Source organism: Shewanella sp. (assembly GCF_048265805.1).
Taxonomy (GTDB): Bacteria; Pseudomonadota; Gammaproteobacteria; order Enterobacterales; family Shewanellaceae; genus Shewanella.
The window spans coordinates 1-57671 of record NZ_JBLXAT010000011.1; the positions used below are offsets into that span (position 1 = coordinate 1).

Genomic DNA, 57671 nt, shown 5'->3' on the forward strand with positions numbered 1-57671 from the left:
ATCATTTGATCACATGACAAGATGCGCATCTACCTTAATTTGATGATTTTTATCTAAATCATCAGGGGATTCCTCAGCACTCTGCTTGCATCACCACAATTTCAAGCCGTACCCGCTCAATACACCGGATGGATTTATCAACGTGCCATCAGCACCGCCATCAAAGCCGATGATCTGGCCCAAGCCGAGCAATGGCAGCAACAGTTGGCCCGCTATGATCCGTCAGCGCCGCTAACACAAGCCACAGCGGCGATGATCGCTAGTGCGCACAAAGGAGCCTAACCATGTTGTGCTTCAATAATATTGATAAAAACTATGCCGTCGGCAAACAGCAAGTGGCGGTACTACAAGGTGTTTCCGGCGAGCTGGCGGCGGGTGAAATGGTGGCACTGTGCGGCCCATCGGGCTCGGGCAAAAGCACCCTGCTACAGATTTTGGGGGCATTAGATTTACGTTATCAGGGCGAGATAGCATTTGCCGGTCAGCCATTTCCTCGTACTGCGCACACAGCCACCTTACTCAGACGACAACAGCTTGGCTTTATTTTTCAACGTTTTAACTTAGTCCCCGTATTAACCGCGGAAGAAAATGTGATGCTACCGTTGCAGCTGCGCGGTTGGTCAACGCAACAACAGCTGCAGGCTGCTCGCGCTATGTTGAGCCAAGTTGGCCTAGCCGCACAGTTGCAGCAAAAACCCGCCGCGCTATCTGGCGGGCAACAGCAACGAGTTGCGATTGCACGCGCCATGGTTAGTCGCCCAGCACTGGTCATTGCCGATGAACCCACCGCCAGTTTAGACAGTGCATCGGCACAACAAGTGATCAATCTCATGCGCGAGCTGTGCCATCAATCTGGCAGCGCGGTATTGGTTGCCACTCACGATCCGCGGATGGCGGCCAGTTGTGATCGCACCATCACGTTACACGATGGCCGCATTCTGATGGAGGCCGCAGCATGAAACGGCTCATTCCCCATTCGCTGCGCTTAGCATGGCGCAATATCTGGCGTAACCAACGTCGTAGCTTGCTGTCGCTGTTGGTGATCGCGATTGCCATCTTCGCCATCACAGCCATTGCGGGATTTGGTTTATCCACCTATGAATCGCTAGAGCAAGCGGCGATCCGCACCAATGGTGAGTTGCTGTTGAGTCGTCCCGGCTATTTAAAGGAGCAGGAAGAAACACCGCTGGCGGATGGTTTAACCGATAGCCAGCAATTAACGGCGCAACTGCTTAGCCGCGATGAGGTCAAACAAGTGGAACCCAAGGTGTTGTTCTCTGGTTTGATTTCTAACGGCCAGAAATCGGCAATTTACCTTGGGCAAGGTGTTACGCCTCGTTTGTTTGATTTGCAGGGGCCGATGCTAACCGTCAGCCAAGGCCACGCATTGTTGCCAAGCAGTTCGCCACGATTTAATGCAGATGAGCCCCAGATCATGCTTGCCACCGATTTAGCGCAATCGTTGAAACTCAATATTGGTGATTGGGTGACACTGATGAGCACCACCAGCAGCGGTGCACTCAATGCACTGGATGTGAAAGTGTGCGGCATTTTCAGCACCGGCGTGCCAGAGCTCGATAAACGCCAACTGTTTGTCTCCCTTGATACTGCGCAATCTTTGCTACAAAGTCAGCGGGTCAGCACCCTATCGGTGTATCTGCAACGCAGCCAATACACAAGTGCGATGAGTCAATGGGTTAACCAACAACTCAGCATCGCCCAGCAACCACTGGAAGTCACGCCTTGGTACGAGAGCGCGTTTTTCTACCAAAAAGTTCGCTCACTGTATGACCGCATCTTTGGCGTGATCCTTGCCATGGTGGTGTTTGCCGCACTGTTTAACACCCTCACCATGTCGGTGACCGAACGCACAACCGAGATTGGCACCCTTGCCGCCATGGGCGCGTGGCCCCGTGAAATCATCGGCGGCTTTATCCGTGAAGCGGGCTTGCTATCGCTACTCGGCGCATTACTGGGCGGCGTTGCTACCGCATTGCTGTGCTTGAGTTTGTTACAGCTCAACATTCAGATGCCGCCACCGCCGGGGCGCACCCAAGGCTATCCGCTAACCATTCTATTTTCTATTGATGTCTGGCTTGGCAGCAGTCTGCTGGTACTGCTGGTGTGCGTATTCGCGGCGTGGCTAGCGGCACGCAATGGCGTCAACAAACCTATTACTGAGGCACTGACTTATGTGTAACCGTCACTTTTTCATCAAACTATGCCGAAATTTTGTGTCCATGTTGGGATTGCTGTGCAGTATTCAGGCAACCGCTAGCGACGAACAACTGGAGGCTAGCGCGATGCTGCGAGCCGCCGATAGTTACCGTCTTGGTAGTGATCAAGCGCGAGTAGTGACCGAAGTGAACGAGTATCAGCAGCAAACCTTGCTTAACCAACGTCGTTACCACGTTTACATCAGTGGCAAGAACTCGTTGGTGATGTTTAAATCAGCGGCAGAATTAGGGCAAAAGATGCTGATGCTCGATCAGCAATACTGGTTGATAATGCCACGCAGTAGCCGCCCGATTCGTATCACGCCGATGCAAAAACTGCTCGGCCAAGCCTCCATTGGCGACATAGCCACACTCACTTGGCACCGTGATTATGACATCACAGCTATCAGCGCCACTGAGTTAATGATTGATGGCAAACCATACGCCTGTCAGCAGTTAACGCTTAATGCCAAAGCTGACAGCAACAGCTACCAGCGCATTACGTTGTGGATTAGCCAGCAGGACAATTTCCCGCTGCAAGCGGCGTTTTATCTCACCTCTGGCAAGCTGGCAAAAATGGCGCAGTTTACTGCTGGCGAACTGAACGGCGAGCGCCGCGTGGTCACCATGCGTTTACACGATAAACTGCAACCGCAAAAAATGACCGAAGTGCACTATCTGGACGTAAGCCAGCAAGCCTTGCCAGCGAGCTACTTTAACCCAGCGTTTCTGACGCGGACCACACTGGAACAACTATGACGCGCTCACGGTTAACGCCTTGTTGGGTGGCGCTGTGCTACGTCAGCGCTTTGGGTGCCAACGGCGCGACCGCAGCCGACTGGCAATGGGATTGGCAAAGTGGTATGACCAGCAATAAAGCCCAGACCAGTCGCTTTTTTGGCGATGCTGACAGCAGCAATCAATGGCAGTCGTTGCTGTCGTTGCAATTGACCGAGGGCAACTTACGCAGCACCGCCAATCTACAATATAACCGGTCACTAGATGGGGGCGGCGGCATTCAGCATGGCTCGCTGAGTTCACTTTATTGGCAACAAAGCCTTAATGAACAGGCTAATTGGGAAGTGACCCTTGGCAAAGTACAGCTCGATTGGGGGGTTGGTTATGGCTATCGACCACTGGATATTTTCAGCGACTATCAACGCCATCCGGTAGGTATTCAAGTCGAGCAAGGGGCGCAACTGGCCATGCTGACCCATTTCACGGCGAATGGTACGTGGCAGTGGTTAGTGAGCCGCTCACATTACTCATCAATTACACCAGCACAAACTCAGCAAGGATTAGGCATGCGCCGCTATTGGTTTGATGGTGTTAACGAATGGCAAGCATTGCTGTATTGGGATCAGCAGCGACATTGGCTAGCAGGGGCATCACTGGTTACCGTTATCGGCGATAGTCTTGAGTTGCATGGTTCTCTGCTGTATCAGCAACAGTATGTTTCACCCCAATTGCCCGCAGTCAACGAGTCCACAGCCCCCGTTACACTGCAAAGGCAGCAACACAGTTGGCAAACGTTATTCGGCTTTACTTGGGCGAACCGAGCAGGCATACAAATCATTGGTGAATATTGGTTTGATAGCCGCAGTTGGTCAAAACATGATTGGCAGCAAGCACAAACACTGGCGCAATTAGCGCTTGATCAAGCAGCGCTTAACAGTGCCATGCCAATTGATACCCGCCGCAATCCGGCGCGCTACGGCTACGGTTATCGTCACGCCAATATCATGCAACATACTATGCTGTTGCATTGGGCGGCTAACTCACGCTTTTGGCAACAAATTAATGACTCACTTGCCTCCTTCAGCACCAGCATTGACCTACTATTTGGCCCTGCGGACGGCAGCGTGGTACTCACGCCGAGGATGCGGTATCAACTCCGTGATAACAGCAGCAGTTTAGCCTTATCACTATCATGGCGATATTATGGTGGTCGCTCAGATGCCGCTTTTGCTAATCTGGGCCAACAGAGCGTAACTTGGCTTGGACTTACAGGACGTTTTTAATGGCACATTTGCTTGGCCAGTTGCAGTATAATTTACTGATACGCATAATGATCATTGTATTAGCGTGCAGCTTAATCGCCATTTTTACTTATTCCATCTGGCATGGTGAATTGGTTATCCATTTATTGATTAGCCTTGGTTATGGTTTAGCAGCCATAATGTCGTCGGCGTTGTTATCACGACTACTACCAAGTTTTCATCATGTTGGACGGTCCCTTCTGAGCATAGTATTAACCTTACTGCTAGGTGGCATGAATGCAGCTTACTGGGCGCTTGACGGTTGGGAACTGCAACATTTGCCTAAGCTGTTTCCCAGCTTATTACTGGCTCTCATCATCACGGGTGTCCTCACCTTCGGCTTTTACTTTTTTGAGCAGAAGTTTCGTGTCCAACAAGCATTGGAAGTTGCTAAAAGACAGCAAGCCGAACAACAACAAGCACTGCTACTGGCAGAGCTGAAACAACTACAAAGCCAAATTGAACCGCACTTTTTGTTTAATACGCTGGCAAATATTAACGCGCTTATCAGTCTGGAACCTTCCAAAGCCCAACAACTGTTATCACGGCTCACCTCTCTGCTAAGGCATAATCTGCACGCCAGTCGACGTACTCTCGCAACGTTGGGGGAGGAACTGGCATTGCTAGAAGATTATCTCGCTATCCAGCAGATGCGTTTAGGCGAACGACTACACTACCAGATTGAAGTTAGCGATGAATGTCGTCAATTACCTTGGGTGCCAATGCTGCTGCAACCGCTGGTTGAGAATGCCGTCGTACATGGTATAGAACCTCGCAGTGATGGCGGAGAAATAACCATTAAGGCGGAGTTAACCGAAAACACACTACGACTGGTTATCAACGATAACGGTGGCGGCTTTAGCGCACATAACAGCAGCGTGGGCCACGGCCTAGCGCTTGCCAACATTCACCAAAGACTCAATCAGCTATTTTCAAAGCAGGCCACGTTACAGTTACAGCAGCGCCAACCTTGCGGAGTGAGTGCCTGTATCAGTGTGCCACTCGCACAATTACAACAACTGACGGAAGGAAATGACTAGCGATGGCTTCCCATCACAGTGCCATGATTGCCGATGACGAACCGGTGCTGCGGTTCCATCTCAAACAGATGTTAGCTGAGCTATGGCCCGCGTTGACCATTAGCGCTATGGCTGAAAATGGTGAGCAGGCATTGGCGCAGATCTCCGAATGCCAGCCCGATATCATTTTTTTAGATATTCGTATGCCATGTAGTGATGGCTTAACGGTGGCAAAACACCTCAGCCAAGCCGCTACCCCACCACTGATTGTGTTCGTTACTGCCTATGATGAATATGCGGTTAATGCCTTCGAAAACAACGCAGTTGATTATCTATTAAAGCCCGTAAGTGAGGAGCGCCTCGCGCACTGCTGTCAACGCTTACAACAACGATTAACTAAGCCAGCTAATTCCGACTACCAGCAACTATTGCAACAATTGACGGCCCAGTTGTTGCCACCTTCCCAGAAGTACAGCAAGTGGCTCAAAGCCAGTAAAGGTGAGGATATTCATCTTGTAGCTACCGAACATATTCTCTATATTCGCGCCGAAGATAAGTATCTGACCTTAGTTGTGAATGATGGAGGCAAAGAACAAAGCTATCTGCTGCGACAATCACTACGGCAATTATTGGAACAACTCGACCCAGAACAATTCTGGCAGATCCATCGTGCCGTGATCGTCAATTTAGCGCAGGTCAGTAAAATACGGCGTACGCTCACAGGCATGGAAGCGATCGTCGCGGGGCATGCCTTGCCTATTAGCCGCATGATGCAGGCCAAATTCAAAGGTTAAGTTGGTTAACCTGAGCTTATGATTCTGGTACAGTACCCAGCTTGCTTAGTTGACTAAGCGGCACTGGCTGCGCCTCGTTCATCACGCGTTTAATTTGAACAAAAATCAAACATAAAAGGTCAACAGCCCCTCGCGTTTATTGCTGATTGTTAAGGAAAACTAATGAGCCCAACCCTATTAGTCGTGATCATCGTTTGTGTGGTAATTGCAGCGATTATTCTGATCCACAACGCCATTATCGGGCGCTTCAATGCAGTGCAACGGGCGTGGAGTGATGTGATTGCGCAAGAGCGGCAAAAGAATAAAATTCTGCCTGCCTTGGAAGATGTGGCGGCCAAATACGCCAGCCATGAAAAACAGTTATTAGAGAAAGTCACCGAGTTACGTCAAAGCCTAACTGAGTTATCGGCCGACAACATCGATGTCAAAACCTTGAGTAAAGCCGAAGGCCATATGGGGGCGCTGCTGAAAGGACTAACGCTGACGGTGGAAGCCTATCCAGATCTCAAAGCATCAGAAACTTATATGAAGTTGATGCGTGAAATCACTGAGCAGCAAGACAACATCGGTGCCGCCATTCGTATCTTTAACCGCAATGTTGAGCAGTTTAATAACGGGATTGAGATTTTCCCTAATTCCATCATCAACAGCATGTTTACCCGTAAGCATACCTTACAAGTGTTTGATGACAGCGAAGCCGCTGCTGGGTTTGAATACAAACCCAATTTCTAAGCCAACCACTAAGGTGCCAGCGGCAATGTTGGCACCCTCACACGCTAGACAGGGAAGCTATGCGGCACGCTTAGCCGCCAACCAGATGCCATGACAGAACCAAGTATTACTGGAATAAAACGGTTGTTCTGCAATCCACAGAATGCCCAAGTCAACCTGCTGCTTAATAGCATGAAGCAAGATTTACAGCAGGTAAAAGATGAACAAGCACTCTACCGACTCATGCGCCCTGCATTGAGTTTTAAAGGGAAAATCGGCTACAACAATACACTGCAGTGGTGGTTAGTGGCGCTTGGCGCGCTAATGTTATTACTGTTTTACGGCATCGACCAAGGGATGCCCACGGTTGAATTACTGCCAGCATGGGCCGCCGAACCAGTATGGCATCTGTTGCGATTTATTTATGACCTGCCTTTCGGCCCATGGTCATCAGGTGCCCTACTTATCGCCATCGGCTTATTGGTAATTATCAAGCGCCGCAGTCGCCTCAAAGGCTTAACCCAAGCTATCTGGCAGAAAAACCTCTTGCTCGATAATCAGCTTACTCAAGTGAACACTAATCCTGACGCACAAGCTGATAGCTACAAAGCGCGCTTTCACGAGTTTCATCGCGGTAACCACCGCCAGAGCATTGATTATCTATGTCGTGGTCACTACCCAGGCGAGCAGCATCAATTTGATTTTGAAGCATTCGATTTCCACTATGTGGATAAACACACCACCACAACCACCGACAGTAAAGGCCGTAGCAGCACCCGCACCACCTATACCCACTATCATCGCTACGGCGTGATTTTACCGTTTGGCTATGTCAAAGATCTCAGCGTGTTGGGTTATAGCAGCAGTGGGCATCGCGGCACTAAATGGCAGCCGGCATCGTTGGATTTTCGGCGTGCTTACACTGCTCGTGCAACATCAGAAATGACCGCGGCGCGCTTCTTTAAACCAGCGGTTGTGGAAATTCTGCTGCACCTAAAAGACCAGTTGCGTCAGGTTAACCTTGAATTTAACAGCGCAGGCGATTTATGTATCACCATTGCTGATAACGATCTACTCAGCACCCCTTGTCCAGTGGCATTAGATGAACCACAGCAGCTGTTGAAAGTGCTCAAAGAGGAAACGCGACTGGAAAAGTTGGACGCTTTACTCCATACCGCACACCAACTGATGGTGTACAACGACAACAATTTCTAGCGTCAGAACATAGCCCAAACGAACGCGCAGGCAATGTCAGCAGAGCTTAGCTAGTACCGCAAGATAATTAAGGCCATGCCCTGCGACATGGTCTTTCTATTCCGCCGGCCCCCCCGCAAAACGTTTGGCCGTTATCCCCTCGCGATGCCAAGACGCTTGTTCATCGCAAAAGATTTGCGCTTGTACCGCAATGCTTGGCGGGCTATTTAAGAACGAGGCAAATTAACGCGATGGCGGATAAGTCCGGCGTGTCTATTCCGCAGCTATGCATCGTTACACTCTGCAGTTGGGATTACTGCCACTGCCTAAAACCGCTAATCTAGCCCATATACAAAACAATGCAGATGTCGACTTCACCATCTCTAATGCCAATATGACCATACTCAGCGGTCTCGAACGCATTAAAGATTATGGTAATGCCAGCGGCTACCCGGTTTATCAGCAAGACTCACCTGTTCAAGTGCTAGCGCAGCTGCTCGCTCAACCCTGCGTAGACACTTATCATTAGACCTCACCCATGGATAACATTGGCGAGGCCGAATACTTTCTGGAACCGTTAATCTTAGGTGTATGATTTTTTTTCACATTAAACGCGTTATGCACGAGGCAGCGCCACTGACGCTTAATCAACTAAGTAAGCTGGATGCAAAAGCGCGCATTAAATGTCCCTAAAGTAGCGACAGAGCGGAATCGATTCAACGATAGGTGCTATTTGTGGAGATAACTACACCGCATTTCACCTGCTTTGCCTAAATTCCGCGCGGCTTGCTGCAACATCCCTTAAAGTTACACTGCCCGTTTAGAACGAAGCACTCACCCCTAACGAATAACGCGGGCCAGTACGTTCATACAGCAAAACCTCGTTGTCGTAACGCCCTACTTTCTGCGTTTTTTCATCGGTCACGTTAATCCCTTCGACATACATCTGAATCGAATCGGTGATGTCGTAGCTGACGCGAACATCAATCTGATCATAATCTTGCACATAGGTCGGTTCACCGCCAAATCCCCGTGCGTTTTGCAAGAAACGATCTCGACGGTTCCATGCTACCCGCGCTTGAAAACCGTCTTTGTCATAAAAGCCGATGATGTTGTAAGTATTACCTAACCCCACCAAGGCGAAAGTTTGCGTCGTATCTTCAACATTCAACTCTGCATTACTATCGACAATAGTAGCGTTGCCAGTGATACCAAAGCCACTCCAGAAACCCGGCAAGCTATCAAAGACATACTGCGCACCAAATTCATAGCCATCTACCGCAGCCTTTTCCATGTTATCAACTAAGCTGACTTCAAAAATCGGGTCCCCATCAAACAGGTTTTCAGAGTCTGTGATTGAAAATGGACGGTTCTCAACGGTACTGACGAGGAAATTTTTGACATCTTTACGGAAATAACCCGCGGTAACGTAACTGCTTTCATTGAAGTACCATTCAAGCGACACATCGATGTTTTCTGAAATAAATGGCTTCAAATCTGGATTGCCGCTGGACGCAGATAAGTTACCAGGGCGGGTCGAACCAATGGTCGTGCGCGGTGACAGATTGCCAAGTGGTGGACGGGTCAGCGTTTTCGATAAGGCGACCCTTGCGATCAGATCATCGGTCAGGTTTAAGCGAAAATCGGTGGTAGGCAAAAAGTAGTTGTACTTGTTGGTCTGTTCCACATTGGCTTCGCCGTCAAATATCGGCGTGTAAAGGTCAGCCGCAGCACGCACTAAGTCGATCATCACCTGCGAAACGCCTTTTGCGGTAGTCTCGGTATGCACATAGCGGGCACCGACGTTCCAGTTCCACGCCATACTGCCCCAATAACCACCAAAACCTAAATTCAGATAACCGGAGATAATCTCCTCTTCCACCTTGGAGGAGTTAGGTTGCACGGCAATGCCAAAGCCGTTAGTACTTGCCAGCAATGCTGCCATGGTGCCCGGAGGTGCATTGTTCGCCGCATCCGCGGCCGCCATCGCCTCATCGGATTCTAAATACGCAATGGCATCATCAATATTAAAGGTGAGCCAACGACTCGGTAAGCCGCTGATCCCACCAAGATAATCAGAACCAATGCCCGTTTCAGAGAACAACGAATCCGGCACATCCACGGCAAAACCACAATAAGCACAAGTCACTTTCGGATCAGTCACGCGGATGGTTACCGCCTGTTTCTGTTTGGAATACTGCACACCGAAGGCGATTTCATTCAAATTGCCGAAATATGGCGTCCAACGCGCATCAATGCGCTGTTGCAGGATCTCGTCGCTAAAATCTTGTCCGCCCCCAAACGGGCCACCGCCTGAGCCAAGCATATTAAAGTGCGCCCGCGCTAGACTTGGATCAACCAAGGCCGCTTGGCTATCGCCGTAAAGCGTCGGCAAGCCCTGTGCATCATAATCGATGGAGTTAAAGTTTTGCTGAGCGATACCAATCCCCATCACGCTGACATTCGTGCCTTCGGCCCCGCCCGACTCGGCTTTTGACCACGAAGTATCAAATGCGAGATTGAAATTTTCATTGATCCACCAATCAGCATTAAACCCCACAGAGTACAACTCCGAAGGACGGCTTAACGTCGCGCGCGTCGCGTCCAAATTACGGTTTTCGGTGACAGAGGTAGCAACGCCATTTTCATCAAAGCTGGCGTCTGAAATGAGTGATGGCGTGAAAAATAGCCCTACGTTAGTGGTATCAGCATCAACATCGAATTTGCTATACATGCCATCTAGGGTAAATTCCAAATTACTCATTGGTGCGTATTGCAGAGTGGTATTCAGCGTAGTGCGTTTACGGTCTTCATTTACGGGGCTGATATTCAGGTTTTGCGGAAAAAAGAATTGATCATCAGCGCTATAACCTTGCGCAGCTAAGTCGGCTGAAATATTGGTCATATCATCACGATTTAATACCATATAGCCGTCAGTGAGTATTCGTTCTATTTCATTTTTACGGCGCTGATGTGAAATAGAAAATAGCACCCCAAAAGTATCATCCGCAAAGGTGTCACTCACCATACCAAATAACTGCGGCGTCACTTCACCAGAAAGATCTTCATATACCCCTTTCACCGAGGTAACCGCTTTAAAACCATCGTAACTGAGTGGTCTCGGCGTATGCATGACTATCGTCGATCCAATACCACCTTCGTCAATATTGGCGGGTTGTGATTTATAAACATCAACGCTAGAGACTAATTCTGCAGGCAATACATCAAAATTAAATGAACGAGCCCCCGTATCAGATGCGACGCGCCGACCATTGAGTAATACGGTATTAAATTCGGGGCCAAAGCCACGCACAGTAATAGACTGCCCTTCGCCACCGCTACGATCGATAGCGACACCGGAGATACGCTGTAGTGATTCAGCAAGGTTGCTATCAGGAAACTGACCGATATCCTCGGCCGATATAGAATCAACAATCTGCAGTGACTCGCGTTTCATCGAAATAGAACGCTGCAAACTGCCTTTAATTCCAATAACTTGAATAACCTCTATATCATTATCGGTTTCGTCGGCCGCATAGCTAAGAGAACTGCTGATAGCGAATGACAAGGCGGACAAATAAAACAATCCATTACACACTTTTTGTCGATGATATTTACTCATAAATATGCATTCCTTGTGCTTGAGGCACCCCTAAAATTGTCAACACTGCCGAAGCAGCGAACAGCCTTGACTAAATAAAGATGAGTTTTGTATTACAAATAAGTAAATAGAAATGACGATATTCTGTCAACGACATGAAATACTCATGTGAAAAACTAGCGTAGGAATGAATAGGTTACTTTAGTGAAAACTGAAAAATAATTACAGAATAGTAATTCAAAAACACCAATTACCGATACCATCATAATATGGAAAGCAAGTTATTCAGGACAAAACCCTGTTTAAATGTCCAGAATGAATGAGTAAAAACAGAAATTAAAATACCAATTCATGTTATTTCAGTAATATTTTTTATTAGACCAATGGATAGACATTAGTTTTAGAGTTTTTAGGTAAAAAACCGCCGCAATATCGTGTTTAATAAATATATAAATCGGAAGATCAGATTAAGGAAGGGGCGAATAATCCGTGCGTGCTCTGCGTGGGCTTACAGGGTAAAATCGTGAACATTTATTGAACAAAAACTATTTGGGATGTAATCAGTTTTCGTTTTGAAATTATACGGTTTGTGCTGTTCAAAATGATACGAAGACCAGTTAATCATCAATCTAATGAAATAGTGAACACTCATACTCTAACCCCGAGTGGTTGCGGACTATTCGACGACAACAAAAAAATAACGCCCACTGCTCAGCGATCATGTCGATACCCGCTTGCTTAAAGCGCTGCATCAGTAATCGGTTCAATAAGCGACTTGCTAAGCTGGTGAGATGTACAAGCGATGCTTGTTGAGAGTAAACCACAATCCTTGCCTTTCGTCGCAACTGCTCAGGCTACATTAGTTGTATGTACAATTAATGGCAGACGATAATCGTTGTTGTTTACATCTCGGTAAAATGACGTGTTCTCAGCGGCAGGCAAGCAGTGCCACAAGCAAAACCTTAAGGCTTTGCTTGTGGCTACACTTAATACGCTGAAAAAGCTTACAGTATCAGTTGTCCGCAGACACGCTGATCAGCTTGAGCTGTTCTATCGCTTGATCCATTTTTAGCATCTGTTGCTCGGTAACTGACTTTGAGCAGATGATATGTCGAGTCGTGGGCACAGTGTTGAGTTCAGGAAACTGAATAATGGCCACCTTATCCACCAGATCAGGTTGTTGTTTTAAGATAAGCGATAACTCTTGCTGCTCAAAAAAGGCGATGTTCGCGCGTCTCTCTGCAATTAAACGCACGTTGTGAGCCTGATCACCGCGGTAATCCGCCTTGGCCGCCCGCATATTCAGCAACAAGTTGGTCAGCACCGTACTGTAGGCATAACCCTCTTTGAACAATACCACCATCGCTGGATTGTTAAGCAGCGCGTCTATTTGATGACCACTAAAATTTGCCGCATCGCCGACGGGCACCAAGCCAACGTAATCATGCTCTTGATAGGTGGGTAATGAGATACGACCATAGCGCTCACGTTCTTCGGTGTAGATCCAGTTCACTAAGCACAAAGGCTGTTTATCTGTGACAAAGTAATGCTGCACTCGCGCTGAGGGGGCTTTTACCCATTGATAGGGTAACTGGGCTTGCTTAAATACTTTCTCGCCGATTTCATAGCTAATGCCGTGCATCTGCCCAGCATCATCTCGCCAAATAAACGGCGGCCGTCCGGTAAAATATAAATTAATCGTTTCTGGCCTGATATTCGACTCTGCCACAGCAAAAAAGCAAGTCAGCCAAGCAACCAGTAGGCAAATACTTCGTGCCATGTTCCGCCCTCAATAACCTTTACTGCATAAGTATAGGTAGCATCTGACTAATTACCGAGCATATCTACCGGCAATGTCACAGAGACTTTAGCCGCTGGAACTTCTGCGTCTCGCCGATAAATTTCGTCAATCTCCCCCCGCCATATCATCATCTCTAACTGATACTGCAGCTTACCGACAAACTCTTGATGGTCGGCCGCGCGGGAAAAACCGTAGTAAATAGGCATTCGGTTAGGATAGCTAAAACTGGCGTAATAATAGTCGTGGAAACCTATCTCTTCAAAAGCGGCCTCTGCACTGTTTTTATCGATAACAGCAAGATAGTCAAACCGCTGCGCGGCAAACATCTTGGCAAGATTGGCATCATCGGCAGCAGTGACACGGGTCAAGCGGTTATCGTAATTAATAAAATCCGAGTAATAGGTGCCGAGCTTGAGACCAATTCGCTGCGTGAGTAACTGCTCTTCATGCACAAGGTCTTTGCCAGGATGGGCAATAAACAAAATGGCGTTAGCCCTAATTGCAATCGGGCCGATGTACTGCGCAATCTCGTTACGTTCCTGATTAAAAATAAGCCTCGGCACGATATGAATTCGGCCAAGGCTAAGGTCACGCATGGAACGTGGAAAAGGTTTATCTTGCCAGTCAATTTTGCAGCCTGCCCGTTCACAGGCGCGTTCTAAAATGACCACTAAGGGCCCGGTGAAACTGTGTGATGTTGCACCGTAGCGCATCTCTGGCGGACGCGGACGAAAATCCGCTTTCAATACCACTAACTCCTCCGCCGAGAGTTGCCAAGACAAACCCAGCAATGTGCCCCAGATAAACCATTTCAGCTTCATAACGTGACAGTAGCAATTAAAAGTACTTTCAACATAGCTGAGGCAACCAAGGGGCGCTATAACTCTTTTGTATTAATTCATGAATAATTAACTTATTGTTTTAATAACGATAACTGAGATTTATCCGTAACATACGTGGTTCAGCAGGGTGAAAATGCAGGTCTTCTACACCTTCATCCGCTTCACCCGATAAACGAGATTCATACCAATAGTCGATATCATGACTATCAAACAGATTCAGCACTTCGGCTTTCACATCCCATGCTTGCCAACGATAACCGAGTGACAAATTAACTAAGGTGGATGAATCGGCTTCATGCTCTTTAAAACTATCCAAGGTTCGCTTGCCGAGATAACGCAACCGCATGGCGGCATAAATGCCTTCGTCACCAGCTTGATAAGTAACGCCAGCACTCCCCACCCAAGGCACGGTGCCATCGACATACTTACCTTCGCTGTCTTGTTGCTCGGTAAAGCGCGCACGGGTATAAGCTAATTCAGCATCAAAGCTCAGCACATCGTTTAACCAATAATACGCGGTAACTTCCGTGCCATAGCGTTCCGATTCACGGCTAGGTTCGGTAGTACCAGCATCGCCAACATACAGCAACTCAGAGTCGAGACCGAGGTACCACACCGCGGCGGAGAAATTAAAGCGTTCAGCATCATAGTAACGCACCCCCACTTCAGCGCCTTTAGAGCGCACCAGCAGATCGACTTTGTCACTATCTTCACCAGATACAGGATCCACATTAATTGTGGCGCCACGGGCATCATTAGAATGGAAGCCTTGTCCGGCACTGGCATACAGCTCTGTGCTATCGGTTAAGCGGTAAGATAACCCGCCTTTTAAGCTCCAGATATCATCATTAGCATCACCGCTATTAAGTGCGTTATTGCTATCCACATCAGCGTCGTAGTAATCATAACGGCCCCCCAAACGTAGGGTTAATGCATCAGTAAGGTGAGTTTCGACTTTACCGAAGATGCCAGTCGAAAGTTCATCCACGGCATCATCACGCACGGTGTCGAGTCGACGGCGTTCTTGGGTGTGATACAAGCCAACATCACCAATATCGTCATAACGAACCTCGGCGCCAACGGTGATATCTGTTGGCAAACCAGCCCAAACAACATTCCAATCGCGCGCTAACTTACCGCCCCAAATAACGCGGTGGTCGACTTGCTCAAACTCATCACCTTCCAAGGGGTGCTCCAGTAAGTAGGTGAAATTAGAGAATAGGTTTAAGCGTGAACGGATCACATAAGCGCTTGCGCGCCAATCCGCATCGGTATAACTGGCTGATAAGCTGTAACGCGATGATTCGCCCCCAAGCGCAGTATCGAGCGAGCCGTATTCATCAATTAAACCACTAGTCACCGCGCGCGCTGGGATCTGGTCAGCTGAATTCCATTGGTTGTCATAAGCCATGAAAGTTACCGCTAACTGACCATCGGCAATATTGGTTAGATAACGCGCCAAGCCATTGTATTTTTTTACATCTTCCTCAACATCACGCCAAGGGCCGTCGTAACGTTGCACTTCACCACCAACAATCAAGCGGCTGTCTTGCCACTGCTGTTCACCGGTAGCCAAATAACGTTGATAACCATATTCACCCAAGGTCACACTCGCCTGCCGATATGGCAATTGGTCAAGCAGGCTAATATCTGCCGCGCCAGCCCCGGAGAAATCCCCCACCTCGGGATAGTAGGCACCTTTGCGATAATGAATCTGCCCAATTAACTCTGGCAATAAGAAGTTGAGGTCGGTGTAGCCTTGACCATGTCCATGGCTGCGCATATTGATCGGCATACCGTCGACGGTGGTGGCGAAATCAGTACCGTGGTCGAGGTTAAATCCTCGCAAAAAATATTGGTTAGCCTTACCAGAACCGCTGTGCTGGGTCACCATCATGCCCGGCACAAATTCCAACACCTCTCCCGTGCGAAGTAGCGGCCGAGTTTGAATTTCGCCAGCCCCAATCACCCCTTCAGATGCGGAGCTAGTTTGACCGAGCAAATTCATCTGTCGGCCAAATACAGCGATGCGTTCGATATCATCATGATTGGATTTTTTGTCTTGGGTTGTTGAGATATTGTCTTGAGCCGAAGCCAAAGGCACTGTTCCTAACGCCACTGCGATTAACAGCGATAATCGCAAAATGTTCATACTTTTTTCCCTTTAGTATTATTTTAAGGGCTAAGTATACGGAGATGACGTGGTCGTTATTTGATGCCACGCACGTTTGGTATTACGAATTTAATTTTCGTAATACTATGTGACATTCGTCACCGTCGGATTTTTAATCTTGTTAGTGAACGCGTTTAAAAGACATTGCCTGCCAAACAGAGAAATAAAACCGTTATGGCTGCACGCTTTAACTGGTGCGCTATCACACAGTACGCGGCTCAATTAAAGACGGTTGGGCAGATGCATTTCGGGTGGCGAATTTGAGCAGCGTGACGAATGGGATTTGGGGAAAGAGATAGCGAGTATCATCAATACGCTATTGATTTTATAGGAGCCGAAATAGATACCAACGGACTCAACACGCGGCAGGATGGCCAACGTTTCACTATTGCTGCAAGATTCTGTTCCTGCAAACCGCCATGAGCACATAGCAACATGCGGCCGTTTATTCTAGTGGTTGCGGCTCAGGCAGTAAGCGCCGCCCAAGCATCAACACACAACGGAGATGACTCATCACTCCGCTATGGCATTAGCGCCGATGTGGTTTGTTCGGCTTCTTATTATTACGGCTTTGTCCAAGCGCTTTGGCGCGTAAGTTTTTCTTCGACGGCTTACGCTTATTACTACTCGCCTCATCCTGCACCAGCAGATTAGGCTCAAAACCTTCCAGCCACTGCAGCAAAAACTGCTCGCCTGTGAGTTTTTGGATATCTTCGACCAAGTATTTCTCTTTATTTGATACCAACGACACCGCCAATCCCGTTTGTCCAGCGCGGCCGGTACGGCCAATACGGTGAATATAATCTTCGGCGTTATAAGGCAGTTCGTAGTTAACCACATATTGCAGTTGCTCGATGTCCAGTCCCCGCGCCGCCACATCGGTGGCCACCAGCACTCGCACCTGCCCCGCTTTAAACTGTTCTAAACCGCGATCACGAGCGCCTTGCGATTTATCACCATGCACCGCCGCCGCACTGATGCCATCTTTCGCCAGCTCTTTTACCAGTTCATCCACCGCTTGTTTGGTACGGGTAAAGATCAACACCTGCTGCCAGTTTTGGGAACCAATCAAATACGCCACTAACCCAGCTTTACGCTGATTGTCGACTTCATAAAAACGTTGTTCAATCTGCGCCGCCATCGCATTGCGCTCAGCAACCTCAATCAACTTAGGCTGCTTTAACATGGTTTTACTCAGGGCAAACACCTCATCGTTAAAGGTGGCGGAGAAAAACAAGGTTTGTCGCGCTGCGGGTAGGCGCTTAAGAATGCGCTTAATGTCGATAATAAAGCCCATATCCAACATACGGTCGGCTTCATCCAGTACCAAGGTTTCCAAACTACTGAGGTCGATAAGCTCTTTGAAAGCAAGTTCCAACAAGCGACCTGGGGTTGCTACCAGCACATCACAGCCTTGGTTAAGCGCCTCCAACTGCGGATTAATACTCGCGCCGCCATAAGCCACCACCGCGTTAAGCCCTAACCCTTGGCTGTATTTGACGAAGCTTTGGTGTACTTGTTGCGCCAGTTCGCGCGTCGGCGTCAGCACCAACACTCGAATGGCCTTAGCTGAAGTCGCACGCACCAGATGACGTTGAATCAATGGCAAAGCAAAGGCTGCGGTTTTACCGGTTCCGGTTTGTGCCCCCGCCATCACGTCATTCCCCGCTAACACGGCAGGAATGGCCGCTTGCTGGATGGGCGTTGGCACCTTGTAACCCACCGCATCGAGCACCGCCAATAAATCAGAATGAAGACCAAGAGAGGAGAAACTCATAACCAAACACCGCATACCGTAATTTAAGACGGCGCGATTGTAGCATCGAAACGTTAAAAGTCAGCGGAGAGTTAATCGCGGTAGCTGAACTTTGTCGCGTTCAACTTGCTGAGTTGACTATTCACGCTGACCGCGCCTCGTCCATATAGCACTTAATTCGACTAAAAATCGGCCACCAATGCGCAACAGCCTTTAGGCGAAGGCATTACGAGCATTCCTTTAAGCAAGTTGAGCCACCGATGGCTTCTAGCTTTCAGCCACTATAATAGCCATAAACTCCTCGCCCGAGCATCAATTAGCTAGCAAATCTGCTACGATCCCGCGCCAGTGCGCTAATAGCTTAACGTTGAATGAGACCCCATGGAAAATGTTGCCTTATTGGTTGATGTACAAAACGTTTATTACACTGTCCGCCAAGCTTATGGACGTCATTTCGATTACAACCGCTTCTGGGCGCAAGCAACCCAAGGACGTCAAGTGGTAGCAGCATTCGCCTACGCGATTGACCGTGGTGACAGTAAGCAACGCGAGTTCCAAAATATTCTGCGAGCTATCGGCTTTGAGGTAAAACTCAAACCCTTTATTCAACGTGCTGATGGCTCAGCCAAAGGCGATTGGGATGTGGGCATTGCCATTGACGCCCTCGAGCAAACTGCCGCGGCCGATACCGTGGTGTTGGTATCCGGCGATGGCGACTTTACCCCGTTAGTACAAACGCTACAGCAAAACCACGGCAAATCGGTAGAGGTTTATGGTGTTCCGCCATTAACTGCCGCATCATTGGTGCATGCTGCCAATCGTTTTATCGCCATTGATGAGCAGTTATTGCTGTAGCTGCGCTATTCCAACGCCGTAGCAGCGTAACGTCAAACTCACGTTTTCCATCAGATGTGCGTTCGGACAGTCCGCAATTGAAGCGCCGAGTCGCTTACGTGGGTTTAACGCACAGGCGCGTATTTTTGCAGTTTGCGTTGTAGCGTACGCCGGTGAATGCCTAGCGCTGCGGCGGTAGAAGAAACAAGGAATCGAGAACAATGAGCTGCCCACAAAATATAGGTAAAACTTTGAATATTAACGCATTATAAACAGACCGCGTGTAACAATAACTGTGGCAAATTGTCACAGTCAACAGCCGTCCGCATCATGTGCGCTAACTCACGGTTCTCCTAATAAATACAACTTTAGTCAACATTGTCATTTGCTTAATTGGGGGATAAGGTGGCAGAGGCTTTTAGTCATAAGAAATAACTTTAGTAATCGATAATCTAGCTTGCCAAGCTGCAGGTTTACGGGCATAGTGCCCTCGGCTAAAAAGCCGCAAATCATAAGAATTATTCCTAAAAAAATGAGGTATGACACCATGGCAGCTTCACCGCTAATGGGCACACCGCAAAAAACACCGGAGCAAAATCAACCCAAAGGTTACCTGTTTGCCTTAGTGATTCTTTCTACTCTGTTTTTTGCTTGGGGTTTTATAACGAATCTCAATGACACGTTAATTCCCCATCTCAAAAACGCCTTTTCTCTTAACTATTTCGAAGCGTTACTCATCCAATTTTGTTTCTTTGGCGCCTATTTTGTCATGTCGTTACCCGCTGGGGCGCTGGTTAAACGGGTTGGCTATAAATGGGGCCTAGTGGTTGGATTGTTGATTGCCGCAGTGGGATGTTTGTTATTTATCCCAGCGGCCATCTCAAAACTCTACCCGCTGTTCTTGGGCGCGTTGTTTATTCTGGCATCAGGGATCACCATATTGCAGGTGGCGGCCAATCCTTATGTCACTATTCTCGGCAAACCAGAAACCGCCTCTTTCCGTTTAACACTGACCCAAGCACTGAACTCTTTAGGCGGTACACTGGCTCCTTGGGCCGGGAGTTTGTTGATTCTGAGCTCTGCCACCTATTCGGTGGATATGACGCCAGCAGAACAAGCTGCAATGCATCTGCAAGAAGCTGACGCAGTTAAGTTCCCTTACCTGCTGTTGGCTATTGCCCTTGGCTTGTTGGCGGCAATCTTCGCAGCGATGAAACTGCCAGATATGCGTCAAGAGGAAGAAGAGCAAGCGATTGACAGCGATGACAAATCAGGTTCGGCGTGGAAATACCCTCACCTTGTATTAGGTGCACTGGGCCTGTTTGCTTATGTTGGTGCAGAGGTAACCATCGGTTCAACGATGATTAACTTCTTAGAGCTGCCAAACATTGCGGGTTTCACCGCCACTGAAGCGGCTAAATATGTAAGTTATTACTGGGGCGGCGCCTTGGTAGGCCGCTTTATCGGTTCTGCTGTGATGTACTATGTTAAAGCGCACAAGGTGCTGGCATTCAATGCCATCGTCAACGTTGCACTGCTGGCGACCGCCGTGATGAGTTCCGGCTCGACATCTATGTGGTCAATCATTGCTATCGGCTTATTTAACTCCATTATGTTCCCAACCATCTTCAGCTTAGCACTGACCGGGCTTGGCCGTCATACTTCACAAGGTTCAGGCATTTTGTGTCAGGCTATTGTGGGGGGGGCGATTGTGCCTGTGGTTGTAGGTAAATTTGCCGATGCTGCTGGCCTGCACATCGCATTAGCGCTGCCGATCATCTGTTACATCTATATCGCTTGGTACGGTGCACGCGGCTATCGTCCACGTCACTAATCCTTGTGTCCCCTATGGCCGCGGTGCTCACTAGTAGCACCGCGGCAAATGTTTGACCCCCTCAAGCAACTGTCACTAGCTCGCAGCTTCAGCAATACTCACCTCGTAACATTTGTTCACCAAATACTGCCGTTATTGCGGCTATTCACCGGTTTAAGCCCTTAATTATCGATAAGTTAACACTTATGATAGAGCGCATAACAAATGTCGTTCGACAGTAAAATTCGCCAGCCACTGGTGAGTGCAGATTAGGATCACTTAATGAAGAAATTTTTGCTTATCGGCTGTTTACTCAGCTGCATTCCCGCGTGGGCGCAAACACCAGCGGCGCCAGAAGCCAGTACGCTGGAAGTTCCGCAGTTACAAACCTTTGCCACAGAACATAAAGGTAAGTTTCACGGTAAAACGGTCAACTACACCGCCACAGTAAGCAATATGCATCTGTATAACGACCAAGGTGATGTGATTGCCGATGCCGTTACCACCGCTTATGTGGCCAACAGCAAAGATAATCGTCCTGTGACGTTTGTGTTCAACGGTGGTCCAGGCTCAGCATCTATCTGGCTGCATATGGGTTTGTTCGGACCAAAAGTGGTGTCAGTGCCCAGTGATGCTAAAGACGCAGGTAACGCCCCCTATACGTTGCACGACAATCCCTTGAGTCCGCTGGATAAAACCGATTTAGTGTTTATCGATCCTATCGGCACAGGTTTTAGCCAATTGGCAGGCAAAGGCACCGCTGAAGATGTGTGGGGATTACCCGAAGATGCCGAATCAGTCAGCCAAATTGTTAAACGTTGGATTGCAAAAAATAACCGTTGGAACTCCGCCAAATATATTGCCAGTGAGAGTTACGGCACCACCCGCGCCGCAGCGATGCAACCCTATTTAGATGACCGCAGTAATCCGGTTCGCATGAATGGCTTGATTTTGATTAGCCAAGCATTGGATTACACCGGCAGCACGCCTGCCGCCAATAACTTAATTGCCTACGTGACTTATCTGCCAACCATGGCGGCGACAGCTTGGTATCACGGCAAAATCGATCAAAGCAGCATCACCGTCCAAGCACTGGTCGAACAGGCCAAAAGCTTCGCGGTAGATACTTACCTGCCCGCACTGTTCAAAGGCAGCCAGTTACCAAAAACGGAGTTTGATGCGATTGCCGATAAGCTGGCGTATTTCACCGGGTTACCAGTAGACATTATTAAACGTGCTAACCTGCGTGTTGAGGCTAGCCGTCATGTAAAACTGTTGCTGGCTGACCAAGGCCTAGCTGTGGGCCGCTTAGACTCACGTTACCAAAACGATGAGCTAGACAATTTAGACGTTCATCCCCATTACGACGCCGCTAGCGTAGCGATCTCCTCCGCCTATAACGCGGCATTCCGCCACTATTTGGCGAATGACTTGCAAGTAAGTTGGTCACGCGATTATGTGGTGAGTTCTAGTGAAGTGAACCGCCATTGGATCTATGAGCGCAACTCACACAGCGAACCCAAATATGTGAATAGTGCCCATGAACTGTCAGAAGAGATGCGTAAAAACCCAAGCATGCACATTTTGCTTGCCAGCGGTTATTACGACTACGCCACGCCATTTTTTGATGCGGAATATACCTTTAGCCGTTATGGCATCGATCTATCACGCGTCACACAAACCTTCTACGAATCTGGCCATATGATCTATCTGCACCAACCCGATTTTGAAAAACTGGCGCAAGATATTCATCAATTTTACCCCCAATAGCTCGCCGTCTGGGCTGGTGTGCGCCAGCCCAACCTCCCTTTAACATCAGCGTACGTGGCCACCTTGCTTCGTTTTATCCTTCACTCACATACAGCCTTCACTTAATGGCCGCAATCGCCAACAGCAGCAATGTTGAGTGTCAGTCAGGTTTGAACTCTATCGACTTAATCATACTGCTCAGGCGGATTTCGCTATCGCGATCAAAGTATTCTCTGTTTTTTGGCGGATAATACTGCGCTTTCAGTATCACAGTGTTTGCCGCTATATCACTATGCATGGCGAGTTCAGCCAGCAAAACACATCTCGATTAATCATTGTCGTTATCGCTGTTGTTCAGCAAACGCCCGTTTGCTGAATGCCCACACTGAAATTCAACATTAGCAGTTCACCATTCGCGCACCAACACGCCGTTTGCCAAAGAGCAAACTTGGCGATTTGAGGGCGGCGATGGTTGTGACGCATAGATAAAGGAAGGAAAATGAAACAGATTTCACGTCACCATTTGCTCAACAAAATCACACTATTTGTCATCGGGCTATTTATTATGGCTATCGGCGTTGCGCTGTCGATTAAAGCCAACCTCGGCGTATCACCGATCTCCTGTGTCCCCTACGTATTGAGCCTGCATTTTGCGCTGAGCATCGGTGAACTGACCATTATCTTCAACAGCTTTATTGTGCTATTGCAGATACTACTGCTACGCCGCCGCTATCGGCCGCTGCAACTGCTGCAAATTATCGCGGCATCCTTCTTTGGCTACTTTATCGATTGCTCCATGCTATTGTTGCAACAGCTACAGCCGGATAACTATTTCTGGCAATTGTTTACCTGTGTTGCGAGTTGTGCGGTACTGGCATTTGGCGTGTTTTTCATTGTGAAAGCCAACTTAACCTACCTACCGGGCGAAGGGCTGGCGGTGGCAATTACCGATTTGCTGCAAACCGAGTTTGGCAAAGTCAAAATCAGTATTGATAGCGCGATGGTGCTGTGTGGCGTGCTGACCGCATTGCTGCTGTTTGGCGAGTTACTTGGTATTCGTGAAGGCACGATAATTGCTGCACTGCTGGTGGGATATCTGGTGAAACAGTTTGTGATCCGTTTCCACTTTGTTGACCGCTACTTTCCGGTTAGTGATGAACCCACTAAAACTACAGCCCCCGCCGCCAAGATCCATAAAGCAACCGAACAGTAGGCGCCTTGCTAAGTCGCTGATCATACAAAAGCCCCGTAAAAACGGGGCTTTTGCCAACGCAAGGGATGAGATTAAATCAGTCCTTCCGCTTTCATTGCCGCTTGCACTGCTGGACGGCTAGCAATACGCAGGCGATAGCTTTCCAGTGTTGGCCATGGGCTCAAATCAAATTTAACCATGCCAGCCCAACCGAGAATGGTAAAGAAATAGGCATCAGCCACGCTGAAACGGTTATTGAACAGGTATTGCTGCTCCCCCAACTCAGCGACCAACCAGTCCATACGTTTAGTCAGCTGTGCGGCCGTTGCGGCACGAGCGTCACCCACCAGATTAGGGTTAAACATCGCGCCCATTGGTTTATGGATTTCTGTTGACAGGTACACCAACAAACTTTGCAGTTGGTAACGAGCCATGCTGTCAGTTGGCACTAAACCCGCTTCTGGTTTCATTTCAGCCAAAAATTGCGAGATCACAATACCTTCAGTCAATACAGTGCCGTCATCCATCATCAATGCAGGAACGTAGCCTTTGCTGTTAACTTGCAGATAATCTTCACCTGAAACGGTTTTACGGGTAGGTATATCCACTTGCGCTAATTCAAATGGGAAACCGAGTTCTTCCAACACGATGTGTGGTGCCAATGAACAAGCACTAGGGGTAAAGTACAATTTCATCTGTCATAGATCCTTGATTAAATACCGGAATAAGTCTATGCATCTTCATTGATAAAGGAAGTACTTACCGAGAGGTAAGTATCGGAACCGTAAAAGCTTTCTATGTTTACCTCACAAGATGCTAAGCTAGCGTTCAAGTTGCGTTGGCTATACTCGGCGGCACTAGGGTCATCTCCCCTAGATGTTTGATTTTCGTTCACCCCAAACGCATTATGAATGAGGCGCTACCAGTGACTCTTGGGCAACTAAGTAAGCTGGACGCAACAACGCTCAGCAGGCGTTTAAATGAACCCTTCTGGCCGCTAAATAGCGTGAAAATGACCAGATAAGGTCAACAGCCCCTAAAATATCAGAGGAATTGATGATGAATAAATGGATGAAGTTAGCGCTGATTGCCGCTTGTGGTACAGCCTCCCTTCCATCTTTAGCTGAAGATCAACTTAGCATTGGTGGAGCTATCGGCTATTCACAATATGTCTATAAAGACTACGACAATCTCGTGCTGCCCATTCCAATGGTGAGTTATGAATCCGATAATTTCTATGTTCGCGGTATTTCTGCCGGTTACTACCTCATCAAAAATAAGCAACATGCCTTAGCGCTAGATGTTAGCTACTCGCCACGTCAATTTGATCCAGATGACACTGGCAACCGTCAAATGAAGTTGCTCAATCGACGTCATAGCACTGCGATGGTGGGGGTTCGATATCGTCTGTCAGCAGACTGGGGACAAGTCAATGTGGCATCACACATTGATGCTCTTGATGAAAGTGATGGTGGTGTGACTGCGGATGCCAACTACGGTTATCGCTTTAAGTGGAACCAAGCCCTGTCACTGACACCTGCTATTGGTGTTGAGTGGCACAATGACAAGTTTAACCGTTATTACTGCGGCGTAAGTCAACGCGAAGCGGTAGCCTCTGGGTTGACTGAATTTAAATCAGATTCAGGCTTCCTACCCTATGTGAATTTAACGGCTAGTTACCAAGTAAACCCAGAACTAACCACCTCATTGGCGCTACGTTACACATGGGAACCCAGTGGAGTCTCAGATAGCCCAATGGTTGAGCGTGATGGTATTTACTCAACCTATTTCACTGTCACCTACAAGATGTAACCCAAGATAGAAAATGCGCGTTACCCTTGCGGTTAACGCGCATTTTTAGTTAATAAGCCACGTGAGTTTCCGGGATATGGTGAAGCATTTTTCACCGATGACGTGTCGGTTCTGATGCCGTTGCATGTTGATATCAGCAGTATTGAGTAGGGCTTTACGGGTTTATTGAGCGCTTACATTACAACTATCATCTTTAAGGCAATCTCTAACTTGCTGGCCTGCCAAGTGAATCGCGTTCAGCCAAGCAAATAATCAATTTATACGCCAAACGAATGCAAATAGAGGAAACGTTCCGAGATTTCAACAGTCCAGCCTTCGGCTTTGGACTGCGTCAAAGCCGAACACATTGCCCCAAACGGTTTGACATCATCTTGCTGATAGCCTTGATGCTACAATGCTTGTTTTGGTTGGCAGGATTGCATGCTTTGAGCCGAGGGTGGCAGCGAGACTTTCAGGCCAACACGGTATCAACATACAATGTACTGTCCATCGTGCGACCAGGGCGCGAGGTGTTACTGAAATCAGGTTATGAATTCCCGTTGCGGGAGCTGCTTGCCGCAGCAACGCAATTAAGGACGATTTTAGGCCAAGATGGTTACGCATTAGCTGATTTATGAGGGGAACCTTCAGTGCGGTGCTCAACCTCAGCGGCTTGGCGATACTGCCACAACTGGATGTAACCCCGTACCTAGCGACCAAGCAACTGGCGCCAACAGCTCGATTATCAACCGCCCGCGTTTGGCATCTAAGGCATTTTTCGCAGCCGTTAGCCCTAAAATTACGGTTAGAAGCGGTTAGCGACTTTCTTCGTGCTAACCTCTCGTCAGTCACCTAATTTCGCACTAGCATAAGTCATTAATCGCAATGATAAGGATAACAACATGCATCCCGCCAAAGTCATTCGTCAACAGGTAACACGGCTGACAGATCTGCCCAATGTAGGAGCAGCAACCGCCGCCGACCTGCAGTTGCTGGGGATTCATCATCCGACGCAACTGCAAGGGCAAGATCCCTATCAGCTCTATCTCCGATTATGTGAACTGAGCGGAGAACGCCAAGACCCCTGCGTATTGGATGTGATGATCTCATTGGTTCGTTTTGCTGATGGCGACGCACCGCAAGCATGGTGGCATTACACCGCTGAGCGTAAAAAGTTATATTCACTCTAGCTTTTATAACCAATTAACTTTCAAAAGCCGCTACCAAGCCATTTACTGTCAACCTCCACTCCGTAAATTAGTTACTAAAGCGTTATATTTTGACCAATATCAACGTTTAGCTGTAGCTCAAGCCGTATGTTTAATTGCCGTATTGACGGATCATTCGCACTATTCCCAGTTCACCACTGCTTAGCACAATGATTTCCGTATGATCAATTTTGAAAATGGAAGGAACTACCATGAAAACTGCAGTGTTGGTAATCGATGTGCAACGTGCTTTTTTTGAACAAGAAAATCAGCCATACGATGCAGCGGCCACCATCAACCACATCAACGCCGTAACCGAATGGGCGCATACAACTAGCACTCCAGTAGTGTTTATTCAGCACCAAAGCGCTGACGTTGTAGCGGGCAGCGATGCGTGGCGTTTACAGCATGATTTGTTAGTACGCCAAGGGGATCAATTTGTACAGAAGTGCACGCCGGATGCCTTTCAAAACACCATTTTGAAGCCACTGTTAGATCAACACGACATCGACCATCTGATCGTCTGTGGATACGCCACTGAATTCTGTGTCGACACCACAGTGCGCCGCGCCGCAGAGCTGGGGTATTCAGTAGACTTAGTGGCAGATGCGCACACTACCGACGATAAACCACACAGCAGTGGTGAGTTCATTCGTCAGCACCATAACTGCACCCTGCCGCAAATCACCAGCTTTGGTGTGGCCGTGCGGGCAATTGCTACAGCTGAACTCACTCATCCATTGGCCGCGAGTCAAGCGATGTAACCCCGCTTTACCTATGTAAAAGCAGTAGTGGCCTCGTTAAAAACAAGGACACTACTGCTCCTGCTAATACGCGCAATTATCCGCTTTATTTACACATCGGTTATCTTTTTGTTTGACCGAATAATCCGATCAAATTAACGAGTTCCACAACGCGACTTTGCCAGCTATGCATGAACTTAAAATCACCTTCGGTTGACTCTAACCCCTGTTTAAACTGTTCGTAAAGCGCTTCAGTGTTGCTTAATTCACCAATAACTTCCAACGGATTATTTCGGTCAAAAAACAATCCAATACCGCTGCCATGCTGGCCACCTTGGTAATATTCATTGATAGGAGAAACCGGACAGGAAAAATTGACTAATGCATCAAAATGGCGCTCATGTGAACCATTATAAAAATCATTATTGTCATTCAGTACAAATTGATACTGCTGATATAAGCCTAAAATTTCTTGATAATTTTTTTGACCGCGATAATTAAGGAATTTTTTATCATCACAATATGCTGTCCAAGTTGCTGGGCCATAAATATCAACGTTAATACCGGTAGACTCTGCGGCACCCAACAGCCGTTGGCGGTTTTCAGCGCAACGAACTTGATTAATTCCGGCAAAAATTTGATTTACTATCAGTACCAGGCGCTCGGTGCTTGCAATATGAAGTCCCTTATCCTTCATCACATCACCAACTGCGTCATAAAAACTCTTCGTAGTGGAGCCTGTCATTTCATCATACACATTGTAGAAGAGCGACTTAAGTAGCGAAGAAGCGTACTGTTCGCCAACACTATCGACAGATGCCTCCTTACATGAACCACTAAACATCACTGATGCTTTTTCATAGGAATCATTAATCATCGTTGCGGACAATTCAGGATGTTCAGCCAGATTAATTTTTGAACCAGCATGAGGTAAAAAATAAAACACATAATTCTTATCGTTAAAGTACTGACGGCAAAAATCTACGTGTGACTTATCAATAAATGTAAATATTGTATTGGAAGGTGCTGTAATAATTCTGGAGTAATGATAGCAAGGATGATCAACAAAGATAGAAATACATTGGGCTTTTAACGCTTCAAATAATAAATCGCCTTGATCAGTTTGCAATCCAAGTCCCATACCATTAAAAGAGATAACAACATCAATTCCAGACTTCATTGCTGCAGTTAATTTTGGTTTCCAGTCATCACTAATAAGATCAACTGTATTGACATCAAATCCTAATTTTCTAAAGCCATGTCCAACTTCATCAACAAAAAAACGCAAAACGTCATATTGGGAACTTCCCTTAAGCATAAGTATCTGCATAAAAACCTATCCCTGTAAAAATTTCAGCTTAAATCCAATAAATAATTTTTATTCAATCAAAAAATGCGCACGTGCGGTAGCAATCAGCTGTTTACGGCTGGTTTGCCAGCACTCAATGTGCACGTTGGCCACCCGGCGGCCTTGGCGGGTAATATGACACTCGGCGTAGCTGTCTTTATGATAGCCAGCGCGCAGATAGTCGATAGAAAAATCCAGCACTTTGGGGACTTTGCTGGTTTGCATAAATACCATCAGCTGCATAATGGCCGACATTTCCATAAAGCCAGCAATCACACCGCCATGTAACGCGGGCAACACCGGATTTCCGATATTGTCGTCATTAGCGGGCAACTGAAACACCAGTTCATCGCCAAAGCGATTTACCTGCATACCAATAAATTTGGCATAAGGTACGTGGGCAATCAGATCGGCAAAATCGTTGGTTTCAGCAACACGAGCGACCAGCGTTTTAACATCAGTGAGTGGTGCTTTGGCCTCAGTCATACTGCACCTCCTCGCCCATCAAGGCTTTGCGGAAACTATCACCAATCATCTCGGGACTGATGCGCATAAATGAACCGACTGCGTGTGCAATGGGGTCATCCACACTGTCTTGATAAGCAATTGCACGGGTAAAAGCCACGCTGGAGGACAAGCGATAACACTCCGCCATGCCAAATATCGGCTTATGTGGCTGGGCTGGCTTCATATAGTCAACGCGCAAGTCCAAGGTTGGCGAAATCTCTAACGTGCCAAACTTCTCTTTGATGGCACAGATCACCGCGCAACCACTGCCGGTATCCATCAAGGTGGTAATCACCCCGCCGTGCAACACGCCGGTGTCAGGGTAACCTATAAGCGCCTCGTTATAAGGCAGTTCCAACAACACATGATGCTCGCTGGCCTCATGTACTTTCAGCCCTAAACGTCGGCACTGCGCCAGTTGATTAACAAAGCGCGTTGCCAACAAGGTCATGGGGAAAAAATCTGGATTAGTCTTCATTATTCTCGTTTTTTTGACTCAACATCGGCCCTAACGCTTTGCCGCCTAATAGATGCATATGCACGTGGAATACTTCCTGACCAGCATGTTTATTGGTATTCACTATCAAACGAAAACCATCTTCCGCCACGCCCATCTCAGCGGCCAACTTGGCGGCGACGGTGAACATGCGGCCAAGCGCAGCCTCGTCAGACGCTTTGATATCGTTAACGGTAGGAATAACGTGGTTGGGCACAATCAATAGATGTGTGGGGGCTTGCGGAGCAATATCGCGGAACGCTGTCACCAAATGATCTTGATAGACAATATCCGCAGGAATTTCACGTCTGACAATCTTACTGAATAGGGTTTCTTCAGCCATAGTACACTCTCCGGTGATTAGGGGCTGTTGACCTTTTAGTATTGTATGTGGTGGCAACTAAACGCATTAAAGCCCGTTTAATTCCCCCTTTAGGCCAACAGTGCCGAGTAATGTCAGTAGCACTATACAACACTGTGCTAAGCTCAAAACGTGATCGCATTATACCTGTAAGCGGTAACGAATGCGCCAGTAACACTAACATAACAGCTTCATACCACGGCCAAAAGCTGTAAAGCCAGCCAAACACTTTTGCGCAATAAAACAGCGGTTGTCTTAAACTCGCAGAAAATTAGCTTTATTTATGCGGCTCAGATTGCCGTAACTAGCGAATTTTGGCAGCATGTGGAGCACTTTTTACACTTCAAATCAGCAGACTCATGATCAGTTATCAAATTACCGCCGTTGATCCAGTGGCACATTTATTTGAAGTTTCTATGCGTGTTGACGCGCCAGCAAAACAACAAGAATTCTGGCTGCCCGCTTGGTTGCCCGGCAGCTATATGATCCGCGACTTCGCCAAAAATATTATTGGCTTACGCGCTTCAGACGAGATTAACCGTCCAGTGCCTATCCAACAGCTAGATAAGCAACGTTGGTTAATTGAAGCTGATGCTGACGTGCTGCACCTGCGCTACCAAATTTATGCGTGGGATTTGTCAGTACGTACTGCCCATTTAGATCAAACGCATGGGTTCTTTAACGGCAGCAGCGTATTTCTCGCGGTGCGCGGTAAAGAACAGCAGCCACACGAAGTAGAAATCTTACCGCCAACACAGCTGCAAGGCTGGCAAGTGGCGACCACCCTGCCACGCATCAAAGGTGACGATTTTGCCTTTGGCCGCTTCCGCGCAGCGGATTATGACGAACTGATTGATCATCCCGTTGAGATGGGCACGTTTACGCTGGGCAGTTTTGACGCCTGTGGCGTGCGCCACGATGTTGTGCTGACGGGTCGTCACCACTGCTGTATGCCGCGGTTGCTCAATGATTTAACCGCTATCTGTGAGAGCCAAATTAAACTGTTTGGTGCACCCGCGCCGTTTGAACGTTATCTGTTTATGACGCAAGTGCTCAAAAGCGGTTTTGGTGGGCTTGAACACCGCGCTTCAACCGCACTGCATTGCTCTCGCAACGAGCTGCCTAAATCGCTCGATGCGCCAGTAGACAAAGATTATCGCAGTTACTTAACGCTGTGCAGTCACGAGTATTTCCACAGCTGGAACGTTAAACGCATCAAGCCCGCGGCCTTCACCCCTTATCAGTTGGAAAGTGAAACCTATACGCCACAACTTTGGGCGTATGAAGGTATTACCTCCTACTACGATGATTTCATGACTTACCGCAGCGGTCGTGTGGATCGTGAAAGCTATCTCGAACTGCTGAGCCAAACTTTTACTCGCGTTTATCGCGGTGCGGGCCGTTTGCAACAGAGTTTGAGTGAGTCCAGCTTCAACGCTTGGACTAAGTTCTATAAGCAAGATGAAAACGCTGGCAACGCCATTGTGAGTTACTACACCAAAGGCGGCCTGTTTGCGCTTTATCTTGATTTAACTCTTCGCCTAGAGAGTCACGGCGAGAAAAATCTTGATGATCTGATGCGGCTGCTGTGGCAACGCTACGGCTTAACCGCCATCGGCACTGATGATGATAGCCACCAGCAACTATACAGCGAACTGCTAGGCCGTGATGCCAGTGCTGAATTTGCTTGGATTGATAAAGCGGCCGATCTGCCACTCGCTGAGTTGCTGGCCAAATTTGGGGTTGAACTTAAACTGCGCGCCAGTAGCAGCAACACCGATCAAGGTGGCGGTGATGTGGAGGGACTAGCCAATGGCTTCGGCGCGAAATATAAAGCGGAAGGTTTGGGCATTCGCATCGTCAGCGTTGCTAATGGCTCACCAGCGCATCGTGCCGGACTCAGTGCCAAAGACCTGCTGATTGCTGCCGATGGTCTGCAAGCGGGGGGGCAGTTTGAACAGTTTTTACAACTGTATCCGCAAGGTAGCAGCATCAAGTTACATTGGTTCCGTGACGATGTGTTGATGAGCGGCGAACTGCCAATAGAAGCCGCGGCACCCGACACGGTATCGTTAGTCGTCCGTGACGAACAACTGGTCAACGCTTGGTTAGCGTGAACCCAACCCCAGTTTGAGAAGTAAGAGCGGCCTAGCCGCTCTTTTTATGTTCAGTTCAGCGCCACCACCCAAGCCTTATCAACGCCAGCAGTTAACGCTTCGCAAAGCGGGAAAATTCCATTACTATGCGCCACCGCTTAATGACCTATAACTGATTTATGTCTGCGAACGCCCTATATACCGACTTGTCGGGCTATTATGATCTGATGTGTGTCGATATCGACTATCACGCCCAAAGCCACTGTGTTAGCAGATTAGCGCAACTGTTTGGCAATGGCGGTAAACGCCATCTGGACTTGGCCTGCGGTACTGGCCCACATGTGCGCCACTTCCTCGATTTCGGCTTTCAAAGCGCGGGCTTAGATATCAACCAACCTATGTTGGATATCGCGGCTAAACGCTGCCCTGAAGCACAATTTTCGATGCAGGACATGGGTAACTTTAATGCCGATGAGCCACTCGATCTGATCACCTGCTTTCTCTATTCCATCCACTACAACGGCGGTATCGAGAAATTGCAGCAATGTATACGCAGCGTGCATGATGCTTTGGCTGACGAGGGATTGTTCTGCTTTAACGCGGTGGCTAAAGATAAAATCAACAACGCGTTATTTGTCGAACATGGTGCCACGGAAGACGATGAGCAATTTAACTTCCGTTCCAGTTGGTATTACCGCGGTGAAGGTGAAATGCAGGCGTTAAAACTTAGCATCACTAAAACCAATGATACTGAACAACAGGTTTGGCATGATGAACACCCAATGGTGGCAGTCACGTTTGCCGAATTAATCACGCTGCTTGCCCCCTATTTTGAGGTGCAACTGTTTGAACATGACTATCACAAAATTCTGCCAATAACTGCCGACGCGGGTAATGCCATCGTAGTGTGCACTAAACGCAGCCAGTGAAGATGTTAACTCGCGTGCGTCCACATATTGGCTAGCGACAGCATCATCGGCAAGGTCACTAAGCTGGCGATCGTGGATAGCGTGAGGCTTTTCACCGGAAAGTCGGTGCTTTTGCCTGTCAACTGAGCAAAGATCACTGACATTCCCGCCACTGGGCAGGCGCTGAGCGCCAACACCACCAGCAACATATCGCCGCCGATATGCAGCGCCAACAAGGCCGCTAACACCACGGCTGGAAACAGCAAATTACGCATCAGTACGCTGAGCCAAGCAGCACCACTACCCCAAATCTTGCCAATTTTAACCGGTGCCATGGCAGCGCCCACCAGAATCATCGCTAAGGCGGTATTCATCTTGCCCACATGGCCAATCGCATCATGCAGCGCCGATGGCAACTGAATCGACAATACAAACAGCAAGCAGCCAATAATCGCCGCTAACGTATTGGGGTTAAACAGCACCTTGATTAGCGCAGTGCGATCTAATCGGCCGGAATGCGTCAGTAAACCATGGGTCCATACAAAGATGCCATTGACCGCGATGTAAACTGAGCCGTAAAACGCGCCATTGCTGCCTACCAGTGCCACCACTAACGGCAAGCCCATAAAACCACAGTTGGAATAGACTGCCGTGAATTGCATCTGCTCGGCAATCCCTTGACGTTTAAGGCGGCGGGAGTTGAGCAGTAATTTGCTCATCACAATAAATAAGATATGAATGGCACACGACAGACCACCCACTAACATAAAGTTGTGCCAAAGCTCTGAGGAGTAGGGAATTTGAAAGGCATTAAACACTAAACATGGCATGACCACATAACACAGTAACCAAATCAGCTTATCGGTAGTTGGCTTATCTAGCAGCTTAGATTTCGCTAAACCGAAACCTAGCCCCATCAACAGAAATAACACTATGATCTGATTAATGATGACGCCAACGCCCATGTTTACAACCATCCTTTGCCGTCGAAAAAGCTAGTATACGCTGTTCTACACCATTGTTAACGAGTGGACTAAGTCACGCCGGTTTATTTCAATCATTTAGCCAACAGCAGTTTACAATAAACTAACATAGCCAATATTGCTGTTTATCCACTATAGCCAACGAAATAGCGAGCGCCGCAGCATGACGGTGCTATGTTTAATGGGGGCTCAACACGGTATAGTGGCATGGTAGCGGTCTCATCAACTCAAGCGATAGCGGTGAGATATTGTTTTTCTTATCTAGTGAATGGAAGCAAATATGGCTCACGAAAAACAGTTGGTGCGGACAATTGAGGGCGCATTGATTCACCTGTTTGATAAAGACCAACAAATTCAACTGTCCTCTTCGGAATATTTCAGAAAATATATTCGCGTATTGTTGCCCTATGCCATCACACCATTTAGCAATACTGGCCGCATGTTTCTGGTGAATCGCGAATATAAACCGCTAGGCATCGGCGATTTTAATGAGTGGGTCGACTACACCGAATATCAATGCAGCATTTCCGACCAAAGTTATCAGTTGATAAGCCAATTACCCCTACCCGAGGGGCTCAAAAATGCGTCGGGGATTTTTCTATATCAAGACGCAACCTGCCCGTGGGATAGCCAGCAGCACATGAATTGCTACCTAAAAACCTTAACGCAATTGCTGAGTATTCTTACCGCAAATATTGCCGTTATTGAACAACCAGAGTTGTTGTAGAAATATACTCACTAATGTTTCCAATCCCAGCGTACCCCATGCGCTACTGCGACCAGTGAACGCGTGAGTTTATGAGTTAAATCATCTCGATTCATATCATTAATGAATAATACCATTAGTCATAGTGCCGTCTTAGCAAAGAATGATAAGCGATTGAAATTAAATGGATATTTATAAGCAACGGCCCATATTCCAGCGTTCTATGGCGTTAATCAACCAAGGCATCAGCATAAAACGTGGGCGCGTTATCCACTTAAATTTCACCCAACAAGCCACGTTTTATAATATCGTCCGACGCAAAGCCACTCAGGCTGAAGTTAGGAACTGTTTATCTTTAGTGTTTAATTTTTGTTCAAATTAAACGCATTATGAGCAAGGCGCAGCCAGTAACGCTTAGGCAAGTAAGCAAACTTGAGGCAACAAAGTTCAGGATGCGTTTAAATGACCCCTTCGGGCAGTGACATAGCGCCATTTATTCAGCGTTAGGTGATATTTGTGGAGAATAACGCCACGGCATATCACCTGCCTTGCCTAAATCACGCTCTGTCTACTGCAAAAACAACCAGCGAAGATAAACAGCCCCTAGGCGAGCATATGAATAACCAACTGATGTCGCTATTGAACGGTGGACATTTAACTAAGAGCCACGGGCGTGGTAAACGCAACTGACCAAGCTAACACCACCGGTCAGGAATTGTATCAAGCGGGCACTCAAGGTGCATTTGCCGGCCCTGAAAAATACTTTACTGGTGATGTTTCAGTAGAAATGCTGTTCCCTGCCAATGACACCGCTCACTACTCTGGTGCGTATGTGACTTTTCAACCTAGAGCGGACACTGCATGGCACCACCATCCAGCGGATCAATATATGACGGTTACCTCTGGTACTGCACTGACTGCTACACGTGACGGTAAAGTGATCAAATTCAAAACGGATGGCCCAACAAACGTGTAACACTGGCATGGTGCCACAGCAGATGCGCCAATGACTCACTTGGTGATCACTGCCAGCAAAGATGACAAAAACGTTATTTGGGGTGACAAATTTACTGATGCTGGATATCAAGCCGCTGCTAAGCAATTTTTAGCTCCTGATTGCTAAATATTAACAGCCACCCGCGGGCGGTTGTTTTATTGCCAGAGACTACTGCGCCCCGTGTTCATCTGCCCTTTTCTTCCTGAACCTCACCACCACGTTTTACACCTACCAGCATTAATGTACATGGCTGACGGGATGAATAAGCAGTTGTGGTATCGCTTAACCAACTGCTAACATGCAACATAATAACAACAATAATCACAACATTTTTCCATGATCCTAGAATTGCCGATTTTCATCACATTTACTGGTTACTTAGTGGCTATGCTTGGCATTGGCTGTTGGGCATTTCGTGCGACACACTCGATTGACGATTACATTCTTGGTGGACGCCAGATGGGACCAGCAGTAACTGCATTGAGCGTTGGCGCTTCTGATATGTCTGGCTGGCTGCTGCTCGGACTGCCCGGTACTATCTACCTTTACGGCATGGGACAGGCGTGGATGGGGATCGGTTTAGTGCTCGGCGCCTGGTTAAACTGGTTACTGGTGGCAAAACGTTTACGTCACTACACTGAGCACGCCGATAACGCTCTGACCCTGCCCGATTTCTTTGAAAAACGCTTTAACGACACCAGCGGCCTACTCAAGTTAGTATCAGCGATCACCATCCTGCTATTTTTTACCTTTTACGCCTCGTCCGGTCTGGTCGGCGGTGCAATTCTGTTTGAAGAAACCTTTGGTCTAAATTATCGCCTTGCCCTTACCGTCGGCGCGATCATTATTGTGTCCTACACCTTTTTGGGCGGATTTTTTGCCGTCAGTTGGACCGATTTTTTCCAAGGATGTTTAATGCTGCTGGCACTGCTGATTGTACCGGTCAGCATTTTTACTCATCCGGAACTGCATCAAGGTCTCGACACCATCGCACCGGCCAAGTTGGCATTATTAAGTGACAAAACCACCATTATTGGCTTGTGCTCCGCCGTAGCATGGGGCTTAGGTTACTTCGGCCAGCCCCATATTCTTAGCCGTTTTATGGCCATTCGCTCACGTAATGATTTAACGGTGTCGCGCCGCATTGCCATGAGCTGGATGATACTATCGCTATTAGGTGCGTTAGCGACAGGGGTTGCGGGCATGCTGTACTTTGCTGATAGCCCGCTGGAAAACCATGAAACGGTACTCATACACCTCACGCAAATAGCCTTCAATCCATGGATTGGCGGCATCCTGATCGCCGCCATTCTGTCAGCGATCATGAGCACCATCGATTCACAATTGTTGGTCTGTTCCAGTGTTGTCACTGAAGATTTCTATCGTCGCTGGCTACGTAAGGATGCCAGTAACCGTGAGTTGATACTGGTTGGCCGCTTGGCTGTACTGGCCGTTGCGTTGCTTGCTGCGATCATTGCGCTCGACCCCAAAAGCAGCGTACTGGGCTTGGTAAGTTATGCATGGGCAGGATTTGGGGCTGCATTTGGCCCAGTGGTACTGTTCAGCCTATTTTGGCGCGGCTATAGTCGCCAAGGCGCCATAGCCAGCATCTTAGTAGGTGCCACTACCGTGGTGCTATGGAAGTTGTCTGACCAAGGATTGTTTGCTTTATACGAAATAGCCCCTGGTTTTCTGTTTTCTAGCCTTGCTGGCGTTGTTTTTAGTAAAAAATTTTCCCCCAATGATGCAACTCAGCAAAGTTACACTATGTTTAAAACATCGCTGTAAGCCACGTGTGACATAGATCACAAGGATACCCACCACTTAATCAATTGCAAAAACTTACCTTCGGGTAAACTTTTTGACACTAAAGTCCTATTTTCTTTATAAACTTCAACTAACATTATGTATATCAACATGTTGGAAGAGTGAAAAATGGCAGTGTTTTACTCTTGATAACGCTAAATCCGCGATATTTATTGGGAAATCTCGCGTTTTGTTATCTGGTCGGACTTGCTGATAGTTTCACTGATACATAACATGGCGAGCTATTAAAAATGGGGGCTGTTAGTTTTTACTAACAAGCACTTGCGATAAAAGCTAATTTCAGAGACTCAAATACATGCATAAGTTTAACAAGACTCTTCTCGCGCTGGCAGTTACCTGCGGCAGCTTCCAAGCTGGTGCCGCGGGCTTCCAGTTGAACAGCCAATCGGCCAATGGTGTCGGTCGCGCAAACGCTGGTGACGCAGTCATTGCCGATAACGCCGCTGTACTTGCTCGTAATCCAAGTGCTATGGCACTGTTTGATACCGCTGCTCTGTCCATGGGGATGACCGTGGCAGATATTAAGATTGACGTTAAAGACGTGAATTTTGCGGGGGGTGCAGTGGATTTAGGTGGCATCGATGACGCTGGTAGCGTCAAACTGATCCCTAACTTCTACTATATCCAACCATTGAACGACAAATGGGCCATTGGTGTAGCAGCTTTCTCTAATTATGGTACAGGTACCGATACCGCATCACTGGTGGAAAACCGTGCTGTAGCGCCATTTGATCTGATCGGTGAAACCGAAGTAACCACCGTCAACTTTAACGTCAGCCTGTCTTACCGCATTAACCAACATTGGAGTGTGGGTCTAGGCTTTGACACTATCTACGGTAAAGGTAAGTTGACTCGTTACGCGGGCGATAGACCACTGCTGGATGTGGACGCTGATGGGGTCGGCTACGGCGGTATTGTTGGGGTAACGTATGAGCTTAACCAAGATAACCGCTTTGGTTTGAGCTTCCGTAAGAGCCCAACGGTAACAGTAACTGGCGACATCAATGTGCTGTCTAGCCAAGAAATCACCGGGTTGAGCACTCAGCAAGTGGGTATCGACTTTGATCGCTTAGAAGTACCTCTGGCAGATATCACCCAGTTTGCAGGTTTCCACCAGCTGACACCAAGCTTTGCGGTGCACTATACTGCGCAATACACAGCGTGGAGCTCATTTGAGCAAATCACCGCTAAAAAAGGTGATGCCACCATCGTCAGTGGTGACTATGCCGGCACACCAGTGGCATCAGGCGTAGAATCGCCACTGAAGCAATACCACTGGCGCGATACTTGGTTAGGTAGTGTGGGGGGGACCTATACGGTGAACCCTAAAGTGACGTTGCGTGCGGGCTACATGTATGACCGCGGTGTTGTTGACGAGCTAAGCTCACTGTCTATCCCCGATTCAAATCGCCAATGGTTTACCTTTGGTGCGGGTTATAAGTGGAGCAAAAACACCAGTATCGATTTCGGCGTAGCCTATGTCCGCGGTACCGAAGTTGAGCTAGTCGAAAACAGTAGCTTGGTTGGTCCGGTTAACGCCAAGACTAAGTCGTCAGCGATGTACTACGCACTGCAGTACAGCTATAGCTTCTAATACGGCCGTTTCACGATATTTTTAAAGCCAGCCTTGTGCTTAATGCAAGTCATTTAAGCCATTGCTCGTAAAATAAAGGGTTCCAGAGGAGATTTTGGTCATTCCTTCTGGAGCCCTTGTTGTATCTATATTTAACCAGAATTATAGCGGCTTTGGTTTTTCATCAACACATTGAATAAAATAAGCATAATTATTCAAAAAAGTGACTAACTGTTCAGCATTAAGCCTTGTGCCGGTTTTTTGCTATTTTTAACCTCGGTCACAATTAACTTGTAAGTACCTACTTTCCTGAACATGCAGCATCGGCGGCTTAATCGAGATGGCGCTGTGTGGAAAGCAATTTCGTTATCAGCCTAAACCCCCTGCCCTCATAACCCCTAGCCTACAAGCCCAAGTACTAACGACAAGTTGCTACTTCCTTTCGTTAATTCATCACAGCTTCAAAGCTAAAAAGGTCTGTTATGTCAGTATCATAGTTAAGTCATAGCTTAACTATATAAAATTTTTCTAATGAAAGATTGCGCTGTTATAAAACATCCATTAGAATTTTCTCATAGATGTAATTCAATTTGGAATTGCTTGATATGCGCCCAGTGTTATCGTTACTCCTTGTGACCACCCTGTGGACATTGCCACAGCTATCGAACGCGACAGAGATCACCAACCTAACGGTTAGTCAAACGCCTAAGGCAAGCTATTTAACGTTAGATGGCACAATTGAAGCAGCCAAAGCCGCCACGGTATCAGCGCAGACCTCTGGCCGTATTGTCAGACTTAATTTCGATGTTAATGATTTGGTACCAGCGGGAGCCTCCTTATTGGAGATCACCAGCATAGAGCAAGGCGCGGAACTTGCTGCCGCAGAAGCCAGTTATGCACGCACCAAGGCATTGGATGTTGAAGCGCAACAAACGCTGACACGCTATCAGGCATTATTCCCCCAAGGCGCGATCTCCAAAGGCGCGATGGATCAAGCGATTGCCAATGCAAAATCCACCCAACAAGCCGCCAGCGCGGCACTAGCGCAAGTGACTAAAGCGCGAGAAAACCTGAAATATACGATAGTTGCTGCGCCCTATGCAGGCGTGATGACCGCACGTCACGTTGAAGAAGGTGAAACAGTCACCGTCGGACAACCACTGCTGTCAGGCTATGCCACCGATAAGATGCGTGTGGTCATGCAAGTGCCACAGCAGTATCGGCAAGCACTCATTGACGCAAAAACGGTACAAGTGTCGTTGGCTGATGGCCGAGAGTTCAACATCGATAATGCGCAGATCTTTGGCTTTAGTGACAATCAAACCCACGCCTATAAAGTGCGCCTACCGCTACCAGATAACACTCCCACACTACTGCCTGGAAGCTGGGTCAAAGCCCGCTTCGTCATCGGCCAACGGCCGCAGCTGCACATTCCGTCCAGTGCGCTCTACAGCGTGAATGAATTGACTGGGGTCTATCTCAAAGTGGGCGACCGATATGTCTTACAACAAGTGCGCATTGGTGCGAGCCAGCATGGCGAAGTTGAAGTATTGGCAGGGCTGCAAAACGGCGATGTCATTGCCAGCAATGCCTATCACGTGTTGCTACAACATCAGCACTAGGCGGGCAAAGACCATGGCAGAACAACCCAACCGTTTAGGCATCTCTGGCACCATTGCCGCCAAATTTCAAAATAGTGCGATTACACCACTGCTGGCCATACTCGGGCTATTGCTCGGGCTATTCGCCATTCTCGTGACACCAAAAGAGGAAGAGCCGCAAATTGATGTGACGTTTGCCGATGTTTATATCCCCTTCCCCGGAGCCAACCCCGCTGAGGTCGAACAGCTGGTCACGCTGCCTGCCGAAGAAGTGATCTCGCAAATCAAAGGCATCGATACCTTGTATTCGTTTTCGCAGCCGGATGGCGCCATGATCATTGTCATCTTTGAGGTCGGCGTCCCACGCAACGAAGCGATTGTAAAACTGTACAATCAGATCTATTCCAATCTTGACAAACTGCCCAGCACCGCAGGTGTCGGTCAGCCGTTGATCAAGCCAATGGGTATTGATGATGTGCCAATTGTGAGCCTGACGCTATGGTCGGCAGACCGCGCGATTTCGGCACAACAACTGACCCACATCGCCAACGGGCTGGAAACTGAGCTAAAACGTATTGATGGCACTCGTGAAGTCACCACGGTGGCGCCCCACGAGCTAGTGCTTAATGTCCGTATCGACCCACAACGGATGAACCATTATGGTGTCAGCTACGATAGTATTCGCCATGCTCTCACTGCCAATAATGCCGTATCAATGCCCGCATCATTAGTACAGAACAACCAAGAGATTAAGGTGCAAGCAGGTCAATTTTTGCAGTCAGTCGATGACGTAAAAAATCTGGTGGTGGCTGTCAACAAGGATGCTAATGGCCAACCAGCGCCGGTGTTCCTTGATGATATTGCCGACATTACTCTCAAAGCCGATGTCCCGGTTGCCAGTGCATGGCACTATCAAACTGATAAAGAGCAAGCCGACCAAGCGGCTGGCGTTTATCCCGCAGTCACCATCTCCATTGCGAAAAAGCCCGGTGAAAACGCCGTTGATGTGGCCGACGCGGTGTTGGCTAAAGTCGCGCAGGTCCGCAATGTGTTACTGCCTGACAAAGTCAATATCACGGTCTCTCGCAACTATGGCGTAACCGCCGCCGACAAATCCAACACCCTCATATTTAAACTTATCTTCGCTACCAGTGCAGTCGTCATCTTAGTGTTGCTAACCATGGGGCGACGTGAAGCCATCGTGGTCGGTGTTGCTATCGGTATCACCTTGGCAATAACGCTGTTCGCCTCGTGGGCTTACGGCTTTACGTTAAACCGTGTCAGCTTGTTTGCGCTGATCTTCTCCATCGGCATTTTGGTGGACGATGCCATCGTGGTGGTAGAAAACATTCACCGCCATATGGCGCTTGGCAAGCGTTCCTTAAGTGAACTGATCCCAATAGCAGTGGATGAAGTGGGCGGCCCGACGATTCTTGCTACCTTTACCGTGATTGCCGCACTGTTGCCGATGGCATTTGTCAGTGGCTTGATGGGGCCCTATATGAGCCCGATCCCGATTAATGCCAGCATGGGCATGGTCATTTCGCTAGCCGTGGCGTTTATGGTAACGCCGTGGCTAAGCCGCAAGTTACTCAAACCGCATCAGCCCAGCGGCGACCACGCTAGAGAATCGACTGAGTCAGCATCACCGATGATGCTTAAGCTGTTTAATCGCTTGATAAAGCCGTTCTTGGAAAGTCGTAAAGCACGTCTCGGACTGTCCGCTGTCGTGGCATTGCTTATTGCTATGGCTGTGGCACTGCCTGTCGGGCAGTTGGTGGTGATGAAGATGCTGCCATTTGACAACAAATCTGAGTTTCAAGTGATTGTTGATATGCCAGAGGGCACGCCAGTAGAACAAACAGAAAAGGTGCTAAAACAACTATCCAACTATCTCGCCAGTGTGTCAGAAGTACGCAATATGCAGCTTTATGCTGGCACTCATGCACCGATTAACTTCAACGGCTTAGTACGCCATTACTTTGTACGCAACAGCCAAGAAGCAGGCGATATTCAAGTTAACTTGGTTGATAAACATCATCGAGATCGAGATAGCCATGCCATTGCGTTGGCAGTACGTGGCCCATTACAGCAAATCGCCGCCCAATACCAAGCCAATGTCAAAGTGGTAGAAGTTCCCCCCGGTCCACCAGTGTGGTCCCCCATTGTGGCGGAGGTCTATGGCCCAAGCGAGTCAATCCGTGAACAAGCCGCTAATGATTTGATGCAGTTATTTCAACAGACGCAAGATGTTGTCGATATTGATATCTACCTGCCTGCTGCGCAACAAAAATGGCAGGTGTATATCGACCGCAGTAAAGCGAGCTTACTGGGCGTGCCTTACGCCAACATTGTGGATTTGATTGCCACATCAATCGGCGGCAATGACGTCAATGTGCTGCACAAATCGCTGCAGAAAAATCCCGTTCCTATTCGTTTAGCGCTGAACGACGCAGATAAATTGGATCTAACGCAACTCATGACCATGAAACTCGACAGTCAGTTTGGCGGTACCGTGCCCTTGTCGGAGTTGGTCACTGTGCAACAGGGCGTAATAGACAAGCCGATTATCCACAAAAACATGATCCCAATGATTATGGTGGTGGCAGACATGGCGGGGCCGCTTGATAGCCCACTTTACGGCATGTTTGAGATGGCAGCGGATATTGATGCCCCCAACGGTCTTGGTTTTGACCAACATTATATTGCACAGCCGGACGGGCTGGATGCGGTCAGTGTGTTGTGGGACGGCGAGTGGAAAATTACCTATGAAACCTTCCGCGATATGGGCATTGCCTATGCGTTGGGCATGATTGCCATCTACCTGTTGGTCGTAGCGCATTTTCGCTCTTATCTGGTACCACTGATCATCATGGCGCCCATTCCATTGACCATTATTGGCGTACTACCCGGCCATGCACTGCTGGGAGCACAGTTCACCGCCACTTCGATGATCGGCATGATCGCCCTTGCCGGCATCATAGTGCGCAACTCTATACTGCTGGTGGACTTTATCAATCAGGAAACAGCCGCCGGTTTGCCATTTGAGCAAGCGGTGATCCATTCAGGTGCGGTGCGCGCGAAACCCATCATGCTCACCGCACTGGCAGCAATGATTGGCGCACTGTTCATTCTGGACGACCCGATTTTCAACGGGCTCGCCATCGCACTGATCTTTGGTATTTTCATCTCCACCCTGCTCACCCTCGTGGTGATACCCGTGCTGTACTACGCATTTATGCATAACCGTATGACAACTTAACGCCCAACGACAGGAGCCTAATGCTATGTCTAAACCTTTATCTGTAGAACGAGCCACCATGGCATTTGCGGGATTTATGGTGCTGCTGTCTGTGCTGCTGACAGCGACTGTACATCATAATTTTTTCTGGTTAACAGTACTTGTCGGCGCCAATTTGCTGCAAAGCGCCTTCACCGGTTTCTGCCCAGCTAGCATGTTGTTACACAAGCTTGGCGTGAAAACGGAAGCCGAGCAGACCTTGGCTCAAAAATGAGTCGCATGGCCTCAACGCTAGCCCCATGGCTGCTATGCTTGGCGGTATTGGTTGGACTCGCGGCGAGTGCGAACGCCAAAGGTGAGATCAGCCCTGATGTTGCAGCAAAGCTTAGCTCTCAAGGTGCGTTATTGATTGATGTTCGCACGCCGCAGGAATTTAATGCGGGTCATTTAGCTACGGCGCAAAATATCGAGTACCAAGCGATAGCTACGCTGCTGCCCAAGCAGCTTACCGATAAAACGCAACCTATTGTACTTTACTGCCGTAGCGGCCGTCGGGCGGAAATCGCCAAGCAGGCGCTACAGCAGTTGGGTTACAGTGACGTAGTTAATGCTGGTGGCTATGCTGAATTGAAAGAGGCGTTTGCCGCAGCAACTAAATAACCCTCTGCTGCTCGGCGGTTTGTGTTACTATGCCGCCGTCATTTTTTAGGAGTGTTTATGTCAGCTAACTCATCTCGTTCAAACGATCCCCTACACGGCATGACGTTGGAAGCGATTCTGTGTCATCTGGAGCAACAATATGGCTTCGACGGCCTAGCTGACAAAATTAAAGTAAACTGTTTTACGAATGACCCCAACATCAAGTCTTGCCTGAAATTCTTCCGCAAAACCCCTTGGGCACGCGAAAAGCTCGAGCGTTTGTACATCAAGTCGATTGGTGAAAAAATGCCAGCACATCTCAAAACGGTTGCGAGTCGTAAAACGCCACCGGTCATGCCTAAAGCCAATAAGGCGAATGCTACGGGTAATGGCGATAACAGCGCGATCTGGGGCTCTCCTAAAAAATAGCAGACTCAAGGGTTAAGTTATTGGCGGAACCGCCGATAATGGAGAATGTGATGCGCATCTTAGGCCCTGATATATGGATATCAAACGGCTCAATATTTCCTTAGAAAATCCCTATCGTTCCAGCAGTATTAGTACCAACGTCTCAGTATCGGAGCAACCACTGTCGCCCAGTGCAGCGGTGCAAGATGATCAAATCAGCATCTCCAAAGAAGGACGTGAGCAGTTAACCAATAGCAATGGTAAAACCTTGCACGACTTGCTCAGTGCGAATACCAACAAAGTAGATTCCGCCGATGAAGACGATAGTAAAGACCCTATCGCTCAATTAGAAAAACGCATCGAACAGATGCAGGAACGCTTGGAGGAGATCCGTCAAGAGCTACTGCAGTTGACGTCAGATAAATCTAAAGCGGCGGAAAACCAACGGGCGCAATTACAGAGTGAGCAGCAGCTACTGTCGATGCAATTGACGCTGGCTACAACGCAAAAAGCGAAACTGGAAAAGATGCAAGCCTAACCTCGGTCACGAAGGTTAGACGCTAGCGCCAAAGGGAAGAAAGGGTGGGCGCGCTAGCGCCTAACGCAAATTCGTTACTCAGCTGCTTCAACGATAAAGGTTACGTTGCGCGGCAAAGCATCCACCAACGGCAAATGCTCTTTTGCAATATTAGCGATCGGCATAATATCATCATAAGAGGCTGATTGCTCCTCTCCGGCAAACAATACTGCAAACCAGCCACCGGCTAAGCTAATATCGCCGTATTTCCAGTCATATTGCTTCTCTTTCGGGTCAAACTTCCCTTCAGTAGCGGTGCAACAGTAATCAAACTGTAGAACGGTAGCCCGATGTTTTGAACGGTAAAAGCGTTTTAAAATCTGGTGCGGCTACGGTGTCATTCAGGGTGGCAGGAATCTCCACATCATCCGCTTTTAACACAATTACCACGGCCACAATTACGACCCCATTGAGCCAATGAGTTTATGAATGCCAATGTAAAGAGCCCCCTCAAGTGTTAGCAAATCGAATTGTCCGTAATATTTGCCCGATTTTTCAAATAGCATGGCAGAGCCCTGGTGGTACTCTGCCCTTCACTTATTTGGCTGAGCGCAACAATGGGCGCTCAGCCAAGCTAGCCGTCTAGAAACTCCAACGTACCGACGCGGTGTAGTTCATTGGCGTACCATAGAATGCTTGACCGTAGTTCAGACTGTTGTAGTAGGTTTTATCAGTAATGTTATCAATATTCAGATTAACGCTGATATTGTCTGCCACTTGATAACGAGCAAAGGCTCCCACCAACAGATAACTTCCTTGGTTAAGGCGGGCGGCACCATAATCACGATAAACTGACGACTGCCAACGCGCGTTAGTTCCCATACTCAGCTCAGGTAGCCATTCTGGTGTGTATTGCAGCATCACCTTGACGGATTTTTCTGGCAGATACGTCCGAGTATCTTCGCCCTGCTCGTCTTCAATACTTTGCTGGGTATAGCTAGCCAGCAGCTTAAGTTCTGTCGTTAGTTGACCATTCACTTCCACTTCAAAACCTTGTGACTCAAAATCGGCACCGCGATAGTAGGTTTGACCCTGTTCATTGCGGCCCATGCTTTCGGCAAGGTTTTTGTAGTCGTTATCAAATACTGCGGCAGTGACATTTAACGCACCGTCAAAGAACTCACCTTTAATACCGCCTTCCAAAGTTTGTCCCTTAGTGGGAGTTAAACGCTCGTGATTGGCGTCAAACTCTGTCTGAGCGCGGAAAGTTTTGGCAATACTGGTGTACAACGACAGATTGGCACTCAGGTCATACACCAAACCACCGTAGGGAATAAAGCGGCTTTCATCACTACTTTCGTTTGCACCATAACTTTCGCCACGACTCTTATAATCGATATAGCGCCCGCCAACAATCGCGGTCAACTTGTCGGTCAGATGGAGGCGGTTGGCTATATACACGGAGCTTTGAGTATCGGTCAGATCTGAGCCGCTGGGGTTAGCATCAAATACTGGCACTGGCGCATTGCCATCCCACTGGGTAAAGTCAGGAATTTGCGGGAAACCGCGGTCTTGGTCAGCATCATATAACGACAGATCTTCCAGTTCGTGACGAATCCATCCAGCGCCCATTACTAACTCATGCGAGCGGCCAAACAGGTCATAACTGCCTTTTAATGACAAGTCTACTTGATGGGAATCACCATCTGCCGTGTATTGGCTAGCGTAGCCGTATAGACCGGCATTGGTTTCAGGCTGAATGGTTCCAGTCACGTAAAACAACTTGCCAGACTGATTTTGGTGACGATAGCTGTATTGCGCTACACCTTCCCAGCCGTTGAGGAAGTCATGCTTCAACTCAGCAAAGGCTTCGGTGTTGGCAATGTTCCAGTAAGCCCAGTTTGAAGATGTCGAGGTTGAGCGCGGAAAATCTGTTGGCGTGCCATCGGCATACATAGTGGTCAAAGCGCCCCACAATGGCGAGTTAGGTTTGTTTTCCTGATGCTGCGCGCCCACGGTGAGCAGGGTAGCATTGGACAAGTCAGTTTCGACGACCCCATACACGGATGACAGCTTTTTCTCATACCAATCGATATAAGAATTACCATCGGTATAACTCCCCACGAAACGGCCACGTACCTTGTCAGTCATGCTGCCTGACACATCAGCTTCTAAGCGGTAATTGTCCCAACGTCCAGCGCTTAGGCTCACATAGCCACGAGTTTCTGCGGTTGGGCGCTTGCGTACCAAATTGACGGTGGCAGATGGGTTACCTACGCCAGCGGTCAAACCGTTAGCACCGCGCACCACTTCTACGCGCTCATACAAGCTCATGTCTGTTGGGCCATACAACACATCAGTATAGAACGGCGCACCGATACCATCGATTTGGATATTGCTGATTTCAAAGCCACGCGCCGTTAACACCGAGCGATCGGTTTCCGCTTGCTCAACGGTAACACCTGGCGTGAATTCCATAACGCGGTTCATGGTATCGAGCTTGAAACGCTCAATGTAGCTATTGTCGATAACCGTTACCGACTGAGGCGTTTCGCGTATTGATAGATCGAGGCCAGTAGCTGAACTACTGTTTTTCTGCAATGAACCTACAACAGAGATACGTTCAATATTGTCAGTGTCGGGCTGCTCAGCGGCATAACCTACTCCATGGTACAAATTGGCAACGACTACCGCCGATACCGCACTTCGAAACCACTGCATATCATCTCCAGTCTTCTAAAATAATTTGTCATGTTTTCATATCGAGGCCGGAATGATAACGATTATCATTATTCAATCAAGGGCTACAAATGTAAATTTACCGAAGATTAAGACGTTTATATGGCACTTTAGCGGACAGATGGCGGTCAATATCTGGTTATAGGCAGAATAGGCGCTATTTTGCACTGAATTAAATAACGCTTGGTATTTTCCCTAATACTGAATTACTGCTCAGCAATCACACTGATATCACTAAGCTTCGCAATGTGAATGTGGGTTTGGTAATAGTACTTTCCGGTTGGAACGTGATCGCGATTGAAATCGATTCTGACGCGCATTGCATCACCACGAACATGCACCGCATGGTTAACAAAGTGATGCTGCAACGCGTTGAAATCAGCAATCCCCATTTGTGGTAACACCTGTTTCGGCAACGCGATGGTGACGTTACGTTGGTCGCGATAGTCCAGCTCAGTGTTCAGAAAAACCATGGCCCCTTGCTCTCCTACCGCTTTAATCAACAGGGTGTAGTCTCCAGCAACCACTTGAGGAGCTTGCGTCGCAGCCGAGCCAATAATATCCATTGTGTTACTGTATTGGATGGCCGAAGTAGATGAGCTACTAGCGCAACCGCCAAGCCCGATTAACGCTGCAGCAAGCAGTAAATATTTCATCATAGTGTCAGTAGGTTGTGTCATTTTTGAAGCGCCCAAGTTAATACCTAAAATACATCAACACAATGAAAAATATGTCGAATTTTATCGTTAGCAGCCTTAAAAAATGTATCCACCGCCCATAGGAGCAGATGATATACATGCCTGCATGATGGCACCGCGCATCAAGGCCACGTATCCGATCACGATAATGCTACCTTTCATACCGCAAAAAAGGCCGCTTATGCGGCCTTCTATCATGCAATAACAATGGGCGAACCGATCATCTGTTTATCAATCTTGATGCTCTTCAAAAAAAGAGTCAGGGATTAAATGCCCAAGTTCATGTGACTTAGTTTTCAGGTAAAACTCGTTGTATGGGTTTTTGCCCACTTGTAATGGAACACGCTCAACCACTTCGACACCGATTTGCTGCATCGCTTTGACTTTACGCGGATTATTAGTCATCAAGCGGACTTTATGTACGCCGATTTTCTCCAACATTGGCGCAATCATATCGTACTTGCGCATGTCCGCAGGAAAACCCAGCTGCTCATTGGCTTCAACGGTATTCGCCCCTTGGTCTTGTAATGCATAGGCACGCACTTTGTTGAGCAAGCCAATACCGCGGCCTTCTTGACGTAGATATAAAATAAAGCCACGCCCTTCTTTAGCAATGTTTTGCATCGCCGTTTGCAGTTGGAAGCCACAATCACAGCGTAGGCTAAACAGGGCATCACCAGTCAAACACTCGGAATGAATACGCCCCAGCATCGGCTCGTCTGGCTGCAACTCACCAAACGTTAAGGCAACATGCTCCTTACCCGACTCTGTATCTTCAAAACCATGCATGGAAAAAACGCCCCAAGGCGTAGGCAATTTAGCTGTAGCTACGTATTTAATCGACATGAACTAACCTTAACGACATCGTTTTGTCCGTATCTAACCAACTTACCGACAAAAGATTAAAAGCTATTTAACTTCATACTTGAGTATGGCGCGAAATTCAGCCTACTCCAGTATTCATGCCCCATAGCCATGCACGGCTAGTGAGACCTCATTTGATAGGCTGTGGAGTATAGCAATATCCCGCGCGGGATGAATCTGCTTTTTACCGCAAAATTTCGATTATTTTGAACGATTAAAGCCATAAGAAGGCCACTTACTGCATAAATTACCAGCGCTTTAGGCAATTTTCTGATGCAGGTAATGGATCACTTGATTAGATGAACCACGGAATGTCAGCATCGGGTCGGCTAAGTCTTGTTCAAATTTACCATCTACCAGCACATCAATCAGCGGCAGCAATGTTTGTTGCTCATCACTCAGCTCATCTAAGCGATAGCCTGTCCACAGCCAAACATCTTTGTCTGGCGCTTCAGCTTTAATGCGCTGCAATAAGCATTTGATAGCCGCTAGGTTGCCGGGAAACAGCGGGTCGCCCCCCGATAAAGACAAGCCGCGGCGCCGAATACGCGTGTCATTGAGATCTTTGATGATTTGGTCTTCCATCTGCTGATCAAACAGATGACCAGAGCGAGGGTCCCAAGTGGATTGATTGTAACAGCCGCGACATTGATGGCTGCAACCAGCGACGAATAAGGTGGCACGCGTGCCTGGGCCATTAACCACATCAATCGGATAGTATTGGTGATAGTTCATACCTGCCTCCAGAACAAGGGGCACGCGCGGTGCCCCTATGAATGTTCGTTAAACTACAGGTGTTTAACGCGACGTTTAACTTCTTCTTGCTTACCTTCGTTGAACGGACGAGCATCCGGACTGCCGAGGTAACCGCATACACGCCGAATCACCGACACGCGACTTGGCTCATGGTTGCCACATTTAGGGCACACAAAACCTTTTGAGGTGCATTTAAACTCGCCAGTAAAACCGCAGTCATAACATTCATCAATCGGTGTGTTAGTGCCGTAATACGGTACATGTTTGAAGCTGTAGTCCCACACATCTTCCAGCGCTTCAATGTTTTTCTGCATGTTCGGATATTCGCCATAACAGATAAACCCGCCGTTAGAGAGATCTGGGTAAGGCTGTTCAAAGTCGATTTTGTCGTATGGGTTAACGCTCTTTTCCACATCCAGATGGAAGCTATTGGTGTAGTAGCCTTTATCAGTTACATCTTCCACCATGCCAAACTGCTTCACATCCAGTTTGGCAAAACGGCTACACAAGTTTTCACTTGGCGTGGCATACAAGCTAAAGCCATAACCAGTTTCTTGCTTCCACGCCTCGGTTGCCGCTTTCAAACGGCCAACAATGGCCACGGCTTTTTCGCGCAGTTGTTCACTATCAAACACATGCGTTTTATTGCCGTATAGTGCGTAGATCGTTTCGTGCAGCCCGATATAACCGAGAGAAATTGATGCACGGCCATTTTTGAAGATTTTGGCAATACTCTCATCCGCTTTCAAACGTACGCCACACGCACCTTCCATATACAAAATAGGGGCAACACGCGCTTTAACGTTTTCAAGGCGAGCAATACGGGTATCTAGGGCTTTCCGGGCCATGGCTAAGCGTTCATCCAAAATACGGAAGAACGCTTGTTCATCACCTTTGGCTTCCAAGCCGATACGTGGCAGGTTAAGACTGACCACCCCTAAGTTGTTGCGGCCTTCATGAATTTGCTCACCGTTTTCTTCATACACGCCGAGGAAACTGCGGCAACCCATCGGTGTTTTGAACGACCCCGTGACGCGTACCACTTGCTCATAGTTGAGGATATCTGGGTACATACGGATGGTGGAGCATTTCAGTGCCAACTGTTTGATATCGTAGTTTCTATCGCCAGCTTTGTGGTTCACACCATCTTTGATAGCAAAGACCAGTTTAGGGAATACTGCGGTTTTGGCGTTTTTACCTAAACCTTCCATGCGGATTTGCAGAATCGATTGTTGGATTAAACGAGACTGCCAGCTGGTACCCAAACCAAAACCAAAGGTCACAAATGGTGTTTGCCCATTAGCGGTGTGTAACGTGTTAACTTCATATTCCAGCGATTGAAATGCATCGTGACACTCTTTTTCGGTACGCTCTTTGGCATAACCGTCAGCGTTCTCAATGCCCCATTGCTGCGCAACGGCTAAGTGTTTCTCATAACTTTTAGCGACAAACGGCGCCAACACTTCATCAATACGGTTGATGGTGGTACCGCCGTAGATATGGCTCGCCACTTGGGCAATAATCTGCGCAGTCACGGCGGTGGCAGTGGAGATCGACTTTGGCGTATCAATTTCAGCATTGCCCATTTTAAAGCCATGGGTCAACATGCCGCCCAAATCAATCAACATACAGTTGAACATAGGGAAAAACGGCGCATAGTCCAAATCGTGATAGTGGATCTCGCCCGCTTCGTGGGCTGCCACGACATCTTTAGGTAAAATATGGTGCTTGGCATAGTGCTTAGCGACGATACCCGCCAGTAAGTCGCGCTGAGTCGGGATCACTTTAGAATCTTTATTGGCATTTTCATTCAGCAGTGCCGCGTTGCTTTGCTCTACGAGACCACGAATTTCCATGCTTAATTTACTGGTGCTTTCACGGCGAATGTCACGATCGTGACGATATTCAATATAGGCACGGGCAACCTGTTTATACGGACCATCCATCAATAGATTTTCAACATGGTCCTGTAGCTCCTGAATACCAACTTCCGCTTTGTCATTTACTGCTTGGCTGACAACCGCTGCAACCGTGGCAGCATAGTCGGGATCGGCAACACCACAGTGCGTCGAGGCTGCCAGTACTGCATCCTTGAGTCTTGTTTCATCAAACGGTGTACGGCAGCCGTCCCTTTTGATTACTACTGGCATAATATTTCCTCTCCTTATTATCGTTATGAATTACCATATATAGTGAATATTTTTTAATCAGACACTATATGTTGGGTCTTATTTAGCTACAAACCACTAGAGGATACCTTGATCAAGATCAAGCTAATGCAGAAGTTCACTAACTGACAGAATTGTTGTGCGGCGGTATCAGAAACGCAGTTTTTGCGCTTGACGAGAAAAACACTGAAGGGTATCAAGCAGTAGCAACATGCTGCATGTTGCTACTGACATGGGCAGAGATTATTCGTCACCTAATGTGGCTTCAATAAGATGTTTGACGCGTTGCACCGCCTGGTAACCAGCTTCAATCGCTTCTTCAGCTCGATGAAACTCCATCATGCCGATATCTGCCACCTTAGGCACTATGCAGATATCTGGTGGATCACCCACTAAACGCGCTCGCTTGTGGCGTTGCTCCAAAATATCCATCGATTGCGACATCACCCCTAACATGCCGGGCTGCTGGCGATTAACCGATGAGAACTTCTGTGTCAGGCCAGCGATGTAATCTTTACCCTTGGCAAAGAAATCCATAAACATCGACTCTGATTGCTGATGCTGTTGCTCTTCCAATAGGGTCTCTGGTGTCGAGCTTTCACTTTTAATACTGACCGGCAACACTTGCAGTTTCTCACGGCGATAGCCATTGAGATCCACCGCAATCACGATATCGACGCCCATCGCCCGTGCGACAGATACCGGAATCGGATTCACCACGGCACCGTCCACCAGCCAGCGCTTACCTTGGCGCACTGGCGACATAATGCCAGGAATCGAGCACGAAGCGCGCACCGCATTACGAACGTTGCCGCTGCGGAACCATACCTCTTGGCCAGAATTTAAATCGGCGGACACCGCAATAAACGGCTTTTTCAGCTCCTCGATTTTCCATTCCCCTAAATGCATCTCCATGGCGTCAAAAACTTTATCACCGCTGATCAGCCCGCCACGTCGCCAACTGATATCCATCAGCGACAGTACTTGCCAACTGGTGAAGCCTGTGACCCATTGTTCTAACTCATCCAAGCAGTCATTGGCATACGCCGCGCCCACCAAGGCCCCAATAGAGCAACCAGCGATTTTTTGCGGATGAATGCCCATCTCGCCTAAAGCTTTTAATACACCAATATGAGCCCATCCTTTGGCGGCCCCACTACCAAGCGCAATACCAATGCTAGGCATGTTCGATTTCTTCATTTGCGGCAATTCCTGAGTAACGCGGTAAAATTAACCGGCAGCGCCATTCTATATGACGAAGCCACGTTAGCTCAACGCGTTGAAATTAAGTACGCTTTTGTCACACCAACCCAATCTGACAAAAGTTAGCGTTAACGGCGGGAATCGCTGCCCAAACGCAGAAAAAACGCCTATAATATGCGGCCGCTGAAATAGAGGAGCCAACTTTTGCAATTTTCAGATTTTTCTCTCGACCGCCGCCTGCTGCAATCTTTAGCACACCAAGGCATAGATACACCGACTCCGATTCAGGAAGTAGCCATTCCTGTCGCGCTGGCGGGAAAGGATCTGATGGCATCTTCACAAACCGGTTCAGGCAAAACATTAGCGTTTTTACTGCCGGCGTTGCAGCGAATCATTTCAACCAAAGCACTCAGCAAACAAGACCCACGGGTGCTGATTTTGTTGCCTACCCGCGAGTTAGCTAACCAAGTTTATGCCGAGCTACGCTCATTGGTAGCAAACACCCAATACTCAGCAGTAAGTATTCTTGGCGGTGAGAACTTTAACGACCAAGCCAAAGCACTGGCGCGTAATCCGCATTTTATTGTGGCTACCCCGGGACGTTTGGCCGACCACCTGTCGCAGCGTCACCTGTTCCTCAACGGCTTGGAATTGCTGATCCTCGATGAAGCTGATCGTATGCTCGATCTCGGTTTCGCTGAGCAGTTACGTGCGATTAATGCCGCGGCGGATCACCGTCGTCGCCAAACACTGATGTTCTCGGCCACCCTCGCCCACGAGCAAGTGCAACTCTTAGCGGGCGAATTACTGAAAGAGCCGCGTCATGTGGCGATTGGTGCCAGCAACCAAGCTAACCCAGATATTCAGCAACGTTTATACTTAGCCGACCATCTAACGCACAAAGAAGCATTGCTAGAAGCGCTACTGAAACAATCTGTGTTCCAGCAAGCCATTGTATTTACCGCCACCCGTGAAGACAGCGAGCGTTTGGCAACCTTAGTCAATCAATGGGGGCACTCAGCGATTGGCCTGAGTGGTGAATTAGCGCAAAGCAAACGTAACCAGATAATGGATGAGTTTGCCCGCGGTTACAGCAAAGTGTTAGTAACCACCGATGTGGCATCACGAGGGTTGGACTTAACCAACGTATCTTTGGTGATCAACTTTGATATGCCAAAGTTCGCAGAAGAATATATCCACCGTATTGGCCGTACTGGCCGAGCGGGTGCCAAAGGGGATGCTATCTCTTTGGTGGGGCCAAAAGATTGGCGCGCATTTGAGCGTATTGAGGCCTTCTTAGGACACGAGATTGAGCGTGCCACGCTTGAAGAATTAGCGGCGAAATTCACTGGCCTAGCACCAGAGCGCACAACAGCGACCAAGCGGCCAACCAACAAGGCCAAGACAGCGAAACGTCAAGCCAACAGAACAAAACAGCAGAAACCTGCCAGCCGCGATAAACGCTTTATGACAGCGGTAGATGTCGGTGATGCGCCAATGCGCCGCAAGCCTGCCAAACCTATCGATTTAGATAACGACGACGAATAACCGTTTTAAAAACAACGAATCACTGTTTTGCCCAACGACATTGAGCAAAACAACAAGGAAAGACCAATGAAAGTTTGTGGTGTAGAGATTAACAACAGTGAAGCGATCATCTGTCTCGTGCAGGAAGATGGCGAAATGTTTAACGTACCAGAGTGTCGTTCTCGCTCAGTCAGCTTGCGCAATGCAACCGATGATACAGCGATTCAAGAATTTCACTTCGCGTTCAAAAAGCTGATGCAAGATTATCGTGTCGATGAAATTGTGATCATCAGCCGCCCACTCAAAGGCAAATTTGCCGGTTCAGCCGCCAGCTTCAAAATGGAAGCAGCCATTCAACTGTGTAAACTGCCAGCGGCAACCATTCAACAAACGGAAGTCAAAGAGCAGCTGAAACGTAACCCACTGCAAGTTGATTTTGAATGTTTGGAACTGCGCCGCATTCAAAAACCCGCTTTTGAAGCGGCATACGGCTACCTCAGCGCCAAACGTTACGGCAAACAAGACTAATTGCCGTGGCGGTAGATTATCTCGGCCATTACAGCCCCGATATTCAAGCGCAAGTTGCCCAACTCCGCCAGCAAGGCAAGTTGGGCGCTTATCTGCTAAAACGTCATCCCGAAGTGCATCAAATTCGCAGTGATAAAGCGCTGTACGAATACACTATGGCACTAAAAAACCAATACCTGCGGCAATCCTCTCCCATCGCCAAAGTTTGCTTTGATGACAAGATTACCCTGAGCCACCATGCGCTTGGGCTGCATACTTACGCCGCCAGACGACAAGGCAATAAGCTCAAAAGCAAAAACGAAGTCCGCATTTCATCCAAGTTGAAGTTGGTACCAGAGGGCTTTTTACGCATGCTGGTGGTGCATGAGCTGGCGCACCTGCGTGAAAAAGAACACAACAAAGCATTTTACAAGTTGTGCCAGTACATGGAGCCTGATTACCACCAGCTGGAATTTGAACTGCGCATCTACCTCACGCTCGCTGACGCCGGTGAAGATCCATATCAGCCGTAAGTGACCTATCTGTGTAGATAAAGCAAAGGCACTCACATGAGTGCCTTTGCTGTTTAATAACGCCCAACGTTACCTTATTTATTCTCTTCGTCGTCGGCAATAATCTGATCAAAGCGCTGGTATCCATGCAGGGATTCGAAATCTTTTTCCTCTTTGGCGGCTTCCGATAATGACGAGCTAAAGTCGACCGCTAACTGCAGATCCGAAATCGCCTGCTCATCCGCGCCGAGCTTGGTGTAAGCACAAGCACGCTGATAAAGAGCGTTAGCATTTTGGTTATCGACTTCGAGCACGCGGTTACAGATGCTTAATGCCCAGTGGTACTCATCCATCTCCATCGCCGCATCAGCCATATAAGTCAACGCTTCCAAATCGCCTGGACGGATTTTGAGAATTTCGTTATAGATTTCGATTTTTTGCTCAGGCGTTTGCGCATGTTGCGCGCGGATCCACAAGTTATGGATTTCGTTAATACGCTCAATCTCTTTGTTGTTTTCACTGATGATGCGTGATTTACGTTTCAGTTCGCGCTCCATCTCTTGGAATTTCTTTTCATAGCGAGCGGCAATTTCATCCAACTTTTGGTTGGCCATCTTCTGGGTATTCACTCGAATATCCCGCAGCGACTGCCAGCCCACCAACGCAATCAACGATGCGGCAGCAGCAATCAGATAAAAGAAGTAAGTCACGGTAACATTGGCATAGTTCATCGACTTATCTGCCACCGCCAACTCGCGGTCAGTGATCTGCTGCGTCACTCGCATTTCGAGCGACTGCTGATCTTGCCGAATGGATTTCAGTTCATCCAGCACGTAGCGTTCCATCAAGGGTTTATCGTACATACTCTGTTGCGAATAGGGTTCAGGTTCGTCAGCGGCAATACTGGTAAAACTCAATACGCTGACAACCAGCAACAGCAGATATTTAAACATGGCGGCCTCGATGGATAATAATGTCGGCTAACAGCCTAGCAAGGCCAGCCGTTGCGAGCA

The 57671-nt window shown here is 48.1% G+C and carries 51 protein-coding genes and 2 pseudogenes; 33 read left to right on the forward strand and 20 right to left on the reverse strand.

The window, feature by feature from the left end; genetic code table 11:
* Positions 1-284: 284 nt before the first annotated feature.
* From ACN0TT_RS09400 to ACN0TT_RS09440, 9 genes are all read left to right on the forward strand, one after another.
* Positions 285-959 (forward strand): ABC transporter ATP-binding protein, encoded by a 675-nt coding sequence (locus ACN0TT_RS09400; RefSeq protein WP_417761893.1) that lies wholly within the window; start codon positions 285-287, stop codon positions 957-959.
* Positions 956-2200 (forward strand): ABC transporter permease, encoded by a 1245-nt coding sequence (locus ACN0TT_RS09405; protein WP_417761894.1) that lies wholly within the window; start codon positions 956-958, stop codon positions 2198-2200. The genes ACN0TT_RS09400 and ACN0TT_RS09405 overlap by 4 nt, the downstream gene beginning before the upstream one ends.
* Before the next feature lie 40 nt (positions 2201-2240).
* The gene (locus tag ACN0TT_RS09410; RefSeq protein ID WP_417761895.1) at positions 2241-2975 is read left to right on the forward strand and encodes an outer membrane lipoprotein-sorting protein; all 735 of its coding nucleotides are present in this window, start codon (positions 2241-2243) and stop codon (positions 2973-2975) included.
* Positions 2972-4237 carry a hypothetical protein gene (locus ACN0TT_RS09415; RefSeq protein WP_417761896.1) on the forward strand — a complete coding sequence of 422 codons (1266 nt, stop codon included), beginning with the start codon at positions 2972-2974 and terminating at the stop codon, positions 4235-4237. Before ACN0TT_RS09410 ends, ACN0TT_RS09415 begins: the two co-directional genes overlap by 4 nt.
* A 251-nt stretch (positions 4238-4488) precedes the next feature.
* Entirely contained in the window at positions 4489-5295 is an 807-nt protein-coding gene (locus ACN0TT_RS09420; RefSeq protein ID WP_417761897.1) for a sensor histidine kinase, read from the forward strand.
* A gap of 2 nt (positions 5296-5297) precedes the next feature.
* Positions 5298-6068, forward strand: a complete 771-nt coding sequence (locus ACN0TT_RS09425) for a LytR/AlgR family response regulator transcription factor (protein WP_417761898.1) — start codon at positions 5298-5300, stop codon at positions 6066-6068.
* A 162-nt stretch (positions 6069-6230) separates the two neighbouring features.
* Positions 6231-6800, forward strand: coding sequence for a LemA family protein (locus ACN0TT_RS09430; protein ID WP_417761899.1), 570 nt, complete (start codon positions 6231-6233; stop codon positions 6798-6800).
* Between the two features lie 90 nt (positions 6801-6890).
* Positions 6891-7994 carry a hypothetical protein gene (locus ACN0TT_RS09435; RefSeq protein ID WP_417761900.1) on the forward strand — a complete coding sequence of 368 codons (1104 nt, stop codon included), beginning with the start codon at positions 6891-6893 and terminating at the stop codon, positions 7992-7994.
* 265 nt (positions 7995-8259) lie between these two features.
* Positions 8260-8502, forward strand: coding sequence for a hypothetical protein (locus ACN0TT_RS09440; protein ID WP_417761901.1), 243 nt, complete (start codon positions 8260-8262; stop codon positions 8500-8502).
* Positions 8503-8793: 291 nt separating this feature from the next.
* Here ACN0TT_RS09440 and ACN0TT_RS09445 read toward each other — a convergent pair whose 3' ends face one another.
* The 5 genes from ACN0TT_RS09445 to ACN0TT_RS09465 all read right to left on the reverse strand — a co-directional run bounded on the left by ACN0TT_RS09445 (position 8794) and on the right by ACN0TT_RS09465 (position 18167).
* Positions 8794-11595 carry a TonB-dependent receptor gene (locus tag ACN0TT_RS09445; RefSeq protein WP_417761902.1) on the reverse strand — a complete coding sequence of 934 codons (2802 nt, stop codon included), beginning with the start codon at positions 11593-11595 and terminating at the stop codon, positions 8794-8796.
* 991 nt (positions 11596-12586) lie between these two features.
* Positions 12587-13354, reverse strand: a complete 768-nt coding sequence (locus ACN0TT_RS09450; protein WP_417761903.1) for a transporter substrate-binding domain-containing protein — start codon at positions 13352-13354, stop codon at positions 12587-12589.
* A 47-nt stretch (positions 13355-13401) separates the two neighbouring features.
* Positions 13402-14196, reverse strand: coding sequence for a substrate-binding periplasmic protein (locus ACN0TT_RS09455; protein WP_417761904.1), 795 nt, complete (start codon positions 14194-14196; stop codon positions 13402-13404).
* A gap of 100 nt (positions 14197-14296) precedes the next feature.
* On the reverse strand, positions 14297-16369 hold the full coding sequence (locus ACN0TT_RS09460) for a TonB-dependent receptor (RefSeq protein ID WP_417761905.1): 2073 nt from the start codon (positions 16367-16369) through the stop codon (positions 14297-14299).
* 550 nt (positions 16370-16919) lie between these two features.
* A complete protein-coding gene (locus ACN0TT_RS09465) occupies positions 16920-18167 on the reverse strand; it encodes a DEAD/DEAH box helicase (RefSeq protein ID WP_417761906.1) in 1248 nt (415 codons plus the stop codon).
* Positions 18168-18527: 360 nt separating this feature from the next.
* Between ACN0TT_RS09465 and ACN0TT_RS09470 the strand changes: the two genes are divergently transcribed.
* Positions 18528-19001, forward strand: coding sequence for an NYN domain-containing protein (locus ACN0TT_RS09470; RefSeq protein ID WP_417761907.1), 474 nt, complete (start codon positions 18528-18530; stop codon positions 18999-19001).
* Between the two features lie 104 nt (positions 19002-19105).
* Here the strand turns inward: ACN0TT_RS09470 and ACN0TT_RS09475 are convergent.
* Positions 19106-19186, reverse strand: a pseudogene (locus tag ACN0TT_RS09475) (helix-turn-helix domain-containing protein); the annotation flags it as partial.
* 341 nt (positions 19187-19527) lie between these two features.
* Here ACN0TT_RS09475 and ACN0TT_RS09480 point away from each other — a divergent pair.
* The 3 genes from ACN0TT_RS09480 to ACN0TT_RS09490 all read left to right on the forward strand — a co-directional run bounded on the left by ACN0TT_RS09480 (position 19528) and on the right by ACN0TT_RS09490 (position 23755).
* Positions 19528-20814 (forward strand): sugar MFS transporter, encoded by a 1287-nt coding sequence (locus ACN0TT_RS09480; protein WP_417761908.1) that lies wholly within the window; start codon positions 19528-19530, stop codon positions 20812-20814.
* Between the two features lie 261 nt (positions 20815-21075).
* Positions 21076-22563, forward strand: a complete 1488-nt coding sequence (locus ACN0TT_RS09485; RefSeq protein WP_417761909.1) for a S10 family peptidase — start codon at positions 21076-21078, stop codon at positions 22561-22563.
* 478 nt (positions 22564-23041) lie between these two features.
* On the forward strand, positions 23042-23755 hold the full coding sequence (locus ACN0TT_RS09490) for a YczE/YyaS/YitT family protein (RefSeq protein WP_417761910.1): 714 nt from the start codon (positions 23042-23044) through the stop codon (positions 23753-23755).
* 71 nt (positions 23756-23826) lie between these two features.
* On the opposite strand, the gene gstA is transcribed toward ACN0TT_RS09490, so the two are convergent.
* Entirely contained in the window at positions 23827-24429 is a 603-nt protein-coding gene (gene gstA, locus ACN0TT_RS09495; RefSeq protein WP_417761911.1) for a glutathione transferase GstA, read from the reverse strand.
* A 361-nt stretch (positions 24430-24790) separates the two neighbouring features.
* On the opposite strand from gstA, the gene ACN0TT_RS09500 reads away from it, so the two are divergent.
* The 5 genes and pseudogenes from ACN0TT_RS09500 to ACN0TT_RS09520 all read left to right on the forward strand — a co-directional run bounded on the left by ACN0TT_RS09500 (position 24791) and on the right by ACN0TT_RS09520 (position 27497).
* Positions 24791-25546 (forward strand): MipA/OmpV family protein, encoded by a 756-nt coding sequence (locus tag ACN0TT_RS09500; RefSeq protein WP_417761912.1) that lies wholly within the window; start codon positions 24791-24793, stop codon positions 25544-25546.
* 218 nt (positions 25547-25764) lie between these two features.
* Positions 25765-26163, forward strand: a pseudogene (locus ACN0TT_RS09505) (transposase); the annotation flags it as partial.
* On the forward strand, positions 26160-26381 hold the full coding sequence (locus tag ACN0TT_RS09510) for a hypothetical protein (protein ID WP_417761913.1): 222 nt from the start codon (positions 26160-26162) through the stop codon (positions 26379-26381). The pseudogene ACN0TT_RS09505 and the gene ACN0TT_RS09510, both read left to right, overlap by 4 nt.
* Before the next feature lie 46 nt (positions 26382-26427).
* Positions 26428-26715 (forward strand): helix-hairpin-helix domain-containing protein, encoded by a 288-nt coding sequence (locus tag ACN0TT_RS09515; protein WP_417761914.1) that lies wholly within the window; start codon positions 26428-26430, stop codon positions 26713-26715.
* 230 nt (positions 26716-26945) lie between these two features.
* Positions 26946-27497, forward strand: a complete 552-nt coding sequence (locus ACN0TT_RS09520) for an isochorismatase family protein (RefSeq protein ID WP_417761915.1) — start codon at positions 26946-26948, stop codon at positions 27495-27497.
* 100 nt (positions 27498-27597) lie between these two features.
* Here the strand turns inward: ACN0TT_RS09520 and ACN0TT_RS09525 are convergent, their stop codons facing one another.
* From ACN0TT_RS09525 to hinT, 4 genes are read right to left on the reverse strand one after another with little or no spacing between them, the layout of a single operon-like run.
* A complete protein-coding gene (locus ACN0TT_RS09525; RefSeq protein ID WP_417761916.1) occupies positions 27598-28806 on the reverse strand; it encodes a hypothetical protein in 1209 nt (402 codons plus the stop codon).
* 48 nt (positions 28807-28854) lie between these two features.
* On the reverse strand, positions 28855-29310 hold the full coding sequence (locus ACN0TT_RS09530) for a PaaI family thioesterase (RefSeq protein ID WP_417761917.1): 456 nt from the start codon (positions 29308-29310) through the stop codon (positions 28855-28857).
* Positions 29303-29809: a PaaI family thioesterase gene (locus ACN0TT_RS09535; protein WP_417761918.1), complete on the reverse strand. Its 507-nt coding sequence runs from the start codon at positions 29807-29809 to the stop codon at positions 29303-29305. The genes ACN0TT_RS09530 and ACN0TT_RS09535 overlap by 8 nt, the downstream gene beginning before the upstream one ends.
* Complete coding sequence (gene hinT / locus ACN0TT_RS09540; RefSeq protein WP_417761919.1) at positions 29799-30170, reverse strand: purine nucleoside phosphoramidase; 372 nt, start codon at positions 30168-30170, stop codon at positions 29799-29801. The genes ACN0TT_RS09535 and hinT overlap by 11 nt, the downstream gene beginning before the upstream one ends.
* 377 nt (positions 30171-30547) lie before the next feature.
* On the opposite strand from hinT, the gene ACN0TT_RS09545 reads away from it, so the two are divergent.
* Both ACN0TT_RS09545 and ACN0TT_RS09550 read left to right on the forward strand, forming a co-directional pair.
* Complete coding sequence (locus ACN0TT_RS09545; protein ID WP_417761920.1) at positions 30548-32305, forward strand: M61 family metallopeptidase; 1758 nt, start codon at positions 30548-30550, stop codon at positions 32303-32305.
* Between the two features lie 158 nt (positions 32306-32463).
* Positions 32464-33213 (forward strand): class I SAM-dependent DNA methyltransferase, encoded by a 750-nt coding sequence (locus tag ACN0TT_RS09550; RefSeq protein WP_417761921.1) that lies wholly within the window; start codon positions 32464-32466, stop codon positions 33211-33213.
* A gap of 5 nt (positions 33214-33218) precedes the next feature.
* On the opposite strand, the gene ACN0TT_RS09555 is transcribed toward ACN0TT_RS09550, so the two are convergent.
* Positions 33219-34157, reverse strand: a complete 939-nt coding sequence (locus tag ACN0TT_RS09555; protein ID WP_417761922.1) for an AEC family transporter — start codon at positions 34155-34157, stop codon at positions 33219-33221.
* A gap of 298 nt (positions 34158-34455) precedes the next feature.
* Here ACN0TT_RS09555 and ACN0TT_RS09560 point away from each other — a divergent pair, with 298 nt between their 5' ends.
* The 10 genes from ACN0TT_RS09560 to ACN0TT_RS09605 all read left to right on the forward strand — a co-directional run bounded on the left by ACN0TT_RS09560 (position 34456) and on the right by ACN0TT_RS09605 (position 45705).
* Positions 34456-34902, forward strand: coding sequence for a hypothetical protein (locus ACN0TT_RS09560; RefSeq protein WP_417761923.1), 447 nt, complete (start codon positions 34456-34458; stop codon positions 34900-34902).
* A 652-nt stretch (positions 34903-35554) separates the two neighbouring features.
* Positions 35555-35857, forward strand: coding sequence for a hypothetical protein (locus ACN0TT_RS09565; protein WP_417761924.1), 303 nt, complete (start codon positions 35555-35557; stop codon positions 35855-35857).
* Between the two features lie 357 nt (positions 35858-36214).
* Entirely contained in the window at positions 36215-37666 is a 1452-nt protein-coding gene (gene putP, locus ACN0TT_RS09570) for a sodium/proline symporter PutP (RefSeq protein ID WP_417761925.1), read from the forward strand.
* 334 nt (positions 37667-38000) lie between these two features.
* Positions 38001-39299 carry an OmpP1/FadL family transporter gene (locus ACN0TT_RS09575; RefSeq protein ID WP_417761926.1) on the forward strand — a complete coding sequence of 433 codons (1299 nt, stop codon included), beginning with the start codon at positions 38001-38003 and terminating at the stop codon, positions 39297-39299.
* Positions 39300-39883: 584 nt separating this feature from the next.
* On the forward strand, positions 39884-40900 hold the full coding sequence (locus tag ACN0TT_RS09580) for an efflux RND transporter periplasmic adaptor subunit (RefSeq protein WP_417761927.1): 1017 nt from the start codon (positions 39884-39886) through the stop codon (positions 40898-40900).
* Between the two features lie 13 nt (positions 40901-40913).
* Entirely contained in the window at positions 40914-44141 is a 3228-nt protein-coding gene (locus ACN0TT_RS09585) for an efflux RND transporter permease subunit (protein WP_417761928.1), read from the forward strand.
* Between the two features lie 25 nt (positions 44142-44166).
* Positions 44167-44394 carry a DUF2892 domain-containing protein gene (locus tag ACN0TT_RS09590; RefSeq protein WP_417761929.1) on the forward strand — a complete coding sequence of 76 codons (228 nt, stop codon included), beginning with the start codon at positions 44167-44169 and terminating at the stop codon, positions 44392-44394.
* A 5-nt stretch (positions 44395-44399) separates the two neighbouring features.
* Positions 44400-44780, forward strand: a complete 381-nt coding sequence (locus ACN0TT_RS09595; RefSeq protein ID WP_417761930.1) for a rhodanese-like domain-containing protein — start codon at positions 44400-44402, stop codon at positions 44778-44780.
* A gap of 57 nt (positions 44781-44837) precedes the next feature.
* Entirely contained in the window at positions 44838-45188 is a 351-nt protein-coding gene (locus ACN0TT_RS09600) for a VF530 family DNA-binding protein (RefSeq protein ID WP_417761931.1), read from the forward strand.
* Between the two features lie 73 nt (positions 45189-45261).
* Entirely contained in the window at positions 45262-45705 is a 444-nt protein-coding gene (locus ACN0TT_RS09605) for a hypothetical protein (RefSeq protein WP_417761932.1), read from the forward strand.
* Between the two features lie 74 nt (positions 45706-45779).
* Here the strand turns inward: ACN0TT_RS09605 and ACN0TT_RS09610 are convergent, their stop codons facing one another.
* From ACN0TT_RS09610 to rssA, 7 genes are all read right to left on the reverse strand, one after another.
* Positions 45780-45911 (reverse strand): hypothetical protein, encoded by a 132-nt coding sequence (locus ACN0TT_RS09610; RefSeq protein WP_417761933.1) that lies wholly within the window; start codon positions 45909-45911, stop codon positions 45780-45782.
* 415 nt (positions 45912-46326) lie between these two features.
* The gene (locus ACN0TT_RS09615) at positions 46327-48405 is read right to left on the reverse strand and encodes a TonB-dependent siderophore receptor (protein WP_417761934.1); all 2079 of its coding nucleotides are present in this window, start codon (positions 48403-48405) and stop codon (positions 46327-46329) included.
* 224 nt (positions 48406-48629) lie between these two features.
* A complete protein-coding gene (locus ACN0TT_RS09620) occupies positions 48630-49103 on the reverse strand; it encodes a hypothetical protein (RefSeq protein WP_417761935.1) in 474 nt (157 codons plus the stop codon).
* Positions 49104-49352: 249 nt separating this feature from the next.
* The gene (ribA, locus tag ACN0TT_RS09625; protein WP_417761936.1) at positions 49353-49967 is read right to left on the reverse strand and encodes a GTP cyclohydrolase II; all 615 of its coding nucleotides are present in this window, start codon (positions 49965-49967) and stop codon (positions 49353-49355) included.
* 276 nt (positions 49968-50243) lie between these two features.
* Entirely contained in the window at positions 50244-50720 is a 477-nt protein-coding gene (nrdG, locus tag ACN0TT_RS09630) for an anaerobic ribonucleoside-triphosphate reductase-activating protein (RefSeq protein WP_417761937.1), read from the reverse strand.
* Between the two features lie 53 nt (positions 50721-50773).
* Positions 50774-52891, reverse strand: coding sequence for an anaerobic ribonucleoside-triphosphate reductase (gene nrdD, locus ACN0TT_RS09635; protein ID WP_417761938.1), 2118 nt, complete (start codon positions 52889-52891; stop codon positions 50774-50776).
* 261 nt (positions 52892-53152) lie between these two features.
* Complete coding sequence (gene rssA, locus ACN0TT_RS09640; protein WP_417761939.1) at positions 53153-54109, reverse strand: patatin-like phospholipase RssA; 957 nt, start codon at positions 54107-54109, stop codon at positions 53153-53155.
* Positions 54110-54316: 207 nt separating this feature from the next.
* Here rssA and ACN0TT_RS09645 point away from each other — a divergent pair, with 207 nt between their 5' ends.
* The 3 genes from ACN0TT_RS09645 to ACN0TT_RS09655 all read left to right on the forward strand — a co-directional run bounded on the left by ACN0TT_RS09645 (position 54317) and on the right by ACN0TT_RS09655 (position 56679).
* Entirely contained in the window at positions 54317-55660 is a 1344-nt protein-coding gene (locus tag ACN0TT_RS09645; protein ID WP_417761940.1) for a DEAD/DEAH box helicase, read from the forward strand.
* Positions 55661-55726: 66 nt separating this feature from the next.
* Complete coding sequence (locus ACN0TT_RS09650; RefSeq protein ID WP_417761941.1) at positions 55727-56167, forward strand: DUF3010 family protein; 441 nt, start codon at positions 55727-55729, stop codon at positions 56165-56167.
* A gap of 5 nt (positions 56168-56172) precedes the next feature.
* Positions 56173-56679: a M48 family metallopeptidase gene (locus ACN0TT_RS09655; RefSeq protein ID WP_417761942.1), complete on the forward strand. Its 507-nt coding sequence runs from the start codon at positions 56173-56175 to the stop codon at positions 56677-56679.
* A 74-nt stretch (positions 56680-56753) separates the two neighbouring features.
* Here ACN0TT_RS09655 and ACN0TT_RS09660 read toward each other — a convergent pair whose 3' ends face one another.
* Positions 56754-57611 (reverse strand): tetratricopeptide repeat protein, encoded by an 858-nt coding sequence (locus ACN0TT_RS09660; protein WP_417761943.1) that lies wholly within the window; start codon positions 57609-57611, stop codon positions 56754-56756.
* Positions 57612-57671: the final 60 nt, after the last annotated feature.

Bases quoted from the DNA above. Each gene is read 5' to 3' on its own strand.
- ACN0TT_RS09435 (WP_417761900.1), top strand. From the start codon at position 6,891: ATGACAGAACCAAGTATTACTGGAATAAAACGGTTGTTCTGCAATCCA.
- ACN0TT_RS09510 (WP_417761913.1), top strand. From the start codon at position 26,160: ATGAGGGGAACCTTCAGTGCGGTGCTCAACCTCAGCGGCTTGGCGATA.
- ACN0TT_RS09600 (WP_417761931.1), top strand. From the start codon at position 44,838: ATGTCAGCTAACTCATCTCGTTCAAACGATCCCCTACACGGCATGACG.
- ACN0TT_RS09550 (WP_417761921.1), top strand. From the start codon at position 32,464: ATGTCTGCGAACGCCCTATATACCGACTTGTCGGGCTATTATGATCTG.
- ACN0TT_RS09440 (WP_417761901.1), top strand. From the start codon at position 8,260: ATGCATCGTTACACTCTGCAGTTGGGATTACTGCCACTGCCTAAAACC.
- ACN0TT_RS09595 (WP_417761930.1), top strand. From the start codon at position 44,400: ATGGCCTCAACGCTAGCCCCATGGCTGCTATGCTTGGCGGTATTGGTT.
- ACN0TT_RS09485 (WP_417761909.1), top strand. From the start codon at position 21,076: ATGAAGAAATTTTTGCTTATCGGCTGTTTACTCAGCTGCATTCCCGCG.
- ACN0TT_RS09445 (WP_417761902.1), bottom strand. From the start codon at position 11,595: ATGAGTAAATATCATCGACAAAAAGTGTGTAATGGATTGTTTTATTTG.
- nrdG (WP_417761937.1), bottom strand. From the start codon at position 50,720: ATGAACTATCACCAATACTATCCGATTGATGTGGTTAATGGCCCAGGC.
- rssA (WP_417761939.1), bottom strand. From the start codon at position 54,109: ATGAAGAAATCGAACATGCCTAGCATTGGTATTGCGCTTGGTAGTGGG.
- ACN0TT_RS09620 (WP_417761935.1), bottom strand. From the start codon at position 49,103: ATGACACAACCTACTGACACTATGATGAAATATTTACTGCTTGCTGCA.
- ACN0TT_RS09535 (WP_417761918.1), bottom strand. From the start codon at position 29,809: ATGAAGACTAATCCAGATTTTTTCCCCATGACCTTGTTGGCAACGCGC.
- ACN0TT_RS09425 (WP_417761898.1), top strand. From the start codon at position 5,298: ATGGCTTCCCATCACAGTGCCATGATTGCCGATGACGAACCGGTGCTG.
- ACN0TT_RS09660 (WP_417761943.1), bottom strand. From the start codon at position 57,611: ATGTTTAAATATCTGCTGTTGCTGGTTGTCAGCGTATTGAGTTTTACC.
- ACN0TT_RS09585 (WP_417761928.1), top strand. From the start codon at position 40,914: ATGGCAGAACAACCCAACCGTTTAGGCATCTCTGGCACCATTGCCGCC.
- ACN0TT_RS09650 (WP_417761941.1), top strand. From the start codon at position 55,727: ATGAAAGTTTGTGGTGTAGAGATTAACAACAGTGAAGCGATCATCTGT.
- ACN0TT_RS09515 (WP_417761914.1), top strand. From the start codon at position 26,428: ATGCATCCCGCCAAAGTCATTCGTCAACAGGTAACACGGCTGACAGAT.
- ACN0TT_RS09605 (WP_417761932.1), top strand. From the start codon at position 45,262: ATGGATATCAAACGGCTCAATATTTCCTTAGAAAATCCCTATCGTTCC.
- ACN0TT_RS09500 (WP_417761912.1), top strand. From the start codon at position 24,791: ATGATGAATAAATGGATGAAGTTAGCGCTGATTGCCGCTTGTGGTACA.
- ACN0TT_RS09480 (WP_417761908.1), top strand. From the start codon at position 19,528: ATGGCAGCTTCACCGCTAATGGGCACACCGCAAAAAACACCGGAGCAA.
- hinT (WP_417761919.1), bottom strand. From the start codon at position 30,170: ATGGCTGAAGAAACCCTATTCAGTAAGATTGTCAGACGTGAAATTCCT.
- ACN0TT_RS09405 (WP_417761894.1), top strand. From the start codon at position 956: ATGAAACGGCTCATTCCCCATTCGCTGCGCTTAGCATGGCGCAATATC.
- ACN0TT_RS09490 (WP_417761910.1), top strand. From the start codon at position 23,042: ATGAAACAGATTTCACGTCACCATTTGCTCAACAAAATCACACTATTT.
- ACN0TT_RS09450 (WP_417761903.1), bottom strand. From the start codon at position 13,354: ATGGCACGAAGTATTTGCCTACTGGTTGCTTGGCTGACTTGCTTTTTT.
- ACN0TT_RS09410 (WP_417761895.1), top strand. From the start codon at position 2,241: ATGTTGGGATTGCTGTGCAGTATTCAGGCAACCGCTAGCGACGAACAA.
- ACN0TT_RS09465 (WP_417761906.1), bottom strand. From the start codon at position 18,167: ATGAGTTTCTCCTCTCTTGGTCTTCATTCTGATTTATTGGCGGTGCTC.
- ACN0TT_RS09415 (WP_417761896.1), top strand. From the start codon at position 2,972: ATGACGCGCTCACGGTTAACGCCTTGTTGGGTGGCGCTGTGCTACGTC.
- ACN0TT_RS09580 (WP_417761927.1), top strand. From the start codon at position 39,884: ATGCGCCCAGTGTTATCGTTACTCCTTGTGACCACCCTGTGGACATTG.
- ACN0TT_RS09590 (WP_417761929.1), top strand. From the start codon at position 44,167: ATGTCTAAACCTTTATCTGTAGAACGAGCCACCATGGCATTTGCGGGA.
- ACN0TT_RS09555 (WP_417761922.1), bottom strand. From the start codon at position 34,157: ATGGGCGTTGGCGTCATCATTAATCAGATCATAGTGTTATTTCTGTTG.
- ACN0TT_RS09470 (WP_417761907.1), top strand. From the start codon at position 18,528: ATGGAAAATGTTGCCTTATTGGTTGATGTACAAAACGTTTATTACACT.
- ACN0TT_RS09460 (WP_417761905.1), bottom strand. From the start codon at position 16,369: ATGAACATTTTGCGATTATCGCTGTTAATCGCAGTGGCGTTAGGAACA.
- gstA (WP_417761911.1), bottom strand. From the start codon at position 24,429: ATGAAATTGTACTTTACCCCTAGTGCTTGTTCATTGGCACCACACATC.
- ACN0TT_RS09455 (WP_417761904.1), bottom strand. From the start codon at position 14,196: ATGAAGCTGAAATGGTTTATCTGGGGCACATTGCTGGGTTTGTCTTGG.
- ACN0TT_RS09530 (WP_417761917.1), bottom strand. From the start codon at position 29,310: ATGACTGAGGCCAAAGCACCACTCACTGATGTTAAAACGCTGGTCGCT.
- ACN0TT_RS09575 (WP_417761926.1), top strand. From the start codon at position 38,001: ATGCATAAGTTTAACAAGACTCTTCTCGCGCTGGCAGTTACCTGCGGC.
- ACN0TT_RS09545 (WP_417761920.1), top strand. From the start codon at position 30,548: ATGATCAGTTATCAAATTACCGCCGTTGATCCAGTGGCACATTTATTT.
- ACN0TT_RS09430 (WP_417761899.1), top strand. From the start codon at position 6,231: ATGAGCCCAACCCTATTAGTCGTGATCATCGTTTGTGTGGTAATTGCA.
- ACN0TT_RS09615 (WP_417761934.1), bottom strand. From the start codon at position 48,405: ATGCAGTGGTTTCGAAGTGCGGTATCGGCGGTAGTCGTTGCCAATTTG.
- putP (WP_417761925.1), top strand. From the start codon at position 36,215: ATGATCCTAGAATTGCCGATTTTCATCACATTTACTGGTTACTTAGTG.
- ACN0TT_RS09525 (WP_417761916.1), bottom strand. From the start codon at position 28,806: ATGCAGATACTTATGCTTAAGGGAAGTTCCCAATATGACGTTTTGCGT.
- ACN0TT_RS09400 (WP_417761893.1), top strand. From the start codon at position 285: ATGTTGTGCTTCAATAATATTGATAAAAACTATGCCGTCGGCAAACAG.
- ACN0TT_RS09560 (WP_417761923.1), top strand. From the start codon at position 34,456: ATGGCTCACGAAAAACAGTTGGTGCGGACAATTGAGGGCGCATTGATT.
- ribA (WP_417761936.1), bottom strand. From the start codon at position 49,967: ATGTCGATTAAATACGTAGCTACAGCTAAATTGCCTACGCCTTGGGGC.
- ACN0TT_RS09420 (WP_417761897.1), top strand. From the start codon at position 4,489: ATGAATGCAGCTTACTGGGCGCTTGACGGTTGGGAACTGCAACATTTG.
- nrdD (WP_417761938.1), bottom strand. From the start codon at position 52,891: ATGCCAGTAGTAATCAAAAGGGACGGCTGCCGTACACCGTTTGATGAA.
- ACN0TT_RS09520 (WP_417761915.1), top strand. From the start codon at position 26,946: ATGAAAACTGCAGTGTTGGTAATCGATGTGCAACGTGCTTTTTTTGAA.